Annotated in this window: 59 protein-coding genes, 1 tRNA gene and 1 pseudogene (2 of these 61 cut by a window edge); 30 read left to right on the forward strand and 31 right to left on the reverse strand. The window is 69.3% G+C overall.

The features are described 5' to 3' along the window. Positions 1-724: the 5' portion of a TlyA family RNA methyltransferase gene (locus BM228_RS00275; protein WP_244536973.1), read on the reverse strand. 59 nt of this gene lie to the left of the window's left edge; only the first 724 of its 783 coding nucleotides appear in the window; it begins with the start codon at positions 722-724; the stop codon falls past the left edge of the window. Positions 725-832: 108 nt separating this feature from the next. Between BM228_RS00275 and BM228_RS00280 the strand changes: the two genes are divergently transcribed. Then, positions 833-1,369: a superoxide dismutase family protein gene (locus tag BM228_RS00280; RefSeq protein WP_092036092.1), complete on the forward strand. Its 537-nt coding sequence runs from the start codon at positions 833-835 to the stop codon at positions 1,367-1,369. Positions 1,370-1,375: 6 nt separating this feature from the next. Here BM228_RS00280 and BM228_RS00285 read toward each other — a convergent pair whose 3' ends face one another. The 5 genes from BM228_RS00285 to BM228_RS00300 form a co-directional block, all read right to left on the reverse strand. Next, entirely contained in the window at positions 1,376-1,831 is a 456-nt protein-coding gene (locus tag BM228_RS00285) for an acyl-CoA thioesterase (RefSeq protein WP_208611963.1), read from the reverse strand. Positions 1,832-1,859: 28 nt separating this feature from the next. Then, on the reverse strand, positions 1,860-1,997 hold the full coding sequence (locus BM228_RS34435; RefSeq protein WP_167367623.1) for a hypothetical protein: 138 nt from the start codon (positions 1,995-1,997) through the stop codon (positions 1,860-1,862). 149 nt (positions 1,998-2,146) lie between these two features. Beyond that, the gene (locus tag BM228_RS00290; RefSeq protein ID WP_092036095.1) at positions 2,147-2,416 is read right to left on the reverse strand and encodes a hypothetical protein; all 270 of its coding nucleotides are present in this window, start codon (positions 2,414-2,416) and stop codon (positions 2,147-2,149) included. 229 nt (positions 2,417-2,645) lie between these two features. Further along, entirely contained in the window at positions 2,646-2,831 is a 186-nt protein-coding gene (locus BM228_RS00295; protein WP_058194628.1) for a YegP family protein, read from the reverse strand. A gap of 164 nt (positions 2,832-2,995) precedes the next feature. Further along, complete coding sequence (locus BM228_RS00300) at positions 2,996-4,543, reverse strand: DEAD/DEAH box helicase (protein WP_092036097.1); 1,548 nt, start codon at positions 4,541-4,543, stop codon at positions 2,996-2,998. Between the two features lie 387 nt (positions 4,544-4,930). On the opposite strand from BM228_RS00300, the gene BM228_RS00305 reads away from it, so the two are divergent. Together BM228_RS00305 and BM228_RS00310 are read left to right on the forward strand one after the other, a co-directional pair. Then, entirely contained in the window at positions 4,931-5,182 is a 252-nt protein-coding gene (locus BM228_RS00305; RefSeq protein WP_208611964.1) for an AbrB/MazE/SpoVT family DNA-binding domain-containing protein, read from the forward strand. Then, positions 5,179-5,565 (forward strand): type II toxin-antitoxin system VapC family toxin, encoded by a 387-nt coding sequence (locus BM228_RS00310; protein WP_092036101.1) that lies wholly within the window; start codon positions 5,179-5,181, stop codon positions 5,563-5,565. The genes BM228_RS00305 and BM228_RS00310 overlap by 4 nt, the downstream gene beginning before the upstream one ends. A 64-nt stretch (positions 5,566-5,629) precedes the next feature. Here BM228_RS00310 and BM228_RS00315 read toward each other — a convergent pair whose 3' ends face one another. Further along, complete coding sequence (locus BM228_RS00315; protein ID WP_092036103.1) at positions 5,630-7,576, reverse strand: OPT family oligopeptide transporter; 1,947 nt, start codon at positions 7,574-7,576, stop codon at positions 5,630-5,632. 255 nt (positions 7,577-7,831) lie between these two features. On the opposite strand from BM228_RS00315, the gene BM228_RS00320 reads away from it, so the two are divergent. After that, entirely contained in the window at positions 7,832-8,062 is a 231-nt protein-coding gene (locus tag BM228_RS00320) for a DUF6429 family protein (RefSeq protein ID WP_092036105.1), read from the forward strand. A 121-nt stretch (positions 8,063-8,183) separates the two neighbouring features. On the opposite strand, the gene BM228_RS00325 is transcribed toward BM228_RS00320, so the two are convergent. Together BM228_RS00325 and BM228_RS00330 are read right to left on the reverse strand one after the other, a co-directional pair. After that, a tRNA-Leu gene (locus BM228_RS00325) sits at positions 8,184-8,268 on the reverse strand. Positions 8,269-8,453: 185 nt separating this feature from the next. After that, complete coding sequence (locus tag BM228_RS00330; RefSeq protein WP_139234027.1) at positions 8,454-9,110, reverse strand: TetR/AcrR family transcriptional regulator; 657 nt, start codon at positions 9,108-9,110, stop codon at positions 8,454-8,456. Between the two features lie 43 nt (positions 9,111-9,153). Between BM228_RS00330 and BM228_RS00335 the strand changes: the two genes are divergently transcribed. Then, on the forward strand, positions 9,154-9,918 hold the full coding sequence (locus BM228_RS00335) for a GDSL-type esterase/lipase family protein (RefSeq protein ID WP_092036109.1): 765 nt from the start codon (positions 9,154-9,156) through the stop codon (positions 9,916-9,918). A gap of 4 nt (positions 9,919-9,922) precedes the next feature. On the opposite strand, the gene BM228_RS00340 is transcribed toward BM228_RS00335, so the two are convergent. Continuing rightward, positions 9,923-10,228, reverse strand: coding sequence for a FliM/FliN family flagellar motor switch protein (locus BM228_RS00340; protein WP_092036111.1), 306 nt, complete (start codon positions 10,226-10,228; stop codon positions 9,923-9,925). A 101-nt stretch (positions 10,229-10,329) separates the two neighbouring features. Between BM228_RS00340 and lipB the strand changes: the two genes are divergently transcribed. From lipB to BM228_RS00355, 3 genes are read left to right on the forward strand one after another with little or no spacing between them, the layout of a single operon-like run. Further along, positions 10,330-11,061, forward strand: coding sequence for a lipoyl(octanoyl) transferase LipB (gene lipB, locus BM228_RS00345; RefSeq protein ID WP_092036113.1), 732 nt, complete (start codon positions 10,330-10,332; stop codon positions 11,059-11,061). Between the two features lie 27 nt (positions 11,062-11,088). Then, positions 11,089-11,580 (forward strand): hypothetical protein, encoded by a 492-nt coding sequence (locus tag BM228_RS00350; RefSeq protein WP_139234028.1) that lies wholly within the window; start codon positions 11,089-11,091, stop codon positions 11,578-11,580. Continuing rightward, entirely contained in the window at positions 11,577-11,915 is a 339-nt protein-coding gene (locus tag BM228_RS00355) for a DUF6883 domain-containing protein (RefSeq protein WP_092036116.1), read from the forward strand. The genes BM228_RS00350 and BM228_RS00355 overlap by 4 nt, the downstream gene beginning before the upstream one ends. Positions 11,916-11,956: 41 nt before the next feature. On the opposite strand, the gene BM228_RS00360 is transcribed toward BM228_RS00355, so the two are convergent. After that, complete coding sequence (locus tag BM228_RS00360; RefSeq protein ID WP_092036118.1) at positions 11,957-14,080, reverse strand: carbohydrate porin; 2,124 nt, start codon at positions 14,078-14,080, stop codon at positions 11,957-11,959. Between the two features lie 352 nt (positions 14,081-14,432). Here BM228_RS00360 and BM228_RS00365 point away from each other — a divergent pair, with 352 nt between their 5' ends. From BM228_RS00365 to BM228_RS00380, 4 genes are all read left to right on the forward strand, one after another. Continuing rightward, the gene (locus tag BM228_RS00365) at positions 14,433-14,996 is read left to right on the forward strand and encodes an iron transporter (protein ID WP_425284879.1); all 564 of its coding nucleotides are present in this window, start codon (positions 14,433-14,435) and stop codon (positions 14,994-14,996) included. Positions 14,997-15,011: 15 nt separating this feature from the next. Beyond that, a complete protein-coding gene (locus tag BM228_RS00370; protein ID WP_092036122.1) occupies positions 15,012-15,359 on the forward strand; it encodes a cupredoxin domain-containing protein in 348 nt (115 codons plus the stop codon). Positions 15,360-15,471: 112 nt separating this feature from the next. Next, complete coding sequence (locus tag BM228_RS00375; protein WP_425284887.1) at positions 15,472-16,788, forward strand: 4Fe-4S binding protein; 1,317 nt, start codon at positions 15,472-15,474, stop codon at positions 16,786-16,788. Positions 16,789-16,818: 30 nt separating this feature from the next. Further along, a complete protein-coding gene (locus BM228_RS00380; RefSeq protein ID WP_092036126.1) occupies positions 16,819-17,643 on the forward strand; it encodes an FTR1 family iron permease in 825 nt (274 codons plus the stop codon). Between the two features lie 114 nt (positions 17,644-17,757). Here BM228_RS00380 and sseA read toward each other — a convergent pair whose 3' ends face one another. Further along, positions 17,758-18,603 carry a 3-mercaptopyruvate sulfurtransferase gene (gene sseA, locus BM228_RS00385; RefSeq protein WP_092036127.1) on the reverse strand — a complete coding sequence of 282 codons (846 nt, stop codon included), beginning with the start codon at positions 18,601-18,603 and terminating at the stop codon, positions 17,758-17,760. A 405-nt stretch (positions 18,604-19,008) separates the two neighbouring features. Here sseA and BM228_RS00390 point away from each other — a divergent pair, with 405 nt between their 5' ends. Then, entirely contained in the window at positions 19,009-19,242 is a 234-nt protein-coding gene (locus tag BM228_RS00390) for a GcrA family cell cycle regulator (protein ID WP_092036129.1), read from the forward strand. A 3-nt stretch (positions 19,243-19,245) separates the two neighbouring features. On the opposite strand, the gene BM228_RS00395 is transcribed toward BM228_RS00390, so the two are convergent. The 7 genes from BM228_RS00395 to cpaB all read right to left on the reverse strand — a co-directional run bounded on the left by BM228_RS00395 (position 19,246) and on the right by cpaB (position 27,166). Then, positions 19,246-20,223, reverse strand: coding sequence for a type II secretion system F family protein (locus BM228_RS00395; RefSeq protein WP_092036132.1), 978 nt, complete (start codon positions 20,221-20,223; stop codon positions 19,246-19,248). Positions 20,224-20,249: 26 nt separating this feature from the next. Then, positions 20,250-21,227, reverse strand: coding sequence for a type II secretion system F family protein (locus BM228_RS00400; RefSeq protein WP_092036133.1), 978 nt, complete (start codon positions 21,225-21,227; stop codon positions 20,250-20,252). Positions 21,228-21,229: 2 nt separating this feature from the next. Beyond that, positions 21,230-22,681 (reverse strand): TadA family conjugal transfer-associated ATPase, encoded by a 1,452-nt coding sequence (locus BM228_RS00405; protein ID WP_092036135.1) that lies wholly within the window; start codon positions 22,679-22,681, stop codon positions 21,230-21,232. Positions 22,682-22,735: 54 nt separating this feature from the next. Next, on the reverse strand, positions 22,736-23,980 hold the full coding sequence (locus tag BM228_RS00410; protein ID WP_092036136.1) for a CpaE/TadZ family protein: 1,245 nt from the start codon (positions 23,978-23,980) through the stop codon (positions 22,736-22,738). 68 nt (positions 23,981-24,048) lie between these two features. Then, positions 24,049-24,780, reverse strand: a complete 732-nt coding sequence (locus BM228_RS00415; RefSeq protein WP_092036698.1) for a CpaD family pilus assembly protein — start codon at positions 24,778-24,780, stop codon at positions 24,049-24,051. 47 nt (positions 24,781-24,827) lie between these two features. Beyond that, entirely contained in the window at positions 24,828-26,348 is a 1,521-nt protein-coding gene (locus tag BM228_RS00420; RefSeq protein ID WP_092036138.1) for a type II and III secretion system protein family protein, read from the reverse strand. Positions 26,349-26,353: 5 nt separating this feature from the next. Next, positions 26,354-27,166: a Flp pilus assembly protein CpaB gene (gene cpaB, locus BM228_RS00425; protein ID WP_092036139.1), complete on the reverse strand. Its 813-nt coding sequence runs from the start codon at positions 27,164-27,166 to the stop codon at positions 26,354-26,356. A gap of 373 nt (positions 27,167-27,539) precedes the next feature. Between cpaB and BM228_RS00430 the strand changes: the two genes are divergently transcribed. Continuing rightward, entirely contained in the window at positions 27,540-28,778 is a 1,239-nt protein-coding gene (locus BM228_RS00430; RefSeq protein ID WP_092036141.1) for an ABC transporter substrate-binding protein, read from the forward strand. A 264-nt stretch (positions 28,779-29,042) separates the two neighbouring features. Here the strand turns inward: BM228_RS00430 and BM228_RS00440 are convergent, their stop codons facing one another. Beyond that, positions 29,043-30,206, reverse strand: a complete 1,164-nt coding sequence (locus BM228_RS00440) for an iron-containing alcohol dehydrogenase (RefSeq protein ID WP_092036145.1) — start codon at positions 30,204-30,206, stop codon at positions 29,043-29,045. Between the two features lie 86 nt (positions 30,207-30,292). Further along, a complete protein-coding gene (locus BM228_RS00445; RefSeq protein ID WP_244536974.1) occupies positions 30,293-31,204 on the reverse strand; it encodes a LysR family transcriptional regulator in 912 nt (303 codons plus the stop codon). A gap of 119 nt (positions 31,205-31,323) precedes the next feature. Between BM228_RS00445 and BM228_RS00450 the strand changes: the two genes are divergently transcribed. The 8 genes from BM228_RS00450 (at position 31,324) to BM228_RS00490 (ending at position 40,219) form a co-directional block, all read left to right on the forward strand. After that, positions 31,324-32,820, forward strand: a complete 1,497-nt coding sequence (locus BM228_RS00450) for a CoA-acylating methylmalonate-semialdehyde dehydrogenase (RefSeq protein WP_092036149.1) — start codon at positions 31,324-31,326, stop codon at positions 32,818-32,820. Positions 32,821-33,079: 259 nt separating this feature from the next. Next, positions 33,080-34,222, forward strand: coding sequence for an isobutyryl-CoA dehydrogenase (locus tag BM228_RS00460; protein WP_092036153.1), 1,143 nt, complete (start codon positions 33,080-33,082; stop codon positions 34,220-34,222). Then, on the forward strand, positions 34,222-35,283 hold the full coding sequence (locus BM228_RS00465) for an enoyl-CoA hydratase/isomerase family protein (protein ID WP_092036155.1): 1,062 nt from the start codon (positions 34,222-34,224) through the stop codon (positions 35,281-35,283). Before BM228_RS00460 ends, BM228_RS00465 begins: the two co-directional genes overlap by 1 nt. 184 nt (positions 35,284-35,467) lie before the next feature. Beyond that, entirely contained in the window at positions 35,468-36,361 is an 894-nt protein-coding gene (gene mmsB / locus BM228_RS00470) for a 3-hydroxyisobutyrate dehydrogenase (RefSeq protein ID WP_092036700.1), read from the forward strand. Continuing rightward, positions 36,361-37,137, forward strand: coding sequence for an enoyl-CoA hydratase (locus BM228_RS00475; RefSeq protein WP_092036157.1), 777 nt, complete (start codon positions 36,361-36,363; stop codon positions 37,135-37,137). The genes mmsB and BM228_RS00475 overlap by 1 nt, the downstream gene beginning before the upstream one ends. A 15-nt stretch (positions 37,138-37,152) precedes the next feature. Then, positions 37,153-37,590 carry a hypothetical protein gene (locus tag BM228_RS00480; RefSeq protein ID WP_092036159.1) on the forward strand — a complete coding sequence of 146 codons (438 nt, stop codon included), beginning with the start codon at positions 37,153-37,155 and terminating at the stop codon, positions 37,588-37,590. A 53-nt stretch (positions 37,591-37,643) separates the two neighbouring features. Beyond that, entirely contained in the window at positions 37,644-39,377 is a 1,734-nt protein-coding gene (locus BM228_RS00485; protein ID WP_092036161.1) for an AMP-binding protein, read from the forward strand. 209 nt (positions 39,378-39,586) lie between these two features. After that, positions 39,587-40,219, forward strand: a complete 633-nt coding sequence (locus BM228_RS00490) for a transglutaminase-like cysteine peptidase (protein WP_092036163.1) — start codon at positions 39,587-39,589, stop codon at positions 40,217-40,219. A gap of 386 nt (positions 40,220-40,605) precedes the next feature. On the opposite strand, the gene BM228_RS00495 is transcribed toward BM228_RS00490, so the two are convergent. Continuing rightward, complete coding sequence (locus BM228_RS00495; protein ID WP_244536975.1) at positions 40,606-40,884, reverse strand: hypothetical protein; 279 nt, start codon at positions 40,882-40,884, stop codon at positions 40,606-40,608. Positions 40,885-41,247: 363 nt separating this feature from the next. On the opposite strand from BM228_RS00495, the gene BM228_RS00500 reads away from it, so the two are divergent. Continuing rightward, positions 41,248-41,889, forward strand: a complete 642-nt coding sequence (locus BM228_RS00500) for a transglutaminase-like cysteine peptidase (RefSeq protein WP_425284881.1) — start codon at positions 41,248-41,250, stop codon at positions 41,887-41,889. Positions 41,890-41,950: 61 nt separating this feature from the next. Here the strand turns inward: BM228_RS00500 and BM228_RS00505 are convergent, their stop codons facing one another. Continuing rightward, positions 41,951-42,850 (reverse strand): LysR substrate-binding domain-containing protein, encoded by a 900-nt coding sequence (locus tag BM228_RS00505; protein ID WP_092036703.1) that lies wholly within the window; start codon positions 42,848-42,850, stop codon positions 41,951-41,953. A 106-nt stretch (positions 42,851-42,956) separates the two neighbouring features. On the opposite strand from BM228_RS00505, the gene BM228_RS00510 reads away from it, so the two are divergent. Further along, entirely contained in the window at positions 42,957-43,358 is a 402-nt protein-coding gene (locus BM228_RS00510; protein WP_092036167.1) for a tautomerase family protein, read from the forward strand. Beyond that, a complete protein-coding gene (locus tag BM228_RS00515; protein WP_092036169.1) occupies positions 43,355-43,789 on the forward strand; it encodes a cupin domain-containing protein in 435 nt (144 codons plus the stop codon). The genes BM228_RS00510 and BM228_RS00515 overlap by 4 nt, the downstream gene beginning before the upstream one ends. Positions 43,790-43,859: 70 nt before the next feature. Here BM228_RS00515 and BM228_RS00520 read toward each other — a convergent pair whose 3' ends face one another. The 7 genes and pseudogenes from BM228_RS00520 to BM228_RS00550 form a co-directional block, all read right to left on the reverse strand. Then, the gene (locus BM228_RS00520) at positions 43,860-44,189 is read right to left on the reverse strand and encodes a DUF6949 family protein (RefSeq protein ID WP_092036171.1); all 330 of its coding nucleotides are present in this window, start codon (positions 44,187-44,189) and stop codon (positions 43,860-43,862) included. Positions 44,190-44,317: 128 nt separating this feature from the next. Next, on the reverse strand, positions 44,318-44,533 hold the full coding sequence (locus BM228_RS00525) for a DUF3126 family protein (RefSeq protein WP_092036173.1): 216 nt from the start codon (positions 44,531-44,533) through the stop codon (positions 44,318-44,320). A 106-nt stretch (positions 44,534-44,639) separates the two neighbouring features. Continuing rightward, positions 44,640-45,503, reverse strand: a complete 864-nt coding sequence (gene cysE, locus BM228_RS00530) for a serine O-acetyltransferase (protein WP_092036174.1) — start codon at positions 45,501-45,503, stop codon at positions 44,640-44,642. A 331-nt stretch (positions 45,504-45,834) separates the two neighbouring features. Beyond that, positions 45,835-46,731, reverse strand: a pseudogene (locus BM228_RS00535) (helix-turn-helix transcriptional regulator); the annotation flags it as partial. Positions 46,732-47,054: 323 nt separating this feature from the next. Beyond that, entirely contained in the window at positions 47,055-48,032 is a 978-nt protein-coding gene (locus BM228_RS00540; protein ID WP_092036177.1) for a lytic transglycosylase domain-containing protein, read from the reverse strand. Between the two features lie 186 nt (positions 48,033-48,218). Further along, the gene (locus BM228_RS00545) at positions 48,219-49,040 is read right to left on the reverse strand and encodes a Cof-type HAD-IIB family hydrolase (RefSeq protein ID WP_092036179.1); all 822 of its coding nucleotides are present in this window, start codon (positions 49,038-49,040) and stop codon (positions 48,219-48,221) included. 3 nt (positions 49,041-49,043) lie between these two features. Continuing rightward, on the reverse strand, positions 49,044-49,607 hold the full coding sequence (locus tag BM228_RS00550) for a gluconokinase (RefSeq protein WP_092036181.1): 564 nt from the start codon (positions 49,605-49,607) through the stop codon (positions 49,044-49,046). A 178-nt stretch (positions 49,608-49,785) separates the two neighbouring features. Here BM228_RS00550 and BM228_RS00555 point away from each other — a divergent pair, with 178 nt between their 5' ends. The 4 genes from BM228_RS00555 to BM228_RS00570 all read left to right on the forward strand — a co-directional run bounded on the left by BM228_RS00555 (position 49,786) and on the right by BM228_RS00570 (position 53,161). Then, positions 49,786-50,037: a DUF3072 domain-containing protein gene (locus BM228_RS00555; RefSeq protein WP_092036183.1), complete on the forward strand. Its 252-nt coding sequence runs from the start codon at positions 49,786-49,788 to the stop codon at positions 50,035-50,037. Between the two features lie 268 nt (positions 50,038-50,305). Next, positions 50,306-50,500, forward strand: coding sequence for a Flp family type IVb pilin (locus BM228_RS00560; RefSeq protein WP_092036185.1), 195 nt, complete (start codon positions 50,306-50,308; stop codon positions 50,498-50,500). 192 nt (positions 50,501-50,692) lie between these two features. Then, positions 50,693-51,862 (forward strand): polysaccharide biosynthesis/export family protein, encoded by a 1,170-nt coding sequence (locus tag BM228_RS00565; RefSeq protein WP_092036705.1) that lies wholly within the window; start codon positions 50,693-50,695, stop codon positions 51,860-51,862. Between the two features lie 162 nt (positions 51,863-52,024). Beyond that, on the forward strand, positions 52,025-53,161 hold the full coding sequence (locus BM228_RS00570) for a branched-chain amino acid ABC transporter substrate-binding protein (protein WP_092036187.1): 1,137 nt from the start codon (positions 52,025-52,027) through the stop codon (positions 53,159-53,161). Between the two features lie 32 nt (positions 53,162-53,193). Here BM228_RS00570 and BM228_RS00575 read toward each other — a convergent pair whose 3' ends face one another. Beyond that, a complete protein-coding gene (locus BM228_RS00575; protein ID WP_092036189.1) occupies positions 53,194-53,778 on the reverse strand; it encodes a tyrosine phosphatase family protein in 585 nt (194 codons plus the stop codon). A gap of 142 nt (positions 53,779-53,920) precedes the next feature. Here BM228_RS00575 and BM228_RS00580 point away from each other — a divergent pair, with 142 nt between their 5' ends. Then, on the forward strand, positions 53,921-54,162 hold the 5' end (the start) of the coding sequence (locus tag BM228_RS00580) for a TRAP transporter substrate-binding protein (protein ID WP_244536976.1). The gene runs 886 nt beyond the window's last position; 242 of the gene's 1,128 nt are visible here — the first part of the coding sequence; the start codon lies at positions 53,921-53,923; the stop codon falls past the right edge of the window.

Below are 54,162 nucleotides of genomic sequence, written 5' to 3' on the forward strand. Positions count from 1 at the left end.
AGTCGATCAGGCCCAGGATCGTCGCCCCAAGCCCCTCCAGCACGAAGCGGACAGTCGCGCAGACCTCCGCGTGGACGGCCGGATCGCGCACCAGGCCGCCGCGCCCGACCCGCTCGCGCCCGGCCTCGAATTGCGGCTTGATCAGCGCCACGATCGCGGCACCCGGTGCCAGCAGCGCCGGCAGGGCCGGCAGCACCAGCCGCAGGCCGATGAAGCTGACATCGACGCTGGCCAGCGCGGGCCGCGGGACGAGCCGCGCCGGGTCGAGATTGCGGATGTCGGTGCCCTCCAGGCTGGTGACGCGGGGATCCCCCGTCAGCCGCGGATGGAGCTGCCCCCGGCCGACATCGACCGCGTGGACATGGGCCGCGCCCCGGGCGAGCAGCACGTCGGTGAAGCCGCCGGTCGAGGCGCCGACATCGAGGCAGGCGAGGCCGGCCGGATCGAGCCGGAACGCGTCGAGGGCCGCCGCGAGCTTCAGGCCACCCCGGGAGGCATAGGGGTGCTCGGGTGTGGCCTCGACTTGCGCGCCCGGGCGGATCGCTTCCGAGGCCCGCGCCAGAAGCCGGCCGTCAACCCGCACCAGCCCGGCCCGGATCGCCGCCTGCGCCCGCGCCCGGCTCTCGAAATAGCCGTGCTCCACCAGGAACAGGTCGGCCCGTTTCGGCGAGGGATCAAGGCGCGCGGGCGCCGCGCGATCCGGTATGGGCCGGTCTCCGATCATCAAGGCTTTATGGGCTGGCGCCAGATACGGCGAAGGTTTCGGGAGCCGGCCCTGTCGAAGGGGCGGCGCGCATCCTAACTAGACCGGGCTTGAGAGGAGAGCCACCGTATGACACGCATCCTGCCGCTGCTCGCGCTGCTGGGTCCCTTCGCGGCGAGCGGCGCCCTGGCCCAGGAGCCGCCGGCAGCCGCCAAGCCCGCCGAGACGTTCCAGGCGCCCGTGAAGAACGCCAAGGGCGACACGATCGGCACGATCGCGATCCGTGATGGCGCGAACAGCCTGGTGTTGCGTGTCGCCATCCAGCCCGGCGGCCTCCCGCCTGGCTGGCACGGCATGCATTTCCACGCCGTGGGCGATTGCTCGGATCCGAAATTCCTGAATTCCAAGGCTCATGTGAACCACGACCAGAGCAAGCACGGCCTGCTCAACCCGGACGGGCCCGACGAGGGCGACCTGCCGAACCTCTACGTGGTCCAGGACGGCTCGGCCAATGCCGAGGTGACCAGCGAGACGCCGCTCACCGGCGAGGGCGGCCTCAAGGACGGCGACGGCTCGGCCCTGATCATCCACGCCAACGAGGACGACCACACCACTCAGCCGATCGGCGGCGCCGGCGACCGGATTGCTTGCGCGGTGATCAAGTAGAACCCATCAGCCCGGATTGGGCGAGGGCACCAGGGGCGGGATCGGGCGCGGGCGTCCGGCCTCGTCGATCGCCACAAAGGTGAAGGTGGCCTGTGTCACCCGCTCGCGGAGCTGGGTGCAGAAGCGGCGCGCCCAGGCCTCGACCTCGATCTTCATCGAGGTCCGGCCGACATGTGAGACCCGGGTGTAGACGCACAGCACGTCGCCGACCCTGACCGGGCGGATGAAGGTCATGGCGTCGAGGGCGACGGTGACGACGCGGCCCTGGGCCCGGTCGACCCCCGCGATGCCGCCGGCCTGATCCATCTGGGTCAGAACCCAGCCGCCGAAGATGTCGCCATTGGCATTGGTGTCGGCCGGCATCGCGATGGTCCGGACCGTGAGGTCGCCGCGGGGCAGGTCCGACTCGGGGGGCGGCGCTGCCGCGCTCTCGCCCGCTGCTGCGCGTCCGACGTGCTGCATGCCGTCCATCCGCCTGTCCCGCGCGCCGTCAGAGAAGGAAGCCGGCGAGCTTCAGCCCGGCCGCCAGCAAGATAGCGGCGGCGCCCAGGATGCATTCGAACGGGATCGATTGCCAGAGCTCCGGCGTCGCCGCCGCGGGCTCGGCGCGCTGCGCGATATCGTTCATCGTATGTCCTCCCGGGCGGGCCGATCTGTCGCCGGTCCGTCCTTTTCCTGCACTATACGGCATGGAGCCTGCGTGCGCATCCCGAATCGCGGCACGAAAAAGCCCGGCGGCTCGTGTGAGCCGCCGGGCCGATCAGGGTCTCGATCCGCTTAGTAGTAGAACCGGCGACGGTAATACGGACGGCGGTAGAACGGCCGCGGGCCGTAGTAGAACCGGCGACGGTAATAGGGCCGGCGGTAGAACGGGCGCGGGCCATAGAAGCGGCGGCGGTAGTAGTACTGGGCCTTCTGGGCCACGGCCGGCGCGGCGTCGGCCGGCAGGGCAATGCCCGGACCGACGGGCGCAGCCGACGCGCCCTGTGGCGCAGCGGCCGCGAAGCCCAGCACCAGCAGGGCCGCGAGCAGGAATTTCCTCAGCACGTCTCGACTCCCTTCGCGTGATCACGTCTTGTACGACGGACCGCGCGAGGCACGAGAACCCTTCCGGCGGTCCGAAACGCTGCAACGCACGGGCGAGGAGAAGCGTTGCAGCGTAACCGCTACGGATAGGCGCAAGGGTTTATTTTCGGCAGCGGCCTCAGGCAGGCGTGCCGGTGCGGCGCGATTCATCGCACCGGATCAAAGGGTTGGATCCTTGATGCCGGGACGGTCAGGCGATCTGCGTGGTCATGTCGACGATGCGCGCCTCGGTGCTTTGGCGGACGAGGGCGATGCCGTGTTCGCAATCCTCGCGGCGCAGGTAGCCCTCGCCGGACTCGGCCACCACCTCGCCGTTGCGGGCGCGCAGGCGCCAGCGCCACTCGCCCTTGGCATCCCGATAGAGTTCGAACCGCATGGGGCAGGCTCCCGTCTGACCTATCGATGAGATGGGATGCTGCGGGCAAAAAAGAAGCCGCCCCGGAAGTCTCCTCCCGGGACGGCTTTTTTTAGGATTTTGAAAGTCCTGGTTTCAAAAGGTCCGTGACCTTTTGCGGGTGCAGGGCAGCGCCCTTCTCGGTCTCAGGACCGGGGCGACCGCTCCAGCCAGCCGATGTTGCGGCCGCCTTCGCCGGCGCTACCGGCGCTGCGCGGGCGGGCATCGGTGCGCTGGGGCCGGCTGTCGCGGGCCGGGCGTGCCTGGTTCGGGCGCTCACCCTGCGGGCGGGGGGCGGGGCGATCCGACCGGGCGTCGCGTCCCTGAGGGGCGGGGCCGCGGCCCTCACTACGACCGTCCTGCGGACGGCCCTGGCGCGGCGCGCCTTGACCTTGGCCGCCGCCGAAGCCGCGGCCGCCTTCCGGGCGTCCCTGCTGGGGACGGCCCTGCTGCGGACGGGACCGCTGGCCCGGACGACCACCGCCCGGACGCTGCTGCTGACGCTCAGGCCGGCGCTCTTCCTCCCGGGCGATGTCGGCCGCCTCCTGACGCGACGGGGGCGTGAAGCCCTCGGGGAAGCCCGCCACCGGCACGCTCTGGCGGGTCAGCCGCTCGATGTCGCGCAGGTAGGCCCGCTCCTCGTCGTTGCAGAACGAGATCGCCAGACCGGTCGCCCCGGCGCGCGCGGTACGGCCGATGCGGTGGACGTAGCTCTCGGGCACGTTCGGCAGGTCGAAATTGACCACGTGGCTGACGCCGTCGACATCGATGCCGCGGGCGGCGATGTCGGTGGCCACCAGCACCCGGCAATCGCCGTCGCGGAAGGCCTGGAGCGCCCGCTCGCGCTGCGGCTGACTCTTGTTGCCGTGGATCGCGGCGCCGGCGATGCCGACCTTGTCGAGGCCGCGCACGACCCGGTCCGCCCCGTGCTTGGTGCGGGTGAAGACCAGGACCCGGTCGATGGCCGGATCCCGCAGGATATGGGCGAGCAGCGCCTGCTTCGCGCCGGTATGGGCGAAGATGACCTTCTGCTCGACGCGCTCGGCCGTGGTGGCCACCGGGGTCACGGCGACCTGCACGGGGTCCTTCAGATACTGGCTGGCGAGACCGGCGATGTTCTTCGGCATGGTCGCCGAGAAGAACAGGCTCTGGCGCTGAGCCGGCAGCATCTTCACGATGCGCTTGAGCGCGTGGATGAAGCCGAGGTCGAGCATCTGGTCGGCCTCGTCGAGGACGAGGATCTCGACGCCTTCGAGGGTCAGCGAGCGGCGCTCGATCAGGTCGATGAGCCGGCCCGGGGTGGCGACCAGGATGTCGACGCCGGGCGCCAGGGCCCGCTCCTGGCGGCTGATGGTGACGCCGCCGAACACCACCGTGGTGGTGTAGGACAGGTGGCGGCCGTAATCCGCGAAGGATTCGGCGATCTGGTTGGCGAGCTCGCGGGTGGGCGAGAGCACCAGCACCCGGCAGCCGCGGCGCGGGGCCCGGCGATCCGAGAGCGAGAGGCGGTGCAGGATCGGCAGCGCGAAGGCCGCGGTCTTGCCGGTGCCGGTCTGGGCGATGCCGCAGAGGTCGCGGCCCTCCATGGCCGGCGGGATCGCCTGGGCCTGGATCGGGGTCGGCGTGACGTAGCCAGCCTCGCCGAGCGCCCGCAGCACGGGCTGGGCAAGGCCGAAATCGGTGAATTGGGTCAAAGAGATATCCGATGCAGCAGGGCCGGCCGGGCGCCCCGCATCCTGTGCGAGCAGCGCCATGTTGAGGTCGGTCCGTTGGCAGGGGGCAGCCCGCGTGATGGGGCGGCCCGGGTGCATGCACGTTATGAAGAGGGGGGCCGGATCACGCCGGAAGGCGCCCGATCCGTCACGCAGCCCCCTCAAGCGGGCCATGACGGCCGCTGACGCTGCACCGCCGATATGCGGGTGTGCGGCTGCGAAGTCAATGCAAAGCCTCGCTCCGCACGACATGGCACCGATCGCCTGGGCGCGTGTCTCGGCGACTTGTCATTCCCGAGGCCCCGACGACGGACGCAGGGTGGTGTGGTAATTCGCTCCGTGAAGGCTGAGGGTCTGGCGATGCGATTCGTGACCGACGCGAAGGTGGCCGCCGACGGCCGAATGGTTCTGCCGCAATCCGTGCGCGAGGCTCTGGGCGTCACGGGCGAGACCCGGCTCGTCGTCACGGTCGATGGCGACGAGGTGCGCCTCTCACCGGTCGGCCGCGTGGTATCGAAGCTGCAGGCTCTTTACCGTGAGAACGTCCGCTATGATGCCGATTCCTCCGCCTTCCTGAAGGAGCGTCGCGCCGAGGAGGAAGGCCAGGATCCAGTTGCGTGAGTGCCGTCGTCTTCGACACCTCGGCCGTCATAGCGCTTTTGCGTGGTGAGCCCGGAGCCGATTTGGTCGCACGTTACGTCGGTCAGGCGGCCATGTCCGCGGTCAACCTTCAAGAACTGGTCAAAGCTCTTCTTCTGCGAGGATTGGATCTGCCGGTCATCGAGACCTTGGTGCAGAACCTGCGGCTCGACATACACGCGCATGATCGCGAGGCCGCCTTCGCGGCCGCGTTGTTGACGGACGCGACGCGGCAGTTCGGGAGCGGGATCGGCGATCGAACTTGCATAGCACTCGCGGTGAAGCTTCGTTTGCTGGTGCTCACGACCGATCGGGCATGGGCCAAGATCAGCGTATTCGGCCTGACTGTCGAACTGGTCCGCTAACGCCGCGCTCGTAATACGAAAGCGGGCCGCACGGTCTCGAAGGGATACCGAGACTCGGCCCGCGTCAGGCCGCCAGCCGCCGCGTCTGGCGGTAGAGGCCTCCCGTCAGACCCGCGAATAACACCAAGCCGCCGATCACCGCGGGCCCGCCAAAACCGTCGCCCACCAGCGCCAGGGCGCCATCGTCGCCCGACACGTAGACGATGATCGCGAAGGCGACGCCCCAGAGACTCTCGCCGACGATCAGGCCCGTCGCGGTGAGGATGCCCAGCCGGACAGCCCGTTCCGGATCGGCCTGGCGGCGCGCCCAGCGCTCGTAGACCGTGCCGATCACCGCGCCGGCCACCAGGGGCACGACCAGCTTCATGGGCAGGTAGATCCCGAAGGCGGTCGCCAGGGGCGGGAGGCGCAGGCGCTTCAGCCGGCCGAGGGTTTCGTCCAGGGCGATCAGCGCCACGCCCGCAACCGCGCCCCAACCCAGCATGCGCCAATTGCCTTCGCCCGACAGCACGCCCTTCGCCAAGGTCGAGATCAGGCCGGCCTGCGGCGCCGCCAGCGCGTTCGGCCCCGCTCCGGGCGCCCCGACGAAGCCGAAGCTCGTCGCCAGCACGTTCAGCACAGGCGGTATGATCACCGCGCCGAATACCACGCCGACCACGAGGGCCGCCTGCTGCTTCCACGGGGTTGCGCCCACGAGCTGGCCGGTCTTGAGGTCCTGCAGGTTGTCGTTCGCGATGGCGCAGATGCTGAACACGACGCCGGTGACGGTCAGCACGTAGGCGACGAGCGCCCCGCTGCTCTGCGCATCCGCATCGCGGCCGAGAAGCCCCAGCAGCATCACCGAACTCGCCAGCGCGGCCAGGATGCCGATCCCCGACAGAGGCGAGTTGGACGAGCCGATCAACCCGGCCATGTAGCCGGTCACCGCCGCCGCCACGAGCCCGATCACCAGGACGAACAGCAGGCCGCCCGCGACCAGCAGCACGCCGTGCCGCTCCAGGCTGGTGCCGGCGAGGACGTCCCACAGCAGCCAGCCGATCGGCAGGAGCAGGCTCAGCGAGACGAGGCCGACGACCGCGATCGGCAGATCGCGCTCCTCGAGTGCCAAGGTCACGCCGGCGCCGCGCGCCCGCCCGGCGGCGAGGGCCGAGCGGATGCCGCCCAGCACCGGGCGGGCGATCCGGATCAACGTCCAGACCGCCGCGACGGCCATCACGCCGGCGCCGAAGAACCGCACCTCCTGCCGGAACACCGCGCCGACCCAGGCCTCGACGGACACGTCCGGCATCGGCTGCTGCGTGGTCAGGAGCGGGACCAGCACGACCCAGCCGATCACCAGCCCGAGGGCCATCGCGGCCCCCACCGACAGGCCGACGAGATGGCCGACGCCGAGCAGTGCGAAGGACAGGTTGCCGCCGATCCCGGTGGCCCCGGCGCCGACGCGGAACCAGGTCGCGGCGCTGTCGAGCACCAGCCGGGTCTGGGCCAGGGCCGCGAAGCCGGCCGAGGCCAGGCTGTTCCAGACCAGGATCCGCAGGCCCAGCGCGCTGTCCGCCGCGCCGGCGGTGCCCTGGTTGCCGAGCGCCAGCACCTCGGCGGCGGCGCGTCCCTCGGGATAGGGCAGGTTCGAATCGACCACGAGGGCACGGCGCAGGGGCACGGACAACATCACGCCCAGGATCCCGCCCGTCGCGGCGATCCCCGCGGTGATGAGCCAGGGAAAGCCCTGCCACCAGCCGATCATCACCAGGCCCGGCAGCACGAAGATGATGCACGAGAGCGTTCCCGCCGCGGAGGCGACGGTCTGGACGATGTTGTTCTCCGGCACCGTGGCGCCGGGCAGATGGCGCAACACTGCCATGGAGATGACCGCGGCCGGGATCGAGGTCGCGAAGGTGAGCCCGACCTTAAGGCCGAGATAGACATTGGCAGCGGTGAACAGCAGCGTCAGCACGCCGCCGAGCAGGATGCCGCGCCAGGTCAGTTCGGCTGGTTTGGCACCGCTGGGCATGCGAATCGGGCTCCGAGATCGAATCCTCGGAGTTTATCTGTCGTCGACTGCGGAAGACAACCTGTCGGAAAAGCGGACATCCTGGCTCGTTATATATTTATTTGAAGAAAACGAGGTCAATATTGTCGAAATATACCGAAAAAACCAAAAGCTATACTGTGTTGAAGGCGCCGTTTCTAAAAATGTGGATATCCCAGGCCGCTGCTAACCAGCCGGACCTTGGGCTGCGCAAGCACGGTGTGCTAATTTCAGGGTATGCAGATCGACGAAGAGCGCATTGACGAGGCGGTGCTCGCCCTTCTGTGGCTGACGCTCCACAACGAATGTCGGGCCTGGAAAGGGTTCGACTGGGCAACCCTCGGCCGCCTGCACGCGAAGGGGCTGATCGACGATCCGGTCGGCCGGGCCAAATCCGTGGTGCTGACCGAGGAAGGCTTGCGCCAATCCGAGGCGCTGTTCGAAGCGCTGTTCACGCGCAAGGATTGAGAGCCCCGGCTCAGCGACGCTGCGAACACATGTGTGCAAAGGAAAATCAGGCCCCCAAGCCATGATCGCGGCCTGAGGCCGACCGATCAGCTTTCAGAGGGAAAGCACCACAACAAACGTGTGGTGCGGCCAAGAGGACTCGAACCTCCACCCCTCGCGGGACTAGCACCTCAAGCTAGCGCGTCTACCAATTCCGCCATGGCCGCATCGGACGCGAAGATCCGCCCGTTCGCCCGAACGCTGCGACCTCCGGGGACTCCCTCGGGTCGCCGTCATGTCGGGCGGCGCAGCGGATAACAGATCGATCCGCCGCCGACAAGCGCTCCGCTCGCTCCGTCGCCTCTCAGAGCGGAAATTACGCGCCTCCCCGGCGGAAACGGCGGTCTTTGAGTCAGGTGCAGAGGGGGAGGAGGGCCAGGTCCACGATGGCCTGCAAGTCCTGCTCGGAGGCGCCATCCCGCGCCTGCACCGATAGACCCTGCAGGGTGGCGGCGTAGAACGCGGCCAGCGCCTCGGTATCGCTTGTCTCCGGCAATTCACCTTGGCTTTTGCCGCGATCGAGCCGGGCCTTGATGGCCTCGCGTGCCGCGATCCGCCGAGCGGTCATGCGCCGGGCGATCGCGTGATGGTCCGGCCCGCAGCTCAGCAGGCCCAGCGAGATGAAGCAGCCGCCAGGACGGTCGCTGGCGGCATAATGCTGCGCCGCCTGTGTCAGCAGAGTCCGGATCGCCGCCTGCACACTTCCCGGCCGTTCGAGGGCTTCCGCGGCGAACGCGCCGTCGCGCTGCTGATAGAGGGCGACCGCCTCCTCGAAGAGGGCTTCCTTGCTCTGGAATGCGCCGTACAGGCTGGTCGCCGTGACGCCGATGGCGTCCGTCAGATCGGCGATCGACGTGCCCTCGTAGCCGCGGGCCTGAAACAGGGCCAGGGCGGTCTCCAGGGCTTCCTGGCGATCGAACTGGCGTGGCCGGCCGCGCGCTCTCCGACCCGACGGGTTTTCGATTTCCATAGCGACCACTGCAATAATGCCTTGACAGGCGCGCCGCAAGCCGTCCTCAATTCTGTAGCGATTCCTGCAAAAAGGCTTTCGGATGATGCGGCATGCGATCGTCGCTCTGGGTGCTCTCGCTCTCGGCGTCGGTCTCGGCGCGGGGGCGCAGGCCGACCCGCGGCGGGTCCTGATCTATGGGGACAGCAACACCTGGGGCTATGTGGCGAGCCCTGATGGCCAGCCGGCCCGCCGTTACGGGCGCGACCAGCGCTGGACGGGCCTGCTCCAGCAGGCGCTCGGTGCCGATTACGAGGTGGTGGAGGATGGGCTCAACCTGCGCACGACCGACCTCGACGGTGAGGCTTGGCCGGACAGCATCATTCGGCCCGACACGGTCAACGGCTCAAAACATCTGCCGGTGTCGATCGCGGCCAATATGCCCCTCGATCTGGTCGTGATCATGCTCGGCACGAACGATCTCCAGGCCCGCTATCGACGCTCGCCGCAGCAGGTGGCCGACGCCGCGGCCGGGCTCGCACGGCAGGTTCAGGCCTCCTCGGGAGGCATCGGCAACGCCTATCCGGCGCCGCGCGTGCTGCTGGTGTCGCCGGTCCAGGTCGCCCCGATTCCGATCCGGGGCTGGAGCGAGCGCTATGACGGTGGCCGGGAGAAATCGCAGCACTTCGCCGAAGCTTTTGCGCAGGCGGCGGCAAAGGCCCGGATCCCGAGCTTCGATGCCGCATCCGCGATCGGAGGTGCCGCACACGGAGCCGATGGCCTGCACCTGTCTCCGGCCGATCACCGTCAGCTGGCGGCCGCGATCGCCCCCGTGATCCGCAAGACGCTGGACGACGGGGAGCCGTGACCGCTCAATCGGACGCGTAGCTATCTTCGAAGAACGGTGTCGCGCTGTCGCCGATGGTGGTGCCGGGCTCGACAATCGCCGCCGCCTTGCGGATCAATTCCGTCACTTCGACGGAGATGCGGTCGCCGGTCACGACGATCTGGCCGCGGGCGATCGGGTGGTCGTTGGCCAGGATCTCGACCATGTCGCTGTCGCTGGCCTCCAGCTCGATCACGGCGCCCCGGCCCATGCGCAGCAGCATGTGCAGCGGCATCCGGGCCCGGCCGAGCACCACCGTCAGATCGACCTTCAGGGTCTCGAAGACCGCCACCGCCTGCCCATCCCGTCTCGCAGCCGACCGAGCATCAAAGCCTTGCAACCGCCGGCCGCGGATGTTGAAGGCTTCGACCATCGACGCAGGATAGTGAACCCTTGGTAAACGCAGCCCGCCTCACGGTCTCGCCGCACGCCTTTCCGAAGCGGCCCGGCTCGGATCCGGTCGCGGGTCCGGTGTCCTGGCGCGTGAGCGATGCACCGGTGGGCTACGCGGAGGCGGTCGCCTGGATGGAGGCGCGGGTGGAGCAGATCGCACGCGGCACGGCGGCCGAATGCGTCTGGCTGCTGGAGCACCCGCCGCTCTACACCGCCGGCACCTCGGCCAAGCCCGAGGATCTTGTGACGCCAGATCGATTCCCGGTCCATGTCACCGGCCGGGGCGGCCAATACACCTATCACGGCCCGGGCCAGCGGGTCGCCTACGTGATGCTCGACCTCGACCGGCGCAGCCGGGACCTGCGGGCCTACGTGGCGAGCCTGGAGGGCTGGCTGATCGAGACGCTGGCGGCCTTCAACGTCCGGGCCGAGCGCCGGGAGGACCGGGTCGGCGTCTGGGTGCGCCGCCCGGAGAAGGGGCCGGGGGTGGAGGACAAGATCGCCGCCATCGGCATCCGGGTACGCCGCTGGGTCAGCTTCCACGGGATCAGCCTGAACGTCGAGCCGGACCTGTCGCACTTCGCCGGCATCGTGCCCTGCGGCGTGCGCGAGCACGGGGTGACGAGCCTGGTCGATCTCGGCCTGCCGGTGAGCCTGGCGGAGGTCGATATGCAACTGCGGGCGGCCTTCGAGGCGATCTTTGGAGCGACGGTGATCGAGGCGGAGCCCTAGCGGCTTCGTCCGGACGACGCGTACGGCGTGGCCATCGTGTATCGTACGGTTATGGAGGGGCGGCCGATGCGCTCGACGAGATACGCGGATGAGATCGCCAGCGCCGACGAGGGGGGCGCGCGCATCGAGCGGTTGCGGATTCGAGCCACCGGGGCCGACGAGATTCGCTTCTCCTGGTGGAAGGATGGCCGCTTTCAGGCCCGGCCCCTGGATCTGCCGGAGGACGATCTTCTGCGGCTTCTGCGCAAGGCCATCGACGAGGGTGTGTTCTCCGAAGTCTTTGTCGGAAACCTGCGGCGCATGCTCGGTGCCGGCGCAGAAGCGATTCCCGAACATAGCATGGTCAGGCTATCCAGCAGCCTGGCTCTGAAGGATGGGCGCAGGCTTCCGGAGGGCGCCCGCGGCGCCGTGGTGTTCGTCCACGGCGACGGCGAAGCCTACGAGGTGGAGTTCGTCGAGCCCTTCCACGCCGTGGCGACGGTTCCGGCGCCGAGCGTGTCTCGGATCGCTGCGGCGTGACTGCCGCCGTTCCGCCCCGAACCGTGCCGCCGGCCAAGCTCACCGACTACCTGCTCCGACCGGATCATCCCGTCGGTGGATCCAAGGCGGCGTTCTTCCAGGCCTTCGGCTTCTCGCTCGGCCACCCGGAGGTCATCACGGCAGCCTTCATCGCTCATCCGGACCATAATCCCGTCGCGGATACGGAGCACAGCCGTTGGGGTGTGAAATACACGGTCCGCTGCCGCGTCCGGACACCGGATGGCCGTGATCCCTGCATCCTGACGGTGTGGATCGTCCCGCCGGGCGAGACTGTTGCCCGCCTCGTCACAGCCTATCCCGATGAGGAGCGCTGACGCCGTAGCTCAGGATCGCCCTGTCGGATCACGCGGACCGATCAGAAATCCGCGTGTAGCCGCGACGCGAAGAAGTGGGACGGCCCGCGGTCGCGATTGTAGCCGGGGTTGTTCACGAACTGGTAGTCGAAGGTCAGGGTCACGAACTTCGTGAGATTCAGAGCGTAGTAGGTCTCCAGCGCCCGCTCGCTGCCGTAGTTGAGCCGCCCGTCGCCGATCAGCAGGCCGTAGAAGCCCGCCGCGAAGGCGGCGCGGTGCGAGGGTGAGAGCCGGTTCATCGCCGTGCCGAGGCCGATCGTGTCGTCCGGCCGGTCCCAGGCCTTGCCCTTCAGGGACAGGCCGCCGGAGAAGCTTTGGTCGATATCGGTGAAGGAGATGTTCTCCGTGCGCCCGTCGTTCAGGCTGGCCCGGGCGAACAGGCCGAGCTCGGGCGTCAGAGCCTGTTCCAGGTTGATGTAGCCGCCGGTCTTGCGGCGCGGCTTGCGGGTCGCGAGCGCAGCATCGCTGCCGTTGTCGAACAGGCCGAGCTGGGTGAGGGTGACGACCTCGCGGTTGTTGGCCGAGACGCCGACATTCGAGAACAGCCCGATGCGGATTTTGCCCGGCTGCTCCAGCCACGGGAGCACGTGGCGCTCCTCGAACTCGACGTTCAGCCCGGCGCGGCGGAACACCCGCGGGTCGAGCACATCGCTCGACGGCTCCTTTGGCACCTGCGTGTAGGCGGCGCGGATCGCGAAGTCCGGTCGGTTGTACTCGGCGTAGACACCCTGGGTGAAGCCAGGGAGGTTGGCTGGGAAGTCCCAGGCCGAGGCGCCCCAGAGCGACCAGTTGAAGAAGTCGACCCGCGGGTCGTGCGCGTAGACGTTGCCGTCGAAGAAGTCGCCGAGCGCGAACTTGCCCGCGATCAGGGTGATCCGCTCCGCATCGTACCGGGTGGCGACCTGGTTCGGCCCGTCCGGCACCTCCACGGTCTCGCCGCCGAGCCCGATCGTCTGCTTCACGTAGTAGCGGTTCGAGCGCAGCTTCGGGAACGGGGCGCCGGCCTTCTGCGCCTCGCCGTTGACGAAGCCCGCGACGCCCAAAGTCCGCGACAGGCCGAAGCCCTGGCTGAACTCGGGGTTGTAGTACAGCTCGGTGCTGTCGGTGAGCTTGAGCCCGAGGAAGATCGTGGCCGTGGTGGTCTGGCGGGCCTGGTGCGGGATCAGGCTCTGCGCACCCTCGTAGGGCGAGCGGAAGCCCGGCACGCCCTGGGCGATCAGCGTCGTCTGGCCGTGCAGCGAGAAGCGCCCGGTATCGCCGTTGTCGGGATCGTGCGGGGCGGTCTCGTCGGGATCGGCCGGGACCTTCAGGCCGCCCGGGAACCACATCAGCCGCGCGAACAGCTGGTTCGAGGTGAAGCTCGCCCGGGACGTGACCGGGCCGCCATCGTCCCCCGGCACGTAGCCCAGGGAGAAGCGCCGGCTGCCGCCGAGATCGATGTAGCGGTAGTCGATCCCGAGGGCGAGCGAGTCGCTGATGGCGTATTGGATGCCCGCGCCCAGGGTGAAGCCGAGATAGCCGAGCTCGCGCCGCGCCGTGTTCTGGCCGCCCGCGTCGAGATCCGGATAGTCCGCCAGGAAGCGGGCATTGGCGCCCGCGAGGCCGAAGGATCCGTAGACCAGGTAACGGTCGAAGCTGTAGCCGATCCGGGCCCGGAGGGTGCCGTACAGGTCGGTCTTGGCCCGCACGATGTTGAAGGGCGGGTCGGCATCCTCGTAGCCGAAGCCCAGGATAGTCGAGGGCACCGGCCGCTTCAGGTTCGCCACGTCGAAGCTGCCCTCGACCCCGTAGACCCAGGGGCCGGTCTGCCAGTTCCAGCCGCCGAACACGCCCCCGACCGCCGTGGTGGCGTTGCGGCCCTGATCGCTGCGGCCCGTGGAATCGCCGCTCTTGAACGCCGGAACCGCCCGGTCGCCGATCGTCGTCGGCCCGAAATTATAGGCGCCGTAGGATCCGCCCGCGCTGCCCTGGAGGCCGACATAGCCGCCCGACCAATCCGTGTAGACGGGGAGATCCGCTGCGGGACGCCGCGCCGCCGGGTCGGCCGCGATCGCCGGGGCGGACGCGATCAGGGGCGCCGCGAGGACGAAGGCAGTACGGATGAGAGACGCGGAACGGGGCGGCATCGGACTCGCAGAAAAGATATAGCACTTGCTATAATGGGCTGTGCGGATGCGCAAGCCGTCTCGGACCGTCTCGAACACAGGCCGCACCGTTTTTCCGGCCTGCACGCCATTGTTGGGGGGCGCGCATGGCAGCGGCATGACGATCCCCACATCCTTCCGAAGGTCAAGATACGCGCGGACACAGCGAGCGGAATAACTTCCGCGCTTGCACCGAAACCTGACGTATCCTCAGGTAAAGGCCAAGAATTGCCATTCACCTGCCGTGTAATGATATTAGATTAGAATTATTATGATTTGATTTGCGGCGGTTTGCCTCTTTGAAACCTCTGCCAAGGGCGTTATGTGCCCAACCATGCGCGCATCGACTCTTCTCCCGATTCTCCGCGGCCTGGCTGCGTGTGCCCTTCTCGCGACGGCGGGGACCGTCTCGGCGAAAGAGGTGCCGATCGGTCCGCACGTGACCAAGAACGGCCTCGAAGTCGCTGCCGTGTACCTCCAGCCGATCGAGATGGACCCGCCCGGCATGATGCGCGACGCCGCGCAGTCGGACCTGCATCTCGAGACGGATATCCGGGCCGCCAAGGATAACCGGAACGGTTTTGCGGAAGGGGATTGGGTGCCCGCCCTCGAGATCCGCTTCGAGGCGGTGAAGCTCGACGGCGACAAGCCCACGGACCAGAAGGTCTCGGGCGAGCTGATGCCGATGGTCGCCAATGACGGCCCGCATTACGGCGACAACGTCAAGCTGTTCGGTCCCGGCCGCTACCGACTCAAGGTCACGGTCGCGCCCCCCGGCAAAAACAGCCATTTCGGCCGCCACGTCGACAAGGAGACCGGGGTCGGCCCGTGGTTCGAGCCCTTCGACGTGACCCAGGACTTCACCTTCGCCGGAGTCGGCAAGAAGGGCGCCTACTGAACCGCAGGAACAGCCGTGTCACGCTCGTCGCGCCCTTTTCGTCTTGCCGCCGCCGCCCTCCTCGCAGCCTCCTGGGGGGCAGCGTCCGCGCGCGCGGACGACATGCCGGTGATCAAGGTCGAGATGCGGGACGGCGTGATCCTGCCGGCGACCATCGAGGTGCCGGCCAACACGCGGTTCAAGCTGGAAATCTCGAATACCGGCCAGTCGCCGGTGGAGTTCGAGAGCACGGAACTCAAGCGCGAGAAGGCGCTGGCCGGGGGTTCCACCTCGGCGATCGTGTTCCGGACCCTCGATCCCGGCACCTACCAGGTGTTCGACGATTTCCATCCCGAGGCGAAGGCCACCCTGGTGGCCAAATGAGCGCATCCTGACGGTGGCGGCCCCAGCCCTCCTCGCCGACGCGCCTTCGCGCCGGGACCTGATCGACGAGCGGCTCGCCCGCTTCGGCGACTGGCTGCGGCTGCATGGCTGGATGATCCGCGCCGTGCAGTGGGTGATCGTCGGGGTCTACGGCGTGCTGGTGATCGTGCCGGCGCTGCTGCCGCTGCCCGACAACACCGCCCATATCTGGACCAACCTGACGCTCGCCGCGCAATTCGCGTTCTGGGGCATCTGGTGGCCGTTCGTGCTCCTGAGCATGGTGCTGGTCGGCCGGGCCTGGTGCGGGGTCCTCTGCCCCGAGGGGGCGCTCAGCGAGTTCGCCAGCCGGTGGAGCCGGGGCTATGCCGTGCCGCGCTGGATCACCTGGCAGGGTTGGCCGTTCCTGGCGTTTGCCGGCACCACCGTCTACGGGCAGTTGACCAGCGTCTACGGCTATCCGAAGCCGGTACTCGCGGTGCTCGGCGGCTCGACGGTCGCGGCGATCATCGTCGGCATGCTCTACGGGCGCAACAAGCGGGTCTGGTGCCGCTATCTCTGCCCGGTCAACGGCGTGTTCGCGGTGCTCTCGAAGCTTGCGCCGATCAGCTTCCAGGTCGACCGTGCCGCCTGGGCCGCCTCGCCCAAGCCCGTGCGGGGCACCGAGGCTTTCAATTGCGCGCCCCTGGTGCCGGTGAAGGCGATGCGCGGCGCCGGCTCCTGCCACATGTGCGGGCGTTGCAGTGGCCATCGCGGCGCCGTGCGCCTCGCCCTGCGCGCGCCCAACCACGAGATCGTCCACGTCGCCGGCCAGGAGCCGAGCCTGGAACAGACCGTGCTGATCCTGTTCGGCATGCTGGCCCTGGCGGTGGGCGCGTTCCAGTGGTCGTCGAGCCCCTGGTTCGTCGAGGCCAAGCAAGGGCTCGCCACTTGGCTGATCGAGCGCGGGATCACCTGGCCGCTGGAAATGTCGGCGCCCTGGTTCATCCTGACGAACTATCCCGACCGCAGCGACGTGATGACCCTGCTCGACGGCGGGTTGCTGCTGGCCTACATCGGCGCCGCGACCGTGATCCTCGGGCTCGCCCTGTCGGGGATCGTGGCGCTGGCGACCCTGGCGCTCGGCGGCTGGTCGCTGCGGCGCTTCCATCACCTCACGCAGACGCTGATCCCGGTGGCGGGCTGCGGCGTCTTCCTGGGCCTCTCGGCGCTGACCGTCACGTTCCTGCGCGGCGACGGCATCGTTATCCCGTATGTGTCGGAGATCCGCGCCGCCATGCTGATCGGCTCCGGCCTATGGAGCGTGTGGCTCGCCTGGCGGGTCGCCGGCCTCGCGGCGGGCGGCCTCCAGCGGGCTGCGGCGACCGCCTGCATCGCATCCGCGGTGACCCTCTCGGTCGCCAACTGGGTGCTCCTGTTCTGGGTCTGGTAGCGCGGTCCGCGTTCAACTGAGGAGAACGCCATGATTGGCGCCTTCATCATCGCCTTCCGCGAAGTCATTGAGGCGGGCCTGATCATCTCGATCGTGCTCGCGGCCACGCGCGGCATCCCGGGCCGGATGCGCTGGGTGCTGCTCGGCGTGGCCGGCGGTCTCGTCGGGGCCGGCCTCGTGGCGCTGTTCGCCGAAACAATCTCCGACGCCTTCGAGGGCAGCGGGCAGGACATCCTGAACGCCGCGGTGCTGATCGTCGCGGTGCTGCTGCTGATCTGGCACAACACCTGGATGAGCAAGCACGGCAAGGAGCTCGCGGGCGAATTGCGGGCGGCCGGCGAGGCGGTGCGCTCGGGCGAGCGCGAGGCGGCCGCGCTCTCGATCGTCGTCGGCGCCGCGATCCTGCGCGAGGGCGCCGAGCTGGTGCTGTTCCTCTACGGCCTCGTGGCCTCGGGCACGTCGGGCGCGGATATCCAGTTCGGCGCCTTCGCGGGCATCGGCGCGGGCATCCTCCTCTCGGCCGTGACCTATTTCGGCCTCGCCTCGATCCCGAGCCGCTACGTGTTCTCGATCACCAGCGCGCTGATCATCTTCCTCGCCGCGGGGCTGGCTTCGCAGGCCGCGCAGTTCCTGGCCAATGCCGGTGTGGTGGATGTGCTCGGCCAGACCCTGTGGAACAGCTCCGGGGTGATCGCGGAAAATTCCTGGCCGGGCCGGGTGCTGCACGCGCTCGTCGGCTACACCGACCGGCCCACCGCCCTGCAAGGGCTGGTCTATGTCGGCACCATCGCCGTGATGGTCGGGTTGATGCAGTGGAGCGCCGCCGACAAGCGCCGGTCGGTGCGCACGGCTTAAGTCAGGGGTTTGCAAAGGGCCGTGCCCTTTGGCGGGTCGTCAGGGCAGAGCCCTGATGATGGACCAGGGCTCTGCCCTGGACCCGCAAAAGGTCTCGACCTTTTGAAACCGCGATTAGGCGCCTGTCGCAACCGGGCGCGCCGTGTCCGCCCCCCATTCCGACCAAGACCCGTCGTAGAGGCCGCGGGCCGGCCGGCCCATGGTCTCCAGCGCCAGGGTGATGATCGCCGCGGTCACGCCGGAACCGCAGGTGGTCACGACCGGTCGGTCGGCATCGATGCCGGCCTCCGCGAACAGCGTCTCCAGTTCCTCCGGGCTCTTCAGGCGGCCGTCGCGCTGGAGGGACGCGTAGTGTAGGTTGTGCGCCCCGGGCATGTGGCCCGGGCGGACGCCGGGCCGCGGCTCCGGCTCCTCGCCGCGGAAGCGGGTGGCCGAGCGGGCATCGACCACCTGGGCCGAGCCGGTCTCCAGGGCCCGGGCGACGTCGTTGGCGTCCGCCACGGCGCCGTGGTCGAGCCGGGCGGTGAAGTGGCGCCGCTCGCGGGGCGCCGGGTCGCCGTCCTCGGTGGGGTAGCCGGCCGCGATCCAGGCGGGCAGGCCACCATCGAGCACCAGCGCGTCCCGCACCCCGAAGGTCTTGAGCATCCACCAGACCCGCGGGGCCGAGAACAGGCCCTGGCCGTCATAGACGACGATCTGCGTGCCGTCGCCGATGCCCAACGCCCGCATCCGCGAGGCGAACACGTCGGAGCGCGGCAGCATGTGCGGCAGGCTCGATTCGGTGTCGCTCATGGCGTCGAGGTCGAAGCGCAAGGCCCCGGGGATATGGGCGGCCTTGAACTCGGCCGCGGCGTCGCGGCCGGCGGCCGGTAGGTACCACGAGGCGTCGAGCACCACGATGTCCGGGGCCTCAAGGCGGTCGTGCAGCCATTCGGGGGTCACGAGGGGCGGGTGGGCCATAATCCGCAATCCGGCTCTGTTCGCGCGAGCCCCTACCAAACCACAGGCCGGCCCCGGTTGCGACCCTGAGACTTCGCGGTCGGGCGGTTTCGTCAGGACCCGAGGCGCGTGGCCGAAGAGCCGCGGATTTGCGGCGAGCTACGCACCCGGCACCGTGGTCCGATGCAGCGAATGCACGCTGGTCTTGTTTTCAATCGTTGTAACCCCAGTTACGACGATACGATGACGCTTACCGTGCCGGCCGTCGAGGCGGGCTCGGGCGGGTCGCCCCGGATGCCGCTCCGCGAGACGCAAGTCCCGGAGACGCGAGACGGGGCCGCCGCTCGATGGACGAGCGTTCAATCCTCCCTCTCTGCCGGGCGCCTCTGCCGACCGCGCAGTCTGCTTATTGAGCCGATCACCGCCATGAATCAACTCGTCCGCATGTCTCAGATCGGCGATGCCGAGGGCGTCCAGGAGCCGTCAGAGGACCTGCGCGTGCCGTTCGCGCAGTCCGGGGCCTTCGTGTGCAAGTACATCATCGGCGAGCCGAACGACCGCGCGGTCTGTTGCGGCGCGCCGGTCTCCGACGGCAAGAGCTGGTGCGCGTTCCACCGCCGCATCGTGTTCGAGCCGACCCGTCCCGGCCGCATCCGCTGAGCCTCACTGCGTCCGCATGATCTGGATGACCGCCGGCGTGATGATGACGACGAACAGCACGGGCAGGAAGAACAGGATCATCGGCACGGTCAGCTTGGGCGGCAGGCTCGCGGCCTTCTTCTCGGCCTCGGTCATGCGCTGGTCGCGGCTCTCCTGGCTCAGCACCCGGAGCGCCTGACCGACCGGCGTGCCGTAGCGCTCGGCCTGGATCAGCGCGGTCGCCACCGCTTTCACCGGTTCCAGCCCGGTCCGGATCGACAGGTTCTCGTAGGCCTGCCGCCGGTCGGGCAGGAACGACATCTCCGCCGTCATCAGGGCGAGTTCCTCGGCCAGCACCACCGAGGAGGCGGCGATCTCCGTGCTGACCTTCCGGAACGCGTGCTCGATCGCCATGCCGGATTCGACGCAGATCAGCGTCAGGTCAAGGGCGTCCGGCCAAGCCCTGCGGATCTCGGCCTGCCGCTTCTTGGCGCCATTGACCAGGAACAGCTCCGGCGCCTTGATGCCTCCATAGGCCGCGCCGATCACCATCCCGATCCGCACCAAGTAGGAGGCGTCGATCGCCTCCAGCACGAACAGGTAGAAGACTGCCGCGATCACCGAGGACACCGGGACGACGAGGCGGAAGAAGAGGAACGTGGTCTCCGCGCCCTGGCCGCGATAGCCCGCCATCATCAGCTTGCGCTTGGCCGTGTCGGTGCCGAGCCAGCGGTTCAGCTGGTACCGGTCGACGATGGATTTCATGTAGGCCTTGGGCGCCACCCGCAGCGCCGCCCGCTCGTTGGGCCGCCGGTCCGCCTGGCGCTCCCGCCGCCGGATCTGTTCGCGCTCGTCGCTGACGAGCTTCATCCGCTTGCCGAGCTTGTCCGTCTCGAAGAAGGGCTGTGCCACCGCGAAAGCGGTCGCGGCCGCCGCGATGGCGGTCAGCAGCATGCCCATGAACCGGGGATCGAACAGCTTCTCCGCGATGGCGTCGATCATGGAAAGAAATCCGAATCCGGTCAGGCTCAGAAGTCGAAGGCAATCATCTTCTTGATGGTGAGGACGCCGAGCGACATCCAGATCGCCGCCCCGACGAGGGCGATCTTGCCGATATCCGTCGTCCAGAGCAGCGAGATGTAGTCCGGGCTGGTCAGCGTGGTGATGCCGGCCACGCCGAAGGGTAGGCACGCGATGATCGAGGCCGAAGCCTTGGCCTCCATGCTCATCGCCTGGACTTTGCCGCGCATCTTGGCCCGGTCGCGCAGCACCACCGAGAGGTTGTTCAGCGCCTCCGACAGGTTGCCGCCCGATTGCTGCTGGATGTTGATCACGATCGCGAAGAAATTCACCTCGGCGGTCGGCACCCGCTCGAACAGGCGCGAGACCGCCTCGCCGAGCGAGAGCCCCAGGGCCTGGGTCTCGACCACCGTCCTGAACTCGGACCGCACCGGTTCCTCGGCCTCGCGCGAGACCATGCGGAAGCAGTCGCCCACCGGGATGCCGGTGCGGATGCCGCGCACCACCACGTCGACGGCGTTGGGCAATTCCTTGTTGAACCGGGCGATGCGCCGGAGCCGCAAGCGGCGCAGCATCCAGGCCGGCAGGCCGAAGCCGCCCGCGAAGGCGGCGCCGGCCGCAGCCACCGGGCTGTCGGTGATCATGAACAGCATCAGGCCGAGGACGGTGCCGCAGATGGCCGACACCGTGTAGTAGGTCCGCGGCGTCCAGCTCAGGCCGGCGCGGGCGAGCTTCAGGTCCAAGGTCGCTTTGTTGGCGTTCTTCGCCTTCGCCTCGATCTCGCTCAGCGTCTTGGCGACCTGCTCGCGCCGGTTGACCGCGACGCCGCGCACCGCCGCCCCGGAGGCCGAGACGCCGATCGATTTCAGGCGCTTGCTCGCCCGCCGCTGGCCGTCGAGCAGCGGCAGCACCGCCACGTAGGCGACGGCCGCCACGGCAATGCCGATCAGGCCGGCGGCGATCGGCAGCTGGGACGAATCCGCCATGGTCACGCCCCGTCGACGACTTCGGCGGCGTCGAGAGCCTCGCCGAGCCGGCGATCCAGGCCGTAATAGCGGGCGCGCTCCCAGAATTTCGGCCGGCCGATGCCGGTCGACCGGTGACGCCCGATCAGCTTGCCGTTCGCGTCCTCGCCGACGATGTCGTAGAGGAACACGTCCTGCGTGGTGATCACGTCGCCCTCCATGCCCAGCACCTCGGTGATGTGGGTGATACGCCGGGAGCCGTCGCGCAGGCGCATGGCCTGGATCACCACGTCGATCGAGCCGCAGATCATCTCGCGCAGGGTCTTGGACGGCAGCGTGAAGCCGCCCATCGAGATCATCGACTCGATGCGCGACAGGCATTCGCGCGGGCTGTTGGCGTGGAGCGTGCCCATCGATCCGTCGTGGCCGGTGTTCATGGCCTGGAGCAGGTCGAACGCCTCGGGTCCGCGGACCTCGCCGACGATGATCCGCTCGGGCCGCATGCGCAGGCAATTCTTGACGAGGTCGCGCATGGTGACCTGGCCCTGGCCCTCCATGTTCGGGGGCCGCGTCTCCAGGCGCACCACGTGCGGCTGCTGGAGTTGCAGCTCGGCCGCGTCCTCGCAGGTGATGACCCGCTCGTCGTGCTCGATGAAGGCGGTCAGGCAGTTCAGCAGCGTGGTCTTGCCCGAGCCGGTGCCGCCCGAGATGACGACGTTGCAGCGCGACTGGCCGATGATCTTCAGGACCTCGGCGCCCTCCGGGGAGATCGCCCCGAAGCGCACCAGCTGCTCCAGGGTGAGCTTGTCCTTCTTGAACTTGCGGATCGTGAGCGCCGGCCCGTCGATCGCCAGCGGCGGCGCGATGACGTTGACGCGGGAGCCGTCCGGCAGGCGCGCGTCACAGATCGGCGAGGCGTCGTCCACGCGCCGCCCGACTTGGCTGACGATGCGCTGGCAGATGTTCATCAGCTGCTGGTTGTCGCGGAACCGGACATTGGTCAGCTGGATCTTACCGCTGACCTCGATGAAGGTCCGGTTGGCGCCGTTGACCATGATGTCGGCGATGTCGTCGCGGGCGAGCAGCGGCTCCAGCGGGCCGTAGCCGAGCACGTCGTTGCAGATGTCGTCGAGCAGCTCCTCCTGCTCGGCGATCGACAGGACGATGTTCTTGAGCCCGATGATCTCCGTGACGATGTCGCGGATCTCCTCCCGGGCGGTCTCGGCGTCGAGGCGCGAGAGCTGCGTGAGGTCGATCGCCTCGATCAGGGCGCCGAAGATCAGGCTCTTGGTGCGGTAATAATCCTCGGAGCGCAGGTTCTCGACCACCACCGGGGCGGCCGGGGGCGGTGGCGCCGGCTTGGGCGCCGGGGCGGCGTCGCGCAGCACCGGGGCGGCCGGTGCCGCGGCCCGCATCTGCGGGACCGGTGCGGGCGCCGTCGGGGCGGCTCCTCCGGATTGTCGCCTACCGAACATGGGTCAGATCCATGGCGCTCGCGTCAGGCATCGTCCCGGCGAAGATCTTGCGCATCACGAAGCCTTGCGGCCGGCGAGCTTGGCGAGCAGCGGCTCCAGCAGGCTCGACCGGCTGCGCCGGGTCTCTGGCCGCCCGAGGGTGACCGCGGCGAGGTCGTTGAACAGCTCCGCCACCTTCGAGCCGGCCTGGATCTCGGCGATCATCTGGCCGTTGTTGGCGGCCGTGCCGAACAGGGTCGGCTCGAACGGGATCGTGGCGGCGATCGGCGCGTCCAGGGCCTTGGCGAACTCGGCGGCGCCGATCTCCGGCCGTTTGGCCATGCCGACGCCGTTGAGCAGGATCCGGGGCGGCTGGTCGTTCGGGCGGCCGTGCTTGAGCGCCCCGAGCAGGTTCTTGGCGTTGCGCAGGCAGGCGAGGTCGGGACCGGCGACGATCAGGATCTCGTCGGCCGCGGTGAGCACGCGCTTCGACCACGCACTCCACTGGTGCGGGATGTCGAGGACCACGCAGGGCACGCTCGCCCGCAGGTGCTCGATCAGGGCATCGAAGGCGGGCTCCGACAGGTCGATGGTCCGGTCGAGGCTCGCCGGCGCCGAGAGCAGGCTGAGATTGTCGCTGCACTTCGACAGCAGCCGCTCGACCAAGGCCGAATCCAGGCGCTCGGGGGCGAACACCGCCTCGGCGATGCCCTGGGGCGGATCCTGGTTGAAGTTGAGCGAGGCGGTGCCGAAGGCGATGTCGAGATCGGCGATCACCGTCTGGACGCCCTGGTTCCGGGCGATCGACCAGGCGAAGTTATGCGCCACCGTCGAGGCGCCGATGCCGCCCTTGACCCCGTAGACCGCCACGGTGCGGCCCACCGGCTTGACGCCCGGCGCCGTGAACAGGTCGGAGATCGCCGCGATCAGGGCCAGCGGCTCCACCGGCGCCATGAGATAGTCGGACACGCCGCGCTGGATCAGCTGGCGGTACAGGGTCACGTCGTTGACGTGGCCGATCACCAGGACGCGGGTGCCCTCGTCGCAGACCTCGGCCAGGGCATCCAGGCATTCCACCGGCTTCGAGCGCACGCCCTGCGTCTCGATGACGATGACGTTGGGGGTTGGCGCGTGGCGGTAGGCCTCGATCGCCGCGGCGCCGCCACCCATCCGGACCTTGACCTGCGCCTTCTGCATGCGCCGATCGAGGGACGCGCCCTCGATCATCGCGGCGGTCTCGCCGGTCTCGCAGAAAGCCTGGATCGTGATCCGGGGCACCGGGGCGATCGTACGCTCGGATGTCTCGGACAGGTCCGCCATGACGGCACTTTCGGGTTCGTGGTCGAGTCGCGGCTTCGGTGACGGCGGGGGAGGTTGCACCGTCCGTCCTAGTTGCTGACCTGGGACTTGACGGCGTTCGTCCCATCTTGCCGCCATGTGGTTGACGGATCCTTGCCGTCCCGCAACTGGCCGATGTCTCGGACGCGCTTGACCGTGTCGATCCGGCCCTCGGGCCGGCCGCGCACCAGGTCGATCGGATCGGCCACCTGGGCGGCCACGGTCGCCTGGGTGGCGCAGCCGAGATTCCAGCCCGGACGGTTGCTGTAGTCGGAGGCGAAGTTCGAGGTGCCGAGGTCCTGGGGCCAGAGCCCGCACTGGTCGGCGACCTTGGCCTGCATGCGCTGGAAGCTCAGCCGGATCGGCGCGGCGAGGCCCGGCGCTGCGACCGGGTAGGGCGATTGGGCGATCTCGCGGGCGCCGACGCCGTCCTCGGTGCCGCGCCGGAGCAGGGCCGAGGCCGTGCGGGCGACGGCGTCGGCCTGGGCCGGCGGCAGGCCTTGGGGCACCTCCATCAGGATGCCGCCGCGGCCGTAGCGGCGGTATTCCAGCATGAAGGCGTCGATGTCGGCGGCCTGGCGCGGGTCGAGATGGCCCGGGCCGGTGGCGAACACGTCGAGGCTTCGGGTGCGGTCGGCCAGCACGATCGGGTGCCGCGCACGGTAATCCGACAGGTCGATCCCCCCGGTGGTGGCGGGTTCGCTCTTGCAGCCGGCGGCCAGCAGGCCGAGGGCGCAGGCGGCCGCGAGTCGGGACGAGGCGGGCAGGCGACGTCGGGTCATGGATCCGAGGGTCATGGGTCCGAGGGTCATGGATCCGATCCTGGGCGCTATTCGACGATGAAGCCGACGCGGCCGCGATAGGTCCGCCCGAGCGGGGCGGCGCCGACCTTGCCGTAGAGCTGGTTGATCTGCCCAAGCAGCACCGCTTGCCCGTCGGTGGCGTCGACGAAGTTGTCGTCCGGCCGGGTGACCTGCTTGGGCTCCATCGCCCGGGCGATGTAGGGGGTGCACATGATCATCAGCTCGGTCTCCATGCGCTGGTAGTCCCGTGACCGGAACAGAGCGCCGAGGATCGGCAGGTTGACCAGGCCGGGCAGGCCGGTGATCGCCTGACGGTTGACCTGCTGGATGAGGCCAGCGGTCATCATCACGCCGCCCGAGGGTAACTCGACGGTGGTCTCCGACTTACGCACGCGCGTTCCGGGAATAGCCGTCGTTACGCCGTCGTTCGTATAATTGAAGCTCGTTTGCGGATCAATTTCTGTCACATCGGTGGCGACACGAATAGAAATCCGGTTGTCGGCCAGGACGACTGGCGTAAAACTTAGAGCGACGCCGTACGGTTTGAAGGTAATTCCAGGCGCAGAACAAATTCCGCCCACACAACTGGATGCGGCTGATGGGACTGGGAACTCACCACCAGCCAGGAACTTGGCTGCTTCACCGGAGATCGCCGTCAGCGTCGGCTCGGCAAGCACGCGCGAAACACCGGCCTGCTCGAAGGCCTTCAGCGTTGCCTGCAACGAGAAGCCGGCGCCTTGGGCAGACAATGCGATCTGATTGCTGCCGGCGATATTGCCATTGATCGGGAACGGTAGTGCGTTGCTCAGTGCTGGCGAAGTCGCCGAGCCGAGCGGATTCAGCGCCGACCAGTTGCCGGTCATGTTGATCCCGAACTGCTTCAGCACGTTGCGGGACACCTCGACCACGGTGACACGGAGCATCACCTGATCCTTGTTGCGGATCGTGAGGTTGTTGATCACCGCGCCCCGCGCGCCGGCCGCGACGCCGCCGCTCGGCGCGCTGGTGGCGGCCGCGCCGCCGCCCAGGCCGACGAAGGCGTTGGCGATGTCGATCGCCTGCTGGGCATCCGAGGACGAATTCACCGAGCCCGAGAGCAGCACCGAGGCGCCCGACGAGCGCACGTCGAAGCGGCCGCCCGGGATGCTCTGGCCGAGCAATTCGCGCAGCGTCCCGAGGTTGAGGTCCCGGGCCACGGTCACGTCGAGGGCGGCGATCTGGCGGCCCTCGGCATCCATGATGAAGATCGAGGTGGCTCCGTCGGCCATGCCGATCACGAACACCTTCCGGGTCGAGCGGACGACGGCGTTGGCCACCGCCGGGTTGGCGACGAACACCTCCTTGGCGTCCCGGGGCAGGTCGACGATCACCGAACGGCCGGCGGTCAATTCGACCCGACGGGACGAGGCGGCCTCCGCCGAGCCCACCGTGAGCACCGGGGCAGGGCCGAGGGTCGGGCGCTCCTGCGCCAGGAGCGGCCCGGCCTGCACCAGGGCGAGCAGCGCCAGCGCGCGCGCCGGGCGAATGAAAGTCTGCAGAGCAAGCATGGGGATCACGGCGTCTGCTGCCGCGCGACGCCGAAGCGCACGACGGTCAATCCGGGTTCGGGCGTCTGCGCCATCGCGGCATCGATCGGCTGGCCCTCGACCGGTCGCCCCGCATCCGCGAGGCTGCGCAGCGACAGCGACAGGGAGCCGACCTTCTGGGCGAGGGTCAGGGTCTCCGCCTGGGCGGGGGTGACGGCGAGCGTCGCGGTCTCGCCGGTGACGACGTTGGTGCCGTTCTTCTCCTGGATCAGCTGACCGATCGCGAGGACGCGGATGTCGGTCAGGATGGTCTGGGAGAGCTGCACCTCGCTGTTATTGGCCCGCGAATTGGCGTCATCACGAAACGTGCGGATCACGTCGACGCGGTCGTTCGGCAGGATGAAGCCGCCGGCCGAGTTGGTGCCGCGACTATCGGTGACGATGGCGACCGCGCGCATCCCGGAGGGCAGGATCGCGGCCATGAAGCCGCTCTCGGGCCGGACCAGCTTCTGCGCCCGGATCGGCTCGCCCGCGAGGAAGCCCGAGCGCACGGAGGCGCCGACCGTCTCGTCCAGCGCCTTCGCGTTGTCCTTGCGGCTGATATAGCCCGCCGTCATGGCGCCGTCCGGCCAGGGCTGCCAGCGCAGGTCCGCGGCCCGCAAGACTTGGCCCATCGGCATGTCGGCGGCGGCCACCAGCACCTCCGTCATGGGAGGCGGCGGCAGCTCGGCCTTCGGGGGCGGGGGAGGCGGAGGCGGGTCGCCGCCGCTCATCAGGAACGCCGCCCCGCTGCCCGCTGCGAGAGCGATGCCGAGGACGGCGAGACGGGCTGGATTCATCGCATCGCCACGCGCCGGAGACGGCCGAATTGCCGTCCATCCCCAGACCCTGCGCGGCCATTCGTGTAATTATGGTTAAGGTATTATAACTGCGCCGGATGGATACGGTCCGGAAACGGGGCGGTTGAGCGCGCGCTGCCGCAGTGCATTGCGGTTTGGCGTCAGCGCGCGCCTCCCTTCGAGGACAGAGATCTGTTCCGGATCGCAAAACGATCGGGAACAGGTTTCGCCCGCCCGTCACAACCGGCGCGATTTCTCAATTTCGGCTCAATCCTGGCCGTGGCGCTGCTTCCGCGCCTGCAATATTCTGCTCCCGAACCCGCGTCAGAATCGGGTGCCCGGATCATCCGGGCTCAATAGGTCGGGGAGTGACATGATCAGACGATTTGGCGGTGCGGTGCTGGCCACCGCCCTGGCGGGTACGGTCCTGGGCTCGGGCGCGGCCGCGGCCCAAGGTGCCGGGTCCGGCGCCTTCTCCGGCAACGCCGTGCGCCTCGGCGTGCTCAACGACCAGTCCGGCCTCTATGCCGAGTTCGGAGGCCAGGGTTCCATCGAGGCCGCTCGGATGGCGGTGGAGGATATGGGCGGCAAGATCGACGGGGTGCCGATCGAGATCCTGTCCGCCGACCACCAGAACAAGCCCGACATCGCCTCCGCCATCGCCCGGCAATGGTACGACCGCGACGGCGTCGACGCGATCATGGAGCTCACCACCTCCTCCGTGGCTTTGGCGGTCCAGGGCCTGTCCAAGGAGAAGAAGAAGATCACGATCACCACCGGGGCGGCCTCCAGCGACCTCACCGGCAAGGCCTGCACGCCCTACGGCTACCACTGGGCCTACGACACCCGCGCGCTCGCGGTCGGCACCGGCGGCGCGCTGACCCGGGCCGGGGGCGACACGTGGTTCTTCCTCACCGCCGATTACGCCTTCGGCTCGGCGCTGGAGGCCGATACCAGCCGCGTGGTGCTCGCCAACAACGGCAAGGTGCTGGGCAGCGTCCGCCACCCGCTCTCGAACCAGGACTTCTCCTCGTTCCTGCTCCAGGCGCAGGGCTCGAAGGCCAAGGTGATCGGGCTCGCCAATGCCGGCCTCGACACCTCCAACTCGATCAAGCAGGCCGCCGAATACGGCATCGTCGAGGGCGGCCAGAAGCTCGCGGCCCTGCTGTTCACCCTCTCTGAGGTGCACGGGCTCGGCCTCAAGGTGGCGCAGGGCCTGACGCTGACCGAGGGCTGGTACTGGGATTCCAACGACGAGACCCGGGCCTTTGGGGCTCGGTACATGAAGCGCACCGGCCGGATGCCGAACATGATCCAGGCGGGCACCTACTCGGCTGTCCTGTCCTACCTGAAGGCCGTGAAGGCGGCGGGCACGGACGAGACCGAAGCGGTCAACGCCAAGCTCAAGGCGCTCCCGGTGGACGACGTGTTCGCCCATGGCGGCATCGTCCAGCCGAACGGCCGCATGGTGCACGACATGTACCTGTTCGAGGTCAAGAAGCCGGCCGAATCGAAGGGCGAGTGGGACCTGTACCGGCAGCTCGCGACCATCCCGGGCAAGGAAGCCTACGCCTCGCCGGCCGAGAGCGGCTGCCCGCTGACGGCGAAGTAAGAAGCGCTCTCACGCGGTAAGGATTATGGGCCTAACCGAGTTTGGGCTGTAATCGCTTCTGCAGAGCTCGACGCGCTCCCTCTCCCGTGCGGGAGAGGGTTGGGGTGAGGGGACAGGTCCTTCCGGAGATGTCGCATCCCTCACCCTGTCCCTCTCCCGCACGGGAGAGGGGACCCGCGCCTTTCGCGGGCCGCGGCTTGGCACTTGGTAAAAACGGAAATTCGCGTGAACCCGTAGCCTTGCGCCGGGATAGGGCGTCGCCGGTTAGGCCGCCCACACCCGCCGATACAGCGCCTGGATCTCGTCCGCACTTGGCTCGATCGGGTTGTTGGCCGGGGAGCCGGACGCCAGGGCTTGTGCGGCCATGGTCGGGAGCAGCGCCTCCCAGCGGGCCGGGTCGATCCCGTATTCCCGGGGGCCGGGCACGTCGAGGTCGTCGTTGAGGGCTTCGAGCTCCGCCACCAGGGCTGTGACGGCGGCCCGGTCGTCGCCATCGACGCCGGGGATGCCCATGGCCCGGGCGCAGGCCGCGTAGCGCCCCACCGCCGCGGGGGCCGAGAAGGCGGTGACCACCGGCAGCAGCATCGCGTTCGAGAGCCCGTGCGCCACGTGGAAATGCGCGCCGATCGGCCGGCTCATGCCGTGGACCAGGGCCACCGACGCGTTCGAGAAGGCGATGCCGGCCTGGGTCGCCCCGAGCATCATCGCCTCGCGCGCTGCCCGGTCGCTGGGATCGGTCCAGACCCGGCGCAGGTTCGGGGCGATCAGGTGCATCGCCTGGAGGGCGAGCCCATCCGAGAACAGGTTGGATTTGCGCGAGACATAGGCCTCGATGGCGTGGGTCAGCGCGTCGATGCCGGTATCGGCGGTGAGCCGCTTCGGCTTGGTCAGGGTCAGCTCGTAATCGACCAGCGCCGCCACCGGCAGGTAGGCCAGGCCGATGCAGAGCATCTTCTCATCCGAGGTCTCGTCGGTGACGATGGTGAAGCGGGTCGCCTCCGAGCCGGTGCCGGCGGTGGTGGGGATCGCCACGATCGGCAGGCCCGGCTCGTCCTGCTGGCGGGGGGCCTTGTAGTCGCGCATGTGACCGCCGTGGCGGGCCAGCACGGCCACCGCCTTGGCGGTGTCCATGGGGCTGCCGCCGCCGAAGCCGACCACGCAGTCGAAATCGCCGGCCTGGAGCGCGGCGAGCGCCGCCTCCACGGACGCCACGGTCGGGTCCGGCACGGTCTCGGAGAAGATTGTTCCGCGGGCGCCCGCGCTGTTGAGCCGTTCGAGCAGCGTCTCGGTGCGGCCGCTGCTGACCAGGTACGGGTCGGTCACCACGAAGGGGCGCGACAGGCCGAGCTGGCCCAGGATCTCCGGCAGCAGCCGCGAGGCGCCGGCGCCGATGCGCATCAGCCGGGGCAGGGCGATCGAGGCGACCATCTGTTTGATCCTTCACCCAATGCCCATCCGGGCCAGCGGAAACCCCGATCTTAAGACTTGGGTTGCCGCCGCGAAACCGCCGCCGCTTACACCGCCGGCCCGGCGAACAGCGCGCCGGCCGCCTCGACCTCCCCGGCGATGAACCCCGCCACCGCCCGGATATGGGCCGCCTTCCGGTGATCCTCGTGGATATGCATGTGGAACGAGCGCGTCAGCGACACGGCGCCCGGTAGGACCGGCACCAGACCGGGATGGGCCGCCGCGATGAAGGCCGGCAGGATGCACAGGCCGGCGCCGTTCAGCGTCGCGTGGACCTGGGCCAGCAGGTTGGTCGAGCGCAGCCGCGCGGAGACGGCGGGCTCCAGGGCGCCGAGATAGTTCAGCTCGCGCGCGAACAGCATGTCCTCGATATAGCCGACGAAGGGAAGCGCCGTGAGGTCCGAGACGGCCGTGATCGGCGGTGCGGCGGCCAGGTAGGCCTCGGCCCCGTAGACGAACAGCCGGTAATCGGTGAGCCGGCGCGCCACCACCCGGGCCTGCTGCGGGGTCGACAGGCCGATGACGATGTCGGCCTCGCGCTTCGACAGGCTGAAGATCCGGGCAGTGGCCATGATCTCGACCTCCAGCCCCGGATGGCGCTCGGTCAGCCGGTGCATCCGGGAGGCCAGAAACACGCTGCCGAACCCGTCCGGGGCGCCGATCCGCACCGTGCCGGAGACGGATTGCGCGCCGGCCTGCGCGGCGGCGCTCGCCGACAGGAACGCGCTCTCCATGGCCTCGGCCACGGTCATCAGGTTGGCGCCGTCCTCGGTGAGCGCGTAGCCGAGGTTGCTGCGGTGGAACAGGCGGGCGCCGAGCCCCTCTTCCAGGGCACGGATCCGCCGCCCGACCGTGGTGTGCTCGGTGCCGGTGCGCGCTGCGGCGGCGCTCAGGGTGCCGGTGCGGGCCACCGCCAGGAAGAAGCGCAGATCGTCCCAGTTGCGCCCCGACCGGCTCATGACCGCAAACCCGCTGTGCATCGATGCACGACGGCTGTAAGCGCATCCGGCTTTATCGTTCAAGCGATCCTGTTAGGCTGCGCCAAACCAAATCGAAAAACGACAACAGGGAGGCGCTCATGCGCACGATCGGACACTTCATCGGCGGCCGTCTTGTCGGCGGCGAGAGCGGGCGATTCGCCGACGTGTTCCACCCCTCGACCGGCGAGGTCCAGGCGAAGGTCGCGCTGGTCAGCAAAGCCGAGATGCGCGCCGCGGTGGAGAACGCCGCGGCGGCCCAGCCGGCCTGGGCGGCCACCAACCCGCAGAAGCGCGCCCGGGTGATGATGCGCTTCCTCGAACTCATCCGCGGCGAGACCGACGCCCTGGCCGAGCTGCTCGCCTCCGAGCACGGCAAGACGGTGCCGGACGCCAAGGGCGACATCCAGCGCGGTGTCGAGGTGGTGGAGTTCGCCTGCGGCATCCCGCATCTGCTCAAGGGCGAGTACACCGAGGGCGCCGGCCCCGGCATCGACGTCTATTCCCTGCGCCAGCCGCTCGGCGTGGTCGCCGGCATCACGCCGTTCAACTTCCCGGCCATGATCCCGCTGTGGAAATGCGCCCCGGCCATCGCCTGCGGCAACGCCTTCATCCTGAAGCCGTCCGAGCGCGACCCGAGCGTGCCGCTGCGCATCGCCGAAATCTTCCTGGAGGCCGGGCTGCCGCCGGGCATCCTCAACGTCGTCAACGGCGACAAGGAAGCGGTCGACGCGATCCTGGACGACGAGGATATCCGCGCGGTCGGCTTCGTCGGCTCCTCGCAGATCGCCGAGTACATCTACGTGCGCTCCGCCCAGACGGGAAAGCGCGCCCAGTGCTTCGGGGGCGCCAAGAACCACATGATCATCATGCCGGACGCCGATATGGGCCAGGCGGTGGATGCGCTGATCGGCGCCGGCTACGGCTCGGCCGGCGAGCGCTGCATGGCGATCTCGGTGGCGGTGCCAGTGGGCGAGGCCACCGCCGACCGGCTGATGGAGAAGCTGATCCCCCGGGTCGAGTCCCTCAAGATCGGCCCGTCCCACGACGCATCGGCCGATTACGGACCGCTGGTCACGGCGGAAGCGGTCCGGAAGGTCGCCGGCTACATCGACCAGGGCGTCGCCGAGGGCGCGCATCTGGCCGTCGACGGCCGCGGCTTCAAGCTCCAGGGCTACGAGAACGGCTTCTACATGGGCGGCTCGCTGTTCGACCGCGTGACCCCCGACATGACCATCTACAAGGAAGAGATTTTCGGCCCCGTCCTCTCGGTGGTGCGGGCGCAGAACTACGAAGAGGCCCTGGCGCTGCCCTCGACCCACCAATACGGCAACGGCGTCGCGATCTTCACCCAGGACGGCGACGCAGCCCGCGACTTCACCGCCCGGGTGAATGTCGGCATGGTCGGCGTCAACGTGCCGATCCCGGTGCCGATCGCCTACCACACCTTCGGCGGCTGGAAGCGCTCCGGCTTCGGCGACCTGAACCAGCACGGGCCGGACTCGATCCGCTTCTACACCAAGACCAAGACGGTGACGCAGCGCTGGCCGAGCGGCATCAAGAGCGGGGCGGATTTCTCCATCCCGACGATGCGGTAGGTCGCCGTCGCCCTTGGCGGCTCTGACGCGCGTCCGATGCGCGACGCGCTCTCCTCCCCCTTGCGGGGAGGAGTTGGAGGTGGGGGTGGTGCAGAAGGCACCGCCGAGTCACATCCGGCACCACCCCCACCCCTGACCCCTCCCCGCAAGGGGGAGGGGAGAGCGTGGTGGTTCAGAGGCTTGGTGCCGGACCCCGCCGGGTGGTCCTCTCCCCGCACACGGGGCAGGGGCCGTGTTCTGAACTATTGGAGTGACGCCCATGAGTTTCGGGCTCGATGAGGATCGGACCGCGATCCGCGAGATGGCGCTCGGCTTCGCGGCCGAGCATATCGCGCCGCACGCCCTCGACTGGGATCGGGACAAGACCTTCCCGGTCGAGACCCTGCGGGCCGCCGCGGCGCTCGGCATGGCCGGCATCTACGTGCGTGAGGATGTCGGCGGCTCGGGCCTGTCGCGGCTCGACGCCGCCCTGATCTTCGAGGCGCTGAGCACCGGCTGCCCGACCGTGGCGGCGTTCCTGTCGATCCACAACATGTGCGCCTGGATGATCGATGCCTACGGCGACGCGGACCAGCGCCAGCGCTGGATCCCGGCCCTGATGGGCATGGAGACGATCGCCAGCTACTGCCTGACCGAGCCGGGCTCGGGCTCCGACGCGGCCGCACTCCGCACCCGCGCCGAGCGGGATGGCGACCATTACGTCCTCACCGGCGAGAAGCAGTTCATCTCCGGCGCCGGTGTCAGCGACCTCTACGTCTGCATGGTCCGCACCGGCGAGGCCGGGCCGAAGGGCATCTCGGCGATCGTGGTCGAGAAGGGAACGCCCGGCCTCTCCTTCGGCGCGGAAGAGCGCAAGATGGGCTGGAACGCGCAGCCGACCCGGGCCGTGCGGTTCGACGGCTGCCGGGTGCCGGTGGTGAACCGCCTGGGCGAGGAGGGCCAGGGCTTCCGCATCGCCATGAGCGGCCTCGACGGCGGCCGGCTCAACATCGCCGCCTGCGCGCTGGGGGGCGCCCAGTCGGCCCTCGACAAGACGCTCGCCTATATGGGCGACCGGCGCGCCTTCGGGGCCCGGCTCTCCGACTTCCAGGCGCTGCAGTTCCGGCTGGCCGACATGGCGACGTCTCTGGAGGTGTCGCGCACCTTCCTGCGCCACGCTGCCGCTGCGCTCGACGCCAAGGACCCCGCCGCCACGCAGCTCTGTGCCATGGCCAAGCGCCACGTCACCGACGCCGCCTTCGAGGTCGCCAACCAGGCCCTGCAGCTGCACGGCGGCTACGGCTATCTCGCCGAGTACGGGATCGAGAAGATCGTCCGCGACCTGCGCGTGCACCAGATCCTCGAAGGCACCAACGAGATCATGCGGGTGATCATCGCCCGCGCGCTGACCGGGGGACGCTGATGTCCGATGTGATCGTCGAGCGCGTCGGCGCCCTGGGGCGCCTGCGCCTCGACCGGCCTAAGGCCCTGAACGCCCTGACCCACGGCATGGTCCGGGAGATCGACGCGGCCCTGAACCAGTTCTCCGCCGATCCCGGCCTCGCCGCGGTGCTGCTCACCGGCGAGGGCGAGCGTGGCCTCTGCGCCGGTGGCGACCTGCGCGGCCTGTACGACAATTCCGGCACCGCCTTCGCGGAAGCCTTCTGGCGGGACGAGTACCGGCTGGATTCCCGGATCGCGGCTTACGAAAAACCGTTCGTGGCGGTGATGGACGGGATCACCATGGGCGGTGGCGTCGGCCTCGCCGGGCATGCCGCTCACCGGGTCGTCACCGAGCGCTCCCGCGTCGCCATGCCGGAGACCGGCATCGGCTACCTGCCGGATGTCGGCGGCACCTGGCTGCTGCCTCGGGCGCCCGGCCAGGTCGGTACCTATCTCGGCCTAACCGGCGAGCCGGTCGGGGCCGCCGACGCGATTTTTTGCGGGCTCGCCGACGTGATGGTGCCGTCGCAGGCGCTGCCGGACCTGATCGACGCGCTCTCGGCGCTGCCCCCGGATGCCGGCGATTCAGGCGTGCGGGACGCGATCGGACGGCTGGCGCGCGATCCCGGGGAGCCGCCCCTGGCGCGGCATCGCGAGACCATCGATCGCTGCTTCGCCTTCGACATGGTCGACGAGATCCTGTCCGCCCTGGAGACGGACGGGTCCGACTTCGCGGCGGCGACCCGGAAGACCCTGCTGACGAAATCGCCGTCGAGCCTGGTCCTGACGCTCTGCATGCTGCGCCTCGGCCGGCGCTCCCCCAACCTTGAAGCCTGCCTGGAGCGCGAGTTCCACGCCTCGCTAGCGCTGCTGGAGGAGGGCGATTTCCGCGAGGGCATCCGGGCCGCGGTGATCGACAAGGACAAGAGCCCGCGCTGGAACCCGCCGAGCCTCGACGCGGTCGACCCGGCCCGGATCGCCCGCTGGCTGGAGCCACGGGCGGAGCCGGTTTTTTCGCAAGGCCGCACGGGGCCGGTGTGATGTGAGACCGCCTCTCCCACCACTCACCTCATCCTGAGGTGCCCGGCGCATAGGATCGCTGGGCCTCGAAGGAGCCCTCCAGTCGGCGCGCGATCCCTGGAGCCCTCCTTCGAGGCGGCTTCGCCCCACCTCAGGATGAGGGGATGGTTGGGACGGGCACGAACAAGCGAATGGGAGGGGTATGATGGCACAGACCATCGGGTTCATCGGTCTCGGCAACATGGGCGGCCCCATGGCGGCCAACCTCGTGAAGGCGGGGCACACCGTGCGCGGGTTTGACCTGGCGCCCGCCTCCCTGGAGGCGGCCCGGGAAGCGGGCGTCGCGGTGGCGGGCTCGGCCCTGGAGGCGGCCGAGGGGGCGGAGGTGGTGGTCACCATGCTGCCCGCCGGCCGGCACGTGGTCGAGGTCTGGACCCAGCTCGCTGATGCGCTGCCCGCCGGCACCCTGCTGATCGATTCCTCGACGGTGGATGTCGAGAGTTCGCGCAAGGCCCACGGGCTGGCCGAGGCGCGGGGCTGCCTGTCGGTCGACGCGCCGGTCTCCGGCGGGACCGGCGGCGCCAAGGCCGGGACGCTGACCTTCATGGCCGGCGGCACCGAGGCCGCCTTCGGACGCGCCGAGCCCTTGCTGAAGGCCATGGGCAAGAACGTGTTCCATTGCGGCGCGGCCGGCGCCGGGCAGGCGGCCAAGATCTGCAACAACATGATCCTCGGGATCTCGATGATCGGCGTCAGCGAGGCCTTCGCGCTGGGCGAAAAACTCGGTCTGTCGCACCAGGCGCTCTACGACGTCGCTTCGGTCTCCTCCGGCCAGTGCTGGTCGCTCACCACCTACTGCCCGGTGCCGGGCCCGGTGCCGACCTCGCCGGCCAATGCCGGCTACAAGCCGGGTTTCGCCGCCGCCCTGATGCTCAAGGACCTCCGGCTGGCGCAGGCCGCCGCTCTCGCCTCGGGGGCTGCGACGCCGCTGGGCGCCGAGGCCGCGCAGATCTACGGGCTGTTCGAGGGCCTCGGCCACGGGGGAGAGGACTTTTCCGCGATCATCCGTATGCTTCGCGGTCCAGGGAGTGAGTCGTGATGGACGCCTACGAGACGATCCTGACGGAGACGCGCGGGCGCGTCCTGCTGATCACCCTCAACCGCCCGAAGGCGCTCAACGCCATCAACGCGCAGCTCACCCGGGAGGTGATCCTGGCGACGACCGAGGCGGATGCCGATCCGGGCATCGGCTGCATCGTCATCACCGGCTCGGCCAAGGCCTTCGCGGCCGGGGCCGACATCAAGGAGATGCAGCACGCGACCTACGCGGAGATGTACGCCGGCGACCGTTTCGCCGATTGGGAGCGGTTCACGGGGGTGCGCACGCCGATCATCGCCGCGGTGGCCGGCTACGCGCTCGGCGGCGGCTGCGAGCTCGCCATGATGTGCGACTTCATCCTGGCGGCCGACACGGCGCAGTTCGGCCAGCCCGAGATCAAGCTCGGCGTCATGCCGGGGATCGGCGGCAGCCAGCGGCTCACCCGCTTCGTCGGCAAGTCGAAGGCCATGGAGATGTGCCTGACCGGCCGGATGATGGATTCCGCCGAGGCCGAGCGTGCCGGCCTGGTCTCGCGCGTGATCCCGGCGGATCAGCTCCTCGACGAGGCGCTGAAGGCGGCCGAGACCATCGCATCCATGTCGCTGCCGATCGCCATGATGACCAAGGAGGCGGTCAACCGCTCCTACGAGACCACGCTGACCGAGGGCGTGCGCTTCGAGCGCCGGGTCTTCCACGCGATGTTCGCCACGAAGGACCAGAAGGAAGGCATGGCCGCCTTCGTGGAGAAGCGGCCGGCCCGGTTCGAGAATACGTGAGCGGGGATATGGGCGATGGACGTCCTGGACCGCGATAGCGAAGCCCGCTTCGAGATGGCCTTCCCGCGCGCGATCGTGGCCGAGAAGGCGCGCGGGCGGGAGGAGACCATCAACGAGTCTCTCGTGAAGCTGCTGGCCTTCGACGTGGCCCCGGAGACGCGGGCGGTCTGGCGCAAGGAATTGCTCCGCCACGTCCGGTTCCTGGCGGCTTTGCGGGTCAAGCCCGGCGCGAGCCTGGTCCCGGTCCGGGACTGGTGGACCTGGCTCTATGCCGACCCATTCGAGAACAACGAGACCGGCTACACCGCCGGCCTGATCGGGCTCAACGCCGACGACTTTCCCCGCAACAGCCGCGCGGTGGAGGCGATCGCCGACGAGATCCGCCATTTCCACGCCGGCATGGTGCAGCGCCTCGCGCACGGTGAGGCCGGCGAGGACCTGATTCCCGCCTGAGGGCGGGATGGGCCGGATCTGCCGGCCGAACAAGAACGACGGGGGGAACGACCATGCCCAGCTTCCGGGAGGCCCGCGATCTGCTGCTGGCCCATCGCACCGATTACGCGGCGGCGATTTCGGCCTTCGCCTGGCCGGACCCGGTGCCGTTCAACTGGGCGCTCGACTGGTTCGACGCCGAGCTCGCCGGCCCGGAGAGCCGCGACTGCACCGCGCTCCACATCGTCGAGGCCGCCAGCGGCGCCGAGCAGAGCCTGACCTTCGGGCAGATGGCGCGCCGGTCCAACCAGGTCGCCAATCACCTGCGCGGCCTCGGGCTGAAGCGCGGCGATCACCTGCTCCTTCTGCTCGGCAACGTCCCGGCCCTGTGGGAGACCATGCTGGCGGCGATGAAGCTCGGGGCTGTGGTCATCCCGGCCACCACCCTGCTCACCGCGGACGAGCTCGCCGACCGCCTGGCCCGCGGCCGACCCCGGGCGATCGTGGCCGGCCCCGAGCAGATCGGGCGCTTCTCCGGTCTCGAGACCGGCGGCGCGATCCGCATCGTCACCGGCGCGGCGACGGAGGGCTGGAGCGCCTACGACGACGCGTTCGGCGCATCCGAGACCTTCACCCCCGACGGGCCGACCGCGGCCGACGACCCGCTACTGCTCTACTTCACCTCGGGCACGACCGCGAAGCCGAAGCTGGTGCGCCACAGCCACCGCTCCTATCCGGTGGGAGCGCTCTCGACCATGTACTGGCTCGGGCTCCAGCCCGGGGACGTGCATTGCAACGTCTCCTCGCCGGGCTGGGCCAAGCACGCCTGGTCGTCGTTCTTCGCCCCCTGGAATGCCGGCGCGACCATCCTGGTCATCAACCAGGCGCCGTTCAATGCGGCGGCACTGCTCACGCAATTGGAACGGACCCGCGCCACCACGCTCTGTGCGCCGCCGACCGTGTGGCGGATGATCATTCAAGAGGACCTCACCGGCCGGTCGCTGGCTTTGCGCGAGATCTGCGCCGCCGGCGAGCCCCTGAACCCCGAGGTGATCGAGCGCGTGAAGGAGGCTTGGGGCGTCACGATCCGCGACGGCTACGGCCAGACCGAGACCACGGCCCTGATGGCCAACACCCCCGGCCAGCCGGTGGTGCCCGGGGCCCTCGGCCGGCCGCTGCCCGGCTACCGCGTGCGCGTCCTCGACGCCGACGGCGAGCCGGCCAGCGAGGGCGAGGTCTGCCTGGAACTCGGCGCGCATCGCCCCGCGGGCCTGATGCAGGGCTACGACGACGGCAGCGGCAACCTGTCGGGCGCGGACGGCGCGCTCTACCACACCGGCGACGTCGCCTTCGTGGACGACCAGGGCTGCTACACCTTCGTCGGGCGCGCCGACGACGTGTTCAAGTCGTCGGGCTACCGGATCAGCCCGTTCGAGCTGGAGAGCGTGCTGATCGAGCATCCGGCGGTGGCGGAAGCCGCGGTGGTGCCGATCCCCGATCCGATGCGCCACACGATCCCGAAGGCCTATGTCTCGCTGGTGGCGGGCGCCTCGGCCGGCCCGGAGACGGCGCTGGACATCTTCCGCTTCACCAACGCCCGGCTGGCGACCTTCAAGCGACTGCGCGGGCTCGAATTCGTCACCGAGCTGCCCAAGACCATCTCGGGCAAGATCCGCCGGGTGCAGCTGCGCCGCCTGGAGCATGACGGCGTGACCGAGGACCCGCATCGGGGCCGGGCCTACACGCAGGCCGATTTCCCCGAGCTGAAGGGCGAGACGGAGCGCAAGCTCGACCAGACGGCGGGATAATCCGAACGGCTCCGGACCCGTAAGCTCCGCTCAAGGTTTCCGGTTTCCGAACCGGAAGCCACGCATTCGCCGGGGTTTTCAAGGCGCCCGTCGACGGTGTCGCGCTAGAGCCCGCCGCCGCGGGCGAATCGATAAAATTGCGCCGATCCGCTTCAGCGCCGCGGAGGCTCTGCGGCGCAATCCTGTCCTCAGCAGCGAGGACGGGTTCGATGGGCGCGGGGCTTCTCAAGACGGTTCGGGTGACGCTCGCCGGCGCGCTGGTGCTGTTCGGCCTCGCGGTCACCGCCGAGGCCCAGACCCTGGCGAGCCTGCCCGCTGAAGCCGGCGCCAAGGTGCTCGGCGATGCCCGCCCGATCGCGGCCTGGGTGACGTTCTGCCAGTCCTACGCGGCGGAATGCGCGGTGGACCGGAGCGAGCCGGCCCGCATCAGCCTCACCCCGGCGACCTGGGCGACGATCGTCTCGATCAACCGCCGGGTGAACAAGTCGGTCGAGCCGATGACCGACATGGACCACCTGCACGTGCCCGACCGCTGGGACCTTGCCGAGGACGGCATCGGCGATTGCGAGGATTTCCAGCTGCTCAAGCGCCATCTGCTGGCCGAGGCCGGCCTGCCCCGGCGGGCGATGCGGATGACCGTGGTGATCGATGAGAAGGGCGAGGGCCACGCGGTGCTAACCCTGATCACCGATCGCGGCGACCTGATCCTCGACAACAAGACCAACGTGATCGAGGCCTGGCACAAGACCGGCTACGTGTTCATCAAGCGCGAGAGCCAGGACGCGACGGCCTGGGTGTCGCTGGGCGGCGTCACCTCGCCGGTCACCACTGCCAACCGCTAATCCGGCTTCCGGTCTCTAACGAGCCACGGTTTTCTAGAAGGCTCCGCCCTTTGGCGGGGCTGCGGAAGCGGAAGACGCGTCGCAAAGCGACCCTCCCACCACGGATCCCGGGTGTCCAAAGCCAACAAGCTCTCACCCCGTCATCCCGGGGTGCCGAAGGCGAGCCCGGGATCCAGAGCCGCCGACGGCGCAAGATCCTGATGCCACGGTAGTTCTGGATCCCGGGTTCCGCTGTGCGGCCCCGGGATGACGGGACTGTTGTCAGGAACGCCTTTGCAGGGGCCACGTGCCGTCGGGCAGGCGGGACAGTGGTCGGCAGGCGGGACAGTGCGCTGCCCGCCCCCTCCCACAAAAATCGTGACGAAGCCCGGTCCCGAGAGCCCTCGTCAGGCGGCGCGGCTGAGCGACGGCTGCGCGAGGCTCGCGACGTAGGTCTCGACCCGGCCGATGAAGCCGGCGAGATGGGGGGCGATGCCCCGGAGGCTGGCAAGGTCGCGGACCAGGATATCGCGCGACAGGGTGCGGTCGCCCTCGGTGGGCGAGCCGGCGAGGTAGGCATCCACGGCGTGCTCGGCGATGCCGATGGCACCGGCCCGACCATCCTCGGCGAGCGCTCTGATCACCTGCTGGATGGCGGGCTGCATCGTGAAATCCTTCTCTGGCATCGGGCGATCCCATGCGGGATGGCCGGGTTCTTGCGGAGTTGCTGATCCGCCCGCGAATCCACGCGCGGGCCTCCCCTGTCTCAAGCCGGCAAAGCTGGTTCGAATCAAGGCTTTCCGTGAGCGGGCAGGGCGGCCATTCCACCAGCGCATGCGCCGAGCGGCAGCAGCGCGGATGCAACACTCCCTCAAAGCGGAACCCGTGGAGCACCTTGCGCGTTTGTTACGCCCTTTGCGCCATTGTGCGTTGCACGCGCGCGTGTCACCTTCCCGTCATCATCGGTCGATGGGGCGTGATCCATGCGGCACGCGGATGTTGGAATTCCGGCTCTCGCGCTCATCGCGCCGCACTGGCGCGGATGGTCGATGCCGCTCCGCCGAGCCCGCCAGGCCGCGAGCCTCGCCCTGGTCGGCACGATCCTGATGCTAGGCGGCGCCAACACCCACGCCCATGCCCGCCTGACCCTGCCGGAGGGCGCGACCGTCCCGGAAGCCAACGGTCCCGTCGGCGCGATCGCCGGCTGGACCGAGTTCTGCGGGCGGATGCCAGAGGAATGCACCATCGACGCCGCGCAGCCCGTGGCGATCCCGCTCACCGTGGCCGTGTGGCGGACGCTGCGGAGCGTGAATCGCCGGGTCAACGCCCGGATCCGGCCGATCACCGACCAGGCGCATTGGGGCGTGGTCGACCGCTGGGACTTTCCCGATGATGGGTTCGGCGATTGCGAGGATTACCAACTGCTCAAGCGCCGGATGCTGGCGGAGCGCGGCCTGCCGCGGCGAGCCCTGCTGATGACCGTGGTGATCGACGAGACCAATGCCGGCCACGCGGTGCTGACGGTGCGCACCGATCAGGGCGATTTCATCCTCGACAACAAGACCGACGCGATCCGCCCGTGGCGGCGCACCGGCTACAGCTTCATCAAGCGCGCGGGCCAGGACGGGACGGCCTGGGTGTCTCTGGAGGGCCGGGACGGGGCAGCGCAGGTGGCGACCGCGGAGCCTTGAGCCCCGCGCTTGCCAAGGCTCCTGCCGGTCCGGCTCAGAGGGAGCTGCGGATCCCGGTCCGTCAGGCCGTCAGCCACGCCTCGTCCAGCGTCTCGTGCAGGGCCTGTCGAATGGTGGCAGCGAGATAATCGACCACCGGGTTGCCTCCCTGATCGGATCGGCGGAGCATAAGGCCGAGGGACGGCAGCGCGGGAAGGCCATGCCCGACGGCATCGAGCATGCCGATCGAGGCTGGCAGGCCGATCGGGGTCCGCAAGGCGATCCCCAAGCCCGCCGCCGTGGCCGCCCACAGGCCGCCGAGGCTTGGGCTGACAAAGGCGATCCGCCAAGCCAATCCGCGCCTGTCCAATTGCTCACAGGCGATCGTGCGCAGCACGCATGGCGCCTCCAAGGTGATGAGTGGTAGTGGCTCGCCGCGGTCGGCGTTCCAGAGGGGCGCGCCTTCGGATGCGCCAAGCCAGCACAGCGGCAGGGTGGCGACCCGCTCGGTCGCCGAAGCGGTGCCGTCGTCCCAGGCCAGGGCAAGATCCAGATGGCCTGACGCGATCTTGTCCATCAACTCGTCGTTGCGGGCGATGCGCCCCTCGATGCGAACCCTGGGATGTGCGCGGGCGAAGCGCCCAAGAACTTGCGGCAACACCATCTCACCGAAATCGGCTTGGAAGCCGAGCCGTATCCAGCCCTCCAGGTCCACGCCACGCACGGCGCTGAGCGCCTCGTCGTTGAGGCTCAGGAGGCGGCGGGCATAGGCGTGCAGCGTCTCGCCCGCATCGGTCAGCGTCAGCCCACGCCCCGATTTACGCAGTAAAGCTACGGCGGACTGCTCCTCCAGCTTCTTGAGCTGTGCGCTCACCGCCGAGGTCGAGCGCCCGAGCCTGTCGGCCGCACGCGCGAAGGAGCCAGCCTCCACGCCAACCACGAAACTGCGCAGGGCATCCATGTCGAGATTGGTGAGGCGCATCAAACCGTCCTGAAATTCGGGATCAAAAATCCCGAACAATCTGATTTTCAGGATTACGATCGCCATTCATGCTGCGTCCGTCAACCGCTCTCGGAAGGACGCACCGATGCCTTTCACCCGGATATCCCTGCTGGCCGGCAAGTCCCCGGCTTATCTCGCGGCTGTATCGGATAGTCTCGATCGCGCCCTCGTCGCGGCTTTCGAGGTTCCGGAAAACGATCGCTTCGTGGCGATCCACCAGCATCAGCCCGGCGAGCTGATCTTCGATCGCACCTATCGCGGCGGTCCGCGCTCGGACGACTACATCTTCTTTCACATCACGACCGGGAGGATGCGCTCAGAAGAGACCAAGGCCCGTTTCTACCAGCGCCTGGTCGAGAACCTCGCGCAAGCGCCCGGCGTGAGGCCAGAAGACGTCATGGTGTCCCTGGTCAACGCCACCTTCGAGGACTGGTCGTTCGCGTCAGGCATCTCGGCCGCTGCGCCGGCGGAGGAAACCGGTCGATGAGCGATCCCCTCGCCACGACCGCGGGCCATCCGTCGACGATGACCGTCCGGCGCGCAGGAGAGGGGATATCGGCCGGCCCTGAGGGGGTCGCCAGGGATCCCTTCCGCGTCCAGATCCTGCTGTCGAGTCTGACGGATGGCGAGATGACGGCGATGCGCGCCTTCCTGCCGCCGGGCGTCGTGCCGCACTGGCACGCTCATCCCCGCGGACAATTGCTCTTCGTCCTCGACGGCATCGGCTTGGTCCGGCGTGAGGGCGGCGCTGTGATCGAGGTTCGTGCCGGGGACAGCGTCTGGTTCGCACCCGACGAGCGCCATTGGCACGGCGCCTCCCCATCGAGCCCCTTCAGCTATCTCAGCGTTCAGCCGGTGCAGGGCGGAACAGCTGTCCGCTGGATGGAGCCTGTCGAGCCGGAGCGTGTCACGACGTGACGACGGCGTCCGAGTGCGAACGGGCAAGTTCGGGCTTTCACAGGGCTTGCAGCCCGGACCGTCCTCGGTCTTAGGCGCCGACCAGCATCGCCGCGAGATCGAGGGCGACCCGGCCCGAGAGCAGGCCCCAGCCGCAGGCGATCACGGTCGCGAGCATCACGAACGGCATCGGACGGCCTTCGATCGTCCGACCGCGGACGGTGTTGCGCAGGATGATGAACGGGGCCGAGAAGGCCAGCATCGGCAGGGCCGCCACCGCCGGCAGGCCGCCCCGCTCCAGCAGGCTGAAGCTCGCCCGCCGCGCGGCGAACAGCTCGAAGGCGCTTGCGATCAGCCCCGACAGCGCCAAGCCGATGCACAGGGTCCGGATCGATTCGAGGGCGGCTGGCGTAAGGACCATTATTCGCGCTCCTAAACTGACTGATGGCAGTTTAGGCACACGATTTACCGGTTGTTAAGCAATCACGCGGGTTAGCCTTAACCCATACACAGGCGCGGGCCGGTGGAACCCGGCCCGCGACCGCTGCGTCAGACCTCTTCCTCGAGGTCGATGTCGAGGATCGCCATGCGGAAGACGAAGGAATCGTCGCCGTCCTCCTTGTCGTCGGCGATGACGCCGATCGATTCCTCGCCGATGAACACCTCGGCGGAATCGCCGGTCTTCATCGCGGTCAGGCGGATGTTGTTGTTGGCGAACTTGCGGCGCAGGTAGTCCTGCAGCTTCGCGGTCTCGGCTTTGGTCACGCTGTCTGGCCTCCCATGGCGACGATGACGGTGCGGCGCTGACGCCCGGATCGGCGGAGGGCTTGCCACGCGAGCGGCGGAGCGGCAAGCGCAGCCTCGTCGGGTCTCAGATCCCGTCGCCCACATGGATGAACTGGTCGAGGGCGACCAGCTGGTCCATGGCCCGGGCCGGATCGTCGCAGCCCGCGGTGCCGACGACGCGCGCCGGCACGCCCACCACCGTGGTGTTGGCCGGGACCGGCCGCAGCACCACCGAGCCCGCCGCCACCCGGGCGCAGGCGCCGACCTCGATATTGCCCAGGATCTTGGCGCCGGCGCCGATCATCACGCCCCGGCGGATCTTGGGGTGGCGGTCGCCGCGCTGCTTGCCGGTGCCGCCCAGCGTCACCCCGTGCAGGATCGACACGTCGTCCTCGATCACCGCGGTCGAGCCGACCACGAGGCCGGTGGCGTGGTCCAGGAACACGCCGCGACCGATCCGGGCAGCGGGGTGGATGTCGCACTGGAAGACTTCGGAGACCCGGCTCTGCAGGTAGAGGGCGAGGTCGCGCCGGCCCCGGGTCCAGACATGGTGGGCGAGGCGATAGGCCTGGAGCGCGTGAAAACCCTTGAAGTACAGGACCGGCTCCAGCGCCCGCAGAGTCGCGGGATCGCGGTCGATCACCGCGCCGATATCGGCCCGGAACGCCTGCCCGATGGCGGGATCCGCGGCGATCGCCTCGTGGAACGCGTGGGCGACGAGCTCGGCCGGCAGCGAGGGGTGCCCCAGCCGGGCCGCGACCCGGTGGGCGACGGCACCCTCCAGGGTGGCATGGTTCAGGATCGTGGCGACGATAAAGGAGGCGAGCTGCGGCTCGGTGCGCAGCACGTCCTCGGCCTCGGCGCGCAGCCGCGACCAGACCGGATCGCAGACCGCGAGGTCGTCCGCATCGTGACGGAAGGCTGGGCTGAGGGCTGGACTGGCGCTCATGGACGGTGGCTCATGATCGAGATGTCGGGCTCGCTGTTCGCTGTTCCGACGGCGGATCCGGCCCCGTCGCCCGGTCCGACCAGGCGCTGCAGCGAAGCTCTGGCACGGCGACGGACGAGGTGAAGGACCCCGCCGTCGCGGGGCATCCTAGCACATCGTCCTACATTCGAAGCCATGCGCGAGGCGCTTGGTCTTATGCATCGTGCGTTCCGAAACCCGGCCGACCCTGTCGGGAGGATGCCATAGCGTGATACGCCGCACCACGGCGATCAAGGGCATCGGGGCCGCGGGGGATGCCGCACCGGCCTCGTTGTCACCGGCTCCGCGCCGGTCAGCCCGCCGCGACGGTTGCGCCGAACCGCGCCTCGATCGCCGCGGTGAGCCGGTCGACCATGGTCTGGAGCGGGATGTCGGAGGTGTCGACCGTGGCCGAGGCCCGGGCGTAGAGCGGCTCCCGGCTCGCCAGCACGGCGCGCAGCTCCTGCATTGCCGAGGCATGGTCGCCGGTGGTGGCGAGGTGTCCCTGCTCCCGCACCCGGCTCATATGCTCCTCGGGGCGGGCGCGGAGCCAGATCGTGTAGAAGGCCTGGAGCAGCAGGTCGTAGGTCAGCGGCTCGGCGACGATGCCGCCGCTGGTCGCCAGGATCAGCGGGCCCGGATGCTCGGTGAGGCGGCGGAGCGCCGCCTGTTCCAGCCGGCGGTAGCCCTCCTGGCCGTAGATCGCGAAGATCTCCCGCACCGAGAGCGCGTTCTCGCGCTCGATCTCGGCGTTCAGCTCGACGAAGGTCCAGCCCAGGCGCTCGGCCGCGAGCTTGCCCAGGGTCGACTTGCCGGCGCCGCGCAGGCCGATCAGCGCCACGCGCAGGCGGCCGTTCGATTCCGGCCTGCTGCCGCCCGAGAGCGCCTCCTTGGCGGCGGCGACCTGCGCCGGCGTCGCCTGGGCGAGGAGGTCGCGCACCACCGGCCAATCGGGCAGGCCGTCATTTCCGGTGATCAGGTCGTCGAGCCGCACGCCCATGGCGTTCGCGACCCGCCGCAGCAGGATGATCGAGACGTTGCCCTGGCCGCCTTCGAGCTGCGCGATGTAGCGCTCCGACAGGCCCGAGGTCTGGGACAGCACCTTGCGCGACAGGCCGCGCACGGTGCGCGCGTGCCTGACGCGGCGCCCGAGATCGGTGAGAAAGAGTGATTCCTGTTCCAACACGCCGGTCATGGCGTCGTCCGCTTTCCTGCCAGCCCGAAAGCAGAGTGCTTGCCCTGCATGTCTGCCACTTCAAGATGAATTCTGCTTCACAGCCGCGGACCGAGCGGGTGCTGCCCGACCGTTCGTGCGAAGCCTGGCGTATCCTGCCCTGAGATCTGTATTGCGCCGCCTGTGCCCGGCCGCTTCGACCGGTCGACGGGCCAGTGCCGCGCCGGTCCAACCCTGTTGCTGGCGTCGCGCCTATGTGTTGCGGAACGGCCCGGTGGTCAAGCCTTGAGCGGGATCCTCGTGTGGGCAGAGGGGGGACAAGCGGGGGTTGTCCGGTCGCCGGTCCGCCGCGTGCCGCCTCATTCGACGGGAATCGCGGTGGCCTCGCGGACGGGGGCAGCGGCGGCGGGCGCGCGGCGCGGCGCTGCGGCGGCCAGCAGCTGGATCGAGGGCCGGCGCGGCGGCAGCGGCACCTCCACGGCTTCGGCGACCGGGGTGGCCGCGTCGGCCGGGGCGGTCGCGGCCGCCGGGGTCATCGGGGCCGGCTCGGCCTGCGGCGACAGGCGCAGCTCGGCGAGCTGGGCCGGGGCGGCTGCCGCGACGGCGCTGCCGAGGCCGGCCGGGCGGCGCGGCGGCAGCGGTACCTCGACGGTCTCGACCGCCGCCACCTGCACGGTGGCGCTCGTCGCCGGGCTCGCCGCGGCGGCCACGGGCTCGACGGTGAGGCTTGCATATTCGGCCACGCCGCTGAAGGCGGCCGGACGCCGGGGCGGGAGCGGGACTTCCACCGTCTCGGTCGGCACTGCCGCCACCGCGGCGGCGGTCGGGGCGTAGGCCAAGGCTGCCGAGGCGGCGGCGGAATCGCTCACGCCGCCACCGAACAGGCTCGCCAGGGCGCTGGCCGAGGCCGCCACGGGGGCCACCACCGAGGCGACCTCGCTGGAGATGCCCTGGCGCTTGGCCGCGTAGTAATAGCCGCGGTTGTAGTACTGGTAGGCTTGGCTGACGTTGCCCTGGGCGGTGCGATAGGCCCCCGCCAGATAGGCGACGCCGTAGCGAAGATTGGTCGCCGGATCGAGGAGCCCGGCGGCGTCGCCGGTATAGCCGAGGCTGCGGGCCGTCGCGTGCTTGATCTGCATCAGGCCCAGCGCACTGCCGCCCTTCGCGTTCGGATTGTAGTTGCTCTCGCGCTTGACCACCGCGTGGACGAAGCTCGCCGGGACGCCGTTCGCCTTGGCCTGCTGCTCGATCAACGCGTCGATGTTGTCGCGCGGGGCCTGCCCGTAGGCGGCGACGGGCGCGACCGCGAGAGCGGCAGCCAGGAGAAGGCGATGCATTCCGAGACCCGGTCCAGCTTGTTCTGGTCAAGCTAGGTCGCGGGGAAATGAGGCCGGAAAGCGGCCCGGATTCGTCAGCCTGTGGGCGGCTGCGGCATGCGATGCGTCTGTGCCTCGCCGGCCACAGGCGCGGACCGTCCGGTTAACCATCCCGCTTATCCACAGGGCGCTGCGTCCCCAGGGCGGTCACGGCAGGATGAAGCGCCCGATCCCGTGCGCGAAACCGTCGGCGCCGTTGCTGTCCGTCACGGCGCTGGCGGCGGATTTCACGGCCGCCTCGGCATTGCCCATCGCCACCGAGAAGCCGCTGCGGTCGAACATCGGCCGGTCGTTGCCGGCATCCCCGAAGGTCGCGATCCGCTCGGGCGGGATGCCGAGATGGCGGCTCATCCAGGTCACGAACTGGCCCTTGTCGAGCCCGGGAGGCGTCACGTCCAGGTAATAGGCCTGGGAGCGGTGCACGGTGGCGCGCTCGGCAAGCGCCGCCCCGATCCGGTCCTCGCAGGCGGCGAGGTGGGCGTGATCGCGGCTGACTCCGACGATCTTCGAGGCCGCGCCCATGAGTGTGCCGAGATCGGCGACCACGCGCGGCGCGGCGCCGATCGTCCGGCGCTCGAGGTCGGTATAGGGCCCGTCCGGATCGCGCAGCCACCAGGCGCCCTCGGCGAAGATCCAGACGTCGAGGTTCTCGGCCGCGAGACGCTCCAGGGCCTCGCGGGCGGCAGCTTCCGGGATCAGCCGCTCCTCGAGGGTCGAGAGGTCCGGCCGGACGACGCTCGCGCCGTTGAACGCGCCCATGGGCAGGTCGAGGCCGAGCTCGGCGACGAGGGCTCTCAGGCCGAGCGGTGGGCGCGCCGACGCGATGCTGAACCCGATCCCGGCCGCCCGCAGCCGCTTCACGGCGGCGATGGTCGAGGGGGCGAGGCTCTTGTCGTCGGTCACCAGCGTGCCGTCGACATCGGAGATCACCAAGGCGATCCCGGTGGCCTTCTGCGAATCCGCCGCCATGGCTCAGGTCCTTCCGGCTCGGGTGCGGGCATCTTCGGCGAGCTGCGCCACGACGCGGTCGGCGATCGTCTCCGGCGGTGCGTCGATCCCCACGGTGATCGGGTGCTCGTCGGGCCCGGGGATCTCCAGGGTCGCGAACTGGCTGTCGAGCAGGCGCGGCGACATGAAATGTCCGTGGCGGTCGGTGAGGCGCTTGGCGACCAGGGCCTTGTCGCCGTCGAGGTAGACGATGCGTACGCGCCGGCTCCCGCGGGTGAGCACGTCGCGGTACGCCCGGCGCAGGGCCGAGCAGACCACCACGCCGGACTCCCCGGAATCCAACCGGTGCTGGATCCAGACCGCGATCCGGGCGAGCCACGGCGCGCGATCCTCGTCGTCCAGGGCGTGGCCCGCATGCATCTTCGCCACGTGCTCGGGGGTGTGGAAGCTGTCGCCGTCGACGAAGATCCAGCCGAGCCGTTCGGCGATCAGGGCGCCGACGGTGCTCTTGCCGGAGCCCGAGACCCCCATCACCACCAGGACCTGCGCGGCCCTCGCCGCCGCTCCGGCATCGGTCTGCGCGCCCATCCGCACCACTCTGCTCCGGCGGCGCCTCCGCGCCTCACGCGCTTCATCAATAGGATCGGCAGCCGGGAAGGAAAGATCGCTGGGGAACACCGGGTCGCGTCTCGACATCGTCCGGAACCCCCGGGAGGGCGCCGCGTTCTCGATAGCGAAGACGGAACATTTCAGGAACGGGAATCCCATGGCCAAGGCAGCTGACAAGCACGACACCACCCAGGAGAACCCGAAGACCGATCCGAAGGACGTCTCGAACCAGATCAAGGATCCGGATCAGTGGACCACCGGCGGTGAGCCGATGACCGGGGCGCAGGCCTCGTATCTCAAGACTCTGTCGGAAGAGGCCAAGGAGCCGAAGGCGTTCGAGCCCGATCTCGACAAGGCCGAAGCCTCCAAGCGGATCGACGATCTGCGCCATAAGGCCGGTCACGCCTGAGTTTTCGATAGGCGCCGTTTAGAGCGCGCCTTTATCAGAGGCTGATACAGTCGCGAGGGTCGGAACCTGTCCAGGTTTCGGCCCTTCGATATTTTAGTCTTCGGTGTCGAAAACGCCGAATTTCGAAGGATCGATTAAGCCGGCGGCAATGAGCGTTGCGCTAGACGGTTCCCATACGGCGCGTTCGCCCGGGCGGCCCGGGGAGTCGGAGGCACGGATGGCAGAGCCGAGCTGCGACAGGCCTGGGGTAAGCGCCGGACGATCCCACGTGCTCGACCTTGCCCGGCGGGCGGCTTTCCGGGCCACGCTTTTCGCCCGCGACGCGCGCGGCTCCACGGCGATGGAATACGCCCTGATCGGCGCTCTGATCTTCGTCGTCGCGGCCGGCAGTCTCCGCTACTACGGGTCCCGGATGATCCCGATCTACAATCAGATCAGCACCGCGGTGACCCAAGCCAATTGAGTGCTGCGATCCGGTGTACCAATCCCGACGCGCGCCGCATAATTATCCCGCGCTTGCCCCGAAAAAGCTGTGCTTAGTGAGGATGAAACGGCCCTCTCGCCCGTCGCGGGCGGAGTGTGGCCCACCCGCTACGGACACCCTTGCCGCTATGGGCTAGGCACGGGCTCGGCAAAACCGATGGGCAACATCTGGATGCGCAAACTTCCCCTCGCTCTGCTCGCCGTCACGGCGATGTCGGGCTGCACGTATCTGCCCGCGGCGGGGCCGACGGCGAGCGCGATCGAGGCGGGCGCGGAAGTCGCCACCGCCGATGGCGGCACGCTCGCCCGCTACGAGATCATCGACGTCACCCCCTCCGTCATCGAGGCCCTGCGCGGACGCCCGCTCGACAGCCTGCTCGCCTCCTTCGGCGACCACCGCCCGTCCTCCGAGCCGGTGATCGGCATCGGCGACATGGTCTCGGTCTCGGTCTGGGAAGCCGGATCCGGCGGCCTGTTCTCCGGACCGCTCGTCGCCGACCGCTTCTCCGCCGGCTCCAAATCCGCCCTCATCCCCGAGCAGCCGGTTGGCCGCGACGGCGCGATCTCTGTGCCCTATGCCGGGCGCATCAAGGTCGCCGGACGCCGGCCCCAGGACGTCCAGGGCCTGATCGAGAACGAGCTCGCGGGCAAGGCCATCCAGCCGCAGGTGCTGGTCTCGGTCACAAGGCCGATCAGTCAGGCGGTCACCGTCACCGGCGAGGGCGCGGCCGGCGCCCGCCTGCCGCTCTCGGGCCACGGCGACCGCATCCTCGACGTGATCGCGGCCGCCGGCGGCAACCGCTCGCCGGTGTCGGAGACCTTCGTGCGCCTGTCGCGCGGGCCGGTCACCGCCACGGTGCCGCTGACCACGGTGGTGTCGAACCCGAAGGAGAACATCTACCTGCGGCCCAACGACGTGCTGACCCTGGTGCGCGACCCGCAGACCTTCCTGGCGGTGGGCGCGCTCGGCCAAGCAACCGAGCTGCCGTTCCAGGCCGACGGCATCACCCTCGCCCAGGCGCTCGCCAAGGCGCGCGGCCTGTCGGACTTCGCCGCCGACCCGGCCGGGACGTTCATCTTCCGGTTCGAGCCGGCCAGCGTGGTGCGCCGCCTGAACCCGGCCACGAAGCTCACCGGCACGCCGCTGGTGCCGGTGGTCTACCGGATCAACATGCGCGACCCCAACAGCCTGTTCACCACCCAGGCGTTCCGCATGCGCAACCGCGACCTCGTCTACGTCTCCAACGCCCCCTTCACCGAAGTGTCGAAGGTGCTGTCGGTCTTCACCTCCGTGACCGGGCCGGTCTCCTCGGTGGCGACCGCGTACTACTACGCAAAGTAAGCACGGGACGACTTCCCTTAGGCGGCGGAAAACAATCGCGTTCCGCCGCGTCCTCGCGTATGGGCTTTGCATACGGTTTGGTGCGTAGCGGGAGCGCGCGTACGGAGCCGCAAACCGCCCTCGCCGGTGGCTGCCTCGCGCAAGGATGCCTAGAAGAGCCCGATGAAGATCGGACGCGTCGTCTCTGCCCGCGGGCTGTTCCGGCCCACGCTGTTTCCCTTGAGCCTGTGTCTCGCGCTCCTGTCGGCCGGGTCGGCTTCGGCCGATGTCGTGGTCGGCGTGGCGGTGCCGCGCTCGGGGCCTTACGTCGCCGTGGGCGAGCAGGTGCTGCGCGGCGTCGAGGCCGCGGCCCGGGACGCCAACGCCATGGGCGGCCTCGACGGCCAGCCCGTGACCCTCGACGTCCAGGACGATGCCTGCGACTCCAACACCGCCACCGCGGTCGCCAACCACTTCGTGCGCTCCGACGTGCGCCTCGTCGTCGGCCATGTCTGCTCGAACGCCTCGATCGCGGCCTCCGACATCTACGCCCAGAACGGCGTCGTGATGATCAGCGCGGCCTCGGTCTCGGCCCGGCTGACCGACCGGGGGCTGCCGAACGTCTTCCGGGTCTGCGGGCGCGACGACGACCAGGCCCGGCTATCGGCCGCGGTGCTGGCCGAGCGGTTCCGCGACCGCAAGATCGGGCTGATCCAGGACCAGACCCCGGCCTCCCGGACGCTGGCGGCCGCCACCAAGGACAATCTCAACCGGATCGGCATCAACGAGGCCCTGTCCCTGTCGTTCGCGCCGAGCGACGCGGACGACGCCGCCCTGGTGGACCGGCTCAAGGGCGCGGGGATCGAGGTTGTGTATTACGGCGGCGACGCCACCGAGATGGGCCGCCTCGTGAAGATCGCCGCCGATCGCGGCTACCGCCCGCAATGGTTCGGCACCTCGGCCATCGCCACGCCGGACTTCGCCAAGATCGCCGGCGCGGCGAGCAATGGCGTGCTGATGACCTTCTACCTCGATCCGAGCCGCCAGCCCGCCGCCGCTACCGTCGTGAAGGCGTTCAAGGCCGAGGGCGTCGATCCCACCGGCTCGACCATCTACGGCTACGCCGCCCTGCAGGCCCTGGTCGCGGCCGGCAACTTCGCCCATTCCGCCGAGCCGAAGCCGATCGCCCAGGCGCTCCACACGGAGCGGTTCGACCTCGTGCTCGGCACGGTCGGGTTCGATTCCAAGGGCGATGTCACCGCCCAGGGCTATGTTCTGTATGTTTGGAAGGACGGGAGTTTTACGCCTGCCGGGAAGTGAACCCGGACTCCTGCCGCGCTCCCGACGGTCGCCTAATCCCGCTCGGCGGCATCGACCTCTGTACCGCGTCCCAGCCCGCGCAGCAGCTCGGCGAGGTGCGGCCGGACCCGCAGCTGGAGGGCGTGGAGCTGGCGGACCGCCTCGCTGAGCCGGCCCTCCCGGCCGAGCATGGCGTCGGCGAAGCCGATCATCCGGGCGTTGGGCCAGGCCGGCTCGCGCAGGGCGTGGAGGCGGGCGACCAGGGCGTCGGCGGATGTCTTCGGCTCGGCCTGGGCGAACAGCATCAGCAGCGCTGCCGTAGAGCGCGACAGGCCGTAATGGCAATGGACCAGGAGGTGGCCGGCGCCGTCGAGGTCACGCCCGAAGCCGAGGATCGCCGCGACATGCTCGGGCTCGGGCGGCACGAGGCCGTCGCCGGGGCCGAGGCAATCGTGGAAATGCAGGGTCGTGCGGGCATGGGCGCCGTAGCGCGCGAAGGCCTCCGGTTCGGGGGTTCCGGGATCGAGCAGGGACAGGACGTGGCTGACCCCGCGCGTGCCGTGGCCGGCAAGCTCCTCCAGGCCGCAGACGGTGTGCAAGGTGACTTCGGGCGGGGTGACTTCGGGCTCGGATCGCATGGCCGGGCGGGTATCATGGCTGCCGCGCGGTTTCGAGGCGCGACGGGGTCGCGGCGGGTGCGCTTCGAGAACGCAAGCGGACGTGCTACCTGCGCGCCGATCCTCCGCCGGCCGGATGTGGACACGCTGAGACGAGATGCCGTTGGACGAGCCTCAGAGCGCGCAATCTCCCGCCGGTGGACCGCGCCGCCGCACGATCCTCACCGCCGGCCTCGGCGCGGCGATCGCCGGGCCGCTGGCCGCGCCCGCCCTGGCGCAGGGCGCCCCCGAGTTGCGCTGGCGCCTGTCCTCGGCCTACGCCAAGAACCTCGACATCCTGTTCGGCGCGCCCGAAGCGCTGAGCCGGATCGTCGCCGAGGCCACTGACGGCCACTTCCAGATCCA

Origin of the sequence: Methylobacterium pseudosasicola (genome assembly GCF_900114535.1) — a bacterium.
GTDB classification, from domain to species: Bacteria; Pseudomonadota; Alphaproteobacteria; order Rhizobiales; family Beijerinckiaceae; genus Methylobacterium; species Methylobacterium pseudosasicola.

Excerpts from the sequence above, each read along its gene's own strand:
- BM228_RS00320 (WP_092036105.1), top strand. The coding sequence starts at position 7,832 with ATGCAGATCGACGAAGAGCGCATTGACGAGGCGGTGCTCGCCCTTCTG.
- BM228_RS00520 (WP_092036171.1), bottom strand. The coding sequence starts at position 44,189 with ATGGTCCTTACGCCAGCCGCCCTCGAATCGATCCGGACCCTGTGCATC.
- BM228_RS00440 (WP_092036145.1), bottom strand. The coding sequence starts at position 30,206 with ATGGTCGCCTCGATCGCCCTGCCCCGGCTGATGCGCATCGGCGCCGGC.
- BM228_RS00465 (WP_092036155.1), top strand. The coding sequence starts at position 34,222 with ATGTCCGATGTGATCGTCGAGCGCGTCGGCGCCCTGGGGCGCCTGCGC.
- BM228_RS00490 (WP_092036163.1), top strand. The coding sequence starts at position 39,587 with ATGGGCGCGGGGCTTCTCAAGACGGTTCGGGTGACGCTCGCCGGCGCG.
- BM228_RS00405 (WP_092036135.1), bottom strand. The coding sequence starts at position 22,681 with ATGTTCGGTAGGCGACAATCCGGAGGAGCCGCCCCGACGGCGCCCGCA.
- BM228_RS00400 (WP_092036133.1), bottom strand. The coding sequence starts at position 21,227 with ATGGCGGATTCGTCCCAGCTGCCGATCGCCGCCGGCCTGATCGGCATT.
- BM228_RS00390 (WP_092036129.1), top strand. The coding sequence starts at position 19,009 with ATGAATCAACTCGTCCGCATGTCTCAGATCGGCGATGCCGAGGGCGTC.
- BM228_RS00295 (WP_058194628.1), bottom strand. The coding sequence starts at position 2,831 with ATGCGGTTCGAACTCTATCGGGATGCCAAGGGCGAGTGGCGCTGGCGC.
- BM228_RS00420 (WP_092036138.1), bottom strand. The coding sequence starts at position 26,348 with ATGCTTGCTCTGCAGACTTTCATTCGCCCGGCGCGCGCGCTGGCGCTG.
- BM228_RS00380 (WP_092036126.1), top strand. The coding sequence starts at position 16,819 with ATGATTGGCGCCTTCATCATCGCCTTCCGCGAAGTCATTGAGGCGGGC.
- BM228_RS00485 (WP_092036161.1), top strand. The coding sequence starts at position 37,644 with ATGCCCAGCTTCCGGGAGGCCCGCGATCTGCTGCTGGCCCATCGCACC.
- BM228_RS00505 (WP_092036703.1), bottom strand. The coding sequence starts at position 42,850 with ATGCGCCTCACCAATCTCGACATGGATGCCCTGCGCAGTTTCGTGGTT.
- BM228_RS00410 (WP_092036136.1), bottom strand. The coding sequence starts at position 23,980 with ATGGCGGACCTGTCCGAGACATCCGAGCGTACGATCGCCCCGGTGCCC.
- BM228_RS00395 (WP_092036132.1), bottom strand. The coding sequence starts at position 20,223 with ATGATCGACGCCATCGCGGAGAAGCTGTTCGATCCCCGGTTCATGGGC.
- BM228_RS00285 (WP_208611963.1), bottom strand. The coding sequence starts at position 1,831 with ATGCAGCACGTCGGACGCGCAGCAGCGGGCGAGAGCGCGGCAGCGCCG.
- BM228_RS00365 (WP_425284879.1), top strand. The coding sequence starts at position 14,433 with ATGCGCGCATCGACTCTTCTCCCGATTCTCCGCGGCCTGGCTGCGTGT.
- BM228_RS00460 (WP_092036153.1), top strand. The coding sequence starts at position 33,080 with ATGAGTTTCGGGCTCGATGAGGATCGGACCGCGATCCGCGAGATGGCG.
- BM228_RS00450 (WP_092036149.1), top strand. The coding sequence starts at position 31,324 with ATGCGCACGATCGGACACTTCATCGGCGGCCGTCTTGTCGGCGGCGAG.
- BM228_RS00475 (WP_092036157.1), top strand. The coding sequence starts at position 36,361 with ATGGACGCCTACGAGACGATCCTGACGGAGACGCGCGGGCGCGTCCTG.
- BM228_RS00315 (WP_092036103.1), bottom strand. The coding sequence starts at position 7,576 with ATGCCCAGCGGTGCCAAACCAGCCGAACTGACCTGGCGCGGCATCCTG.
- BM228_RS00545 (WP_092036179.1), bottom strand. The coding sequence starts at position 49,040 with ATGGCGGCGGATTCGCAGAAGGCCACCGGGATCGCCTTGGTGATCTCC.
- BM228_RS00550 (WP_092036181.1), bottom strand. The coding sequence starts at position 49,607 with ATGGGCGCGCAGACCGATGCCGGAGCGGCGGCGAGGGCCGCGCAGGTC.
- BM228_RS00500 (WP_425284881.1), top strand. The coding sequence starts at position 41,248 with ATGCCGCTCCGCCGAGCCCGCCAGGCCGCGAGCCTCGCCCTGGTCGGC.
- BM228_RS00480 (WP_092036159.1), top strand. The coding sequence starts at position 37,153 with ATGGACGTCCTGGACCGCGATAGCGAAGCCCGCTTCGAGATGGCCTTC.
- BM228_RS00555 (WP_092036183.1), top strand. The coding sequence starts at position 49,786 with ATGGCCAAGGCAGCTGACAAGCACGACACCACCCAGGAGAACCCGAAG.
- BM228_RS00510 (WP_092036167.1), top strand. The coding sequence starts at position 42,957 with ATGCCTTTCACCCGGATATCCCTGCTGGCCGGCAAGTCCCCGGCTTAT.
- BM228_RS00335 (WP_092036109.1), top strand. The coding sequence starts at position 9,154 with ATGATGCGGCATGCGATCGTCGCTCTGGGTGCTCTCGCTCTCGGCGTC.
- BM228_RS00375 (WP_425284887.1), top strand. The coding sequence starts at position 15,472 with ATGATCCGCGCCGTGCAGTGGGTGATCGTCGGGGTCTACGGCGTGCTG.
- BM228_RS00575 (WP_092036189.1), bottom strand. The coding sequence starts at position 53,778 with ATGCGATCCGAGCCCGAAGTCACCCCGCCCGAAGTCACCTTGCACACC.
- cysE (WP_092036174.1), bottom strand. The coding sequence starts at position 45,503 with ATGAGCGCCAGTCCAGCCCTCAGCCCAGCCTTCCGTCACGATGCGGAC.
- sseA (WP_092036127.1), bottom strand. The coding sequence starts at position 18,603 with ATGGCCCACCCGCCCCTCGTGACCCCCGAATGGCTGCACGACCGCCTT.
- BM228_RS00360 (WP_092036118.1), bottom strand. The coding sequence starts at position 14,080 with ATGCCGCCCCGTTCCGCGTCTCTCATCCGTACTGCCTTCGTCCTCGCG.
- BM228_RS00515 (WP_092036169.1), top strand. The coding sequence starts at position 43,355 with ATGAGCGATCCCCTCGCCACGACCGCGGGCCATCCGTCGACGATGACC.
- mmsB (WP_092036700.1), top strand. The coding sequence starts at position 35,468 with ATGGCACAGACCATCGGGTTCATCGGTCTCGGCAACATGGGCGGCCCC.
- BM228_RS00495 (WP_244536975.1), bottom strand. The coding sequence starts at position 40,884 with ATGCCAGAGAAGGATTTCACGATGCAGCCCGCCATCCAGCAGGTGATC.
- BM228_RS00280 (WP_092036092.1), top strand. The coding sequence starts at position 833 with ATGACACGCATCCTGCCGCTGCTCGCGCTGCTGGGTCCCTTCGCGGCG.
- BM228_RS00570 (WP_092036187.1), top strand. The coding sequence starts at position 52,025 with ATGAAGATCGGACGCGTCGTCTCTGCCCGCGGGCTGTTCCGGCCCACG.
- cpaB (WP_092036139.1), bottom strand. The coding sequence starts at position 27,166 with ATGAATCCAGCCCGTCTCGCCGTCCTCGGCATCGCTCTCGCAGCGGGC.
- BM228_RS00430 (WP_092036141.1), top strand. The coding sequence starts at position 27,540 with ATGATCAGACGATTTGGCGGTGCGGTGCTGGCCACCGCCCTGGCGGGT.
- BM228_RS34435 (WP_167367623.1), bottom strand. The coding sequence starts at position 1,997 with ATGAACGATATCGCGCAGCGCGCCGAGCCCGCGGCGGCGACGCCGGAG.
- BM228_RS00445 (WP_244536974.1), bottom strand. The coding sequence starts at position 31,204 with ATGAGCCGGTCGGGGCGCAACTGGGACGATCTGCGCTTCTTCCTGGCG.
- BM228_RS00565 (WP_092036705.1), top strand. The coding sequence starts at position 50,693 with ATGCGCAAACTTCCCCTCGCTCTGCTCGCCGTCACGGCGATGTCGGGC.
- BM228_RS00415 (WP_092036698.1), bottom strand. The coding sequence starts at position 24,780 with ATGACCCGACGTCGCCTGCCCGCCTCGTCCCGACTCGCGGCCGCCTGC.
- BM228_RS00540 (WP_092036177.1), bottom strand. The coding sequence starts at position 48,032 with ATGCATCGCCTTCTCCTGGCTGCCGCTCTCGCGGTCGCGCCCGTCGCC.